The sequence below is a fragment of the Streptomyces sp. NPDC093591 genome, assembly GCF_044764885.1.
GTDB lineage: Bacteria > Actinomycetota > Actinomycetes > Streptomycetales > Streptomycetaceae > Streptomyces.
In genome coordinates this window covers 733,938-791,608 of sequence record NZ_JBIWIY010000001.1, presented here as the reverse complement: position 1 = coordinate 791,608, position 57,671 = coordinate 733,938, and the positions used below count along the sequence as shown (strand labels likewise).

Annotated in this window: 35 protein-coding genes and 2 pseudogenes (1 of these 37 only partly in view); 13 read left to right on the top strand and 24 right to left on the bottom strand. The window is 71.0% G+C overall.

From position 1 onward, the window contains the following. From ACIREI_RS03380 to ACIREI_RS03365, 4 genes are all read right to left on the bottom strand, one after another. On the bottom strand, positions 1-819 hold the 5' portion of the coding sequence (locus tag ACIREI_RS03380; RefSeq protein ID WP_403326819.1) for a universal stress protein. 63 nt of this gene lie to the left of the window's left edge; the window shows 819 of its 882 coding nt (coding positions 1-819); the start codon lies at positions 817-819; the stop codon falls past the left edge of the window. Positions 820-914: 95 nt separating this feature from the next. Further along, positions 915-3,311: a glycoside hydrolase family 65 protein gene (locus ACIREI_RS03375; RefSeq protein ID WP_403326817.1), complete on the bottom strand. Its 2,397-nt coding sequence runs from the start codon at positions 3,309-3,311 to the stop codon at positions 915-917. Continuing rightward, positions 3,308-4,081 carry an HAD family hydrolase gene (locus tag ACIREI_RS03370; protein WP_403326815.1) on the bottom strand — a complete coding sequence of 258 codons (774 nt, stop codon included), beginning with the start codon at positions 4,079-4,081 and terminating at the stop codon, positions 3,308-3,310. The genes ACIREI_RS03375 and ACIREI_RS03370 overlap by 4 nt, the downstream gene beginning before the upstream one ends. Positions 4,082-4,386: 305 nt before the next feature. Further along, the gene (locus ACIREI_RS03365; protein ID WP_403326899.1) at positions 4,387-5,241 is read right to left on the bottom strand and encodes a LysR family transcriptional regulator; all 855 of its coding nucleotides are present in this window, start codon (positions 5,239-5,241) and stop codon (positions 4,387-4,389) included. Positions 5,242-5,324: 83 nt separating this feature from the next. Between ACIREI_RS03365 and ACIREI_RS03360 the strand changes: the two genes are divergently transcribed. Continuing rightward, positions 5,325-6,257, top strand: coding sequence for an EamA family transporter (locus ACIREI_RS03360; RefSeq protein WP_403326813.1), 933 nt, complete (start codon positions 5,325-5,327; stop codon positions 6,255-6,257). 263 nt (positions 6,258-6,520) lie between these two features. Continuing rightward, on the top strand, positions 6,521-8,170 hold the full coding sequence (locus ACIREI_RS03355) for a TlrC/CarA/OleB/SrmB family ABC-F type ribosomal protection protein (RefSeq protein ID WP_403326812.1): 1,650 nt from the start codon (positions 6,521-6,523) through the stop codon (positions 8,168-8,170). Positions 8,171-8,252: 82 nt separating this feature from the next. On the opposite strand, the gene ACIREI_RS03350 is transcribed toward ACIREI_RS03355, so the two are convergent. The 7 genes and pseudogenes from ACIREI_RS03350 to ACIREI_RS03320 all read right to left on the bottom strand — a co-directional run bounded on the left by ACIREI_RS03350 (position 8,253) and on the right by ACIREI_RS03320 (position 17,812). Next, complete coding sequence (locus ACIREI_RS03350) at positions 8,253-9,047, bottom strand: SAM-dependent methyltransferase (RefSeq protein WP_403326810.1); 795 nt, start codon at positions 9,045-9,047, stop codon at positions 8,253-8,255. A 77-nt stretch (positions 9,048-9,124) separates the two neighbouring features. Then, a pseudogene (locus ACIREI_RS03345) lies at positions 9,125-10,876 on the bottom strand (RICIN domain-containing protein). Positions 10,877-10,996: 120 nt separating this feature from the next. Then, positions 10,997-13,138: a beta-galactosidase gene (locus ACIREI_RS03340; protein WP_403326808.1), complete on the bottom strand. Its 2,142-nt coding sequence runs from the start codon at positions 13,136-13,138 to the stop codon at positions 10,997-10,999. Between the two features lie 28 nt (positions 13,139-13,166). Then, entirely contained in the window at positions 13,167-14,087 is a 921-nt protein-coding gene (locus ACIREI_RS03335) for a carbohydrate ABC transporter permease (RefSeq protein ID WP_403326806.1), read from the bottom strand. Continuing rightward, a complete protein-coding gene (locus tag ACIREI_RS03330) occupies positions 14,084-15,007 on the bottom strand; it encodes a carbohydrate ABC transporter permease (protein WP_403326804.1) in 924 nt (307 codons plus the stop codon). The genes ACIREI_RS03335 and ACIREI_RS03330 overlap by 4 nt, the downstream gene beginning before the upstream one ends. Position 15,008: 1 nt before the next feature. After that, positions 15,009-16,394, bottom strand: coding sequence for an extracellular solute-binding protein (locus ACIREI_RS03325; RefSeq protein ID WP_403326802.1), 1,386 nt, complete (start codon positions 16,392-16,394; stop codon positions 15,009-15,011). 290 nt (positions 16,395-16,684) lie between these two features. Then, positions 16,685-17,812, bottom strand: a complete 1,128-nt coding sequence (locus ACIREI_RS03320) for a LacI family DNA-binding transcriptional regulator (protein WP_403326800.1) — start codon at positions 17,810-17,812, stop codon at positions 16,685-16,687. Positions 17,813-18,021: 209 nt separating this feature from the next. Between ACIREI_RS03320 and ACIREI_RS03315 the strand changes: the two genes are divergently transcribed. Then, positions 18,022-18,207 (top strand): hypothetical protein, encoded by a 186-nt coding sequence (locus ACIREI_RS03315; RefSeq protein WP_403326798.1) that lies wholly within the window; start codon positions 18,022-18,024, stop codon positions 18,205-18,207. A gap of 557 nt (positions 18,208-18,764) precedes the next feature. On the opposite strand, the gene ACIREI_RS03310 is transcribed toward ACIREI_RS03315, so the two are convergent. Next, positions 18,765-19,118: a VOC family protein gene (locus ACIREI_RS03310; protein ID WP_403326796.1), complete on the bottom strand. Its 354-nt coding sequence runs from the start codon at positions 19,116-19,118 to the stop codon at positions 18,765-18,767. Positions 19,119-19,517: 399 nt separating this feature from the next. On the opposite strand from ACIREI_RS03310, the gene ACIREI_RS03305 reads away from it, so the two are divergent. Both ACIREI_RS03305 and ACIREI_RS03300 read left to right on the top strand, forming a co-directional pair. Next, a complete protein-coding gene (locus ACIREI_RS03305) occupies positions 19,518-20,720 on the top strand; it encodes an HNH endonuclease (protein ID WP_403326794.1) in 1,203 nt (400 codons plus the stop codon). A 339-nt stretch (positions 20,721-21,059) separates the two neighbouring features. Then, positions 21,060-22,244, top strand: a complete 1,185-nt coding sequence (locus ACIREI_RS03300; RefSeq protein WP_403326792.1) for a hypothetical protein — start codon at positions 21,060-21,062, stop codon at positions 22,242-22,244. Positions 22,245-22,423: 179 nt separating this feature from the next. Here the strand turns inward: ACIREI_RS03300 and ACIREI_RS03295 are convergent, their stop codons facing one another. The 3 genes and pseudogenes from ACIREI_RS03295 to ACIREI_RS03285 form a co-directional block, all read right to left on the bottom strand. Then, the gene (locus ACIREI_RS03295; RefSeq protein ID WP_403326790.1) at positions 22,424-23,530 is read right to left on the bottom strand and encodes a flavin monoamine oxidase family protein; all 1,107 of its coding nucleotides are present in this window, start codon (positions 23,528-23,530) and stop codon (positions 22,424-22,426) included. Positions 23,531-23,563: 33 nt separating this feature from the next. Further along, the gene (locus tag ACIREI_RS03290) at positions 23,564-24,238 is read right to left on the bottom strand and encodes a zinc-binding dehydrogenase (RefSeq protein WP_403326788.1); all 675 of its coding nucleotides are present in this window, start codon (positions 24,236-24,238) and stop codon (positions 23,564-23,566) included. Between the two features lie 31 nt (positions 24,239-24,269). Next, positions 24,270-24,737 (bottom strand): annotated as a pseudogene (locus tag ACIREI_RS03285) (alcohol dehydrogenase catalytic domain-containing protein); the annotation flags it as partial. 17 nt (positions 24,738-24,754) lie between these two features. Between ACIREI_RS03285 and ACIREI_RS03280 the strand changes: the two are divergent. Next, positions 24,755-25,663 carry a LysR family transcriptional regulator gene (locus tag ACIREI_RS03280; protein WP_403326786.1) on the top strand — a complete coding sequence of 303 codons (909 nt, stop codon included), beginning with the start codon at positions 24,755-24,757 and terminating at the stop codon, positions 25,661-25,663. 182 nt (positions 25,664-25,845) lie between these two features. Then, positions 25,846-26,598 (top strand): GNAT family N-acetyltransferase, encoded by a 753-nt coding sequence (locus ACIREI_RS03275; protein WP_403326785.1) that lies wholly within the window; start codon positions 25,846-25,848, stop codon positions 26,596-26,598. 156 nt (positions 26,599-26,754) lie between these two features. On the opposite strand, the gene ACIREI_RS03270 is transcribed toward ACIREI_RS03275, so the two are convergent. The 4 genes from ACIREI_RS03270 to ACIREI_RS03255 all read right to left on the bottom strand — a co-directional run bounded on the left by ACIREI_RS03270 (position 26,755) and on the right by ACIREI_RS03255 (position 43,915). Then, on the bottom strand, positions 26,755-26,964 hold the full coding sequence (locus tag ACIREI_RS03270) for an MbtH family protein (RefSeq protein WP_403326783.1): 210 nt from the start codon (positions 26,962-26,964) through the stop codon (positions 26,755-26,757). Next, positions 26,961-41,222: an amino acid adenylation domain-containing protein gene (locus ACIREI_RS03265; RefSeq protein WP_403326781.1), complete on the bottom strand. Its 14,262-nt coding sequence runs from the start codon at positions 41,220-41,222 to the stop codon at positions 26,961-26,963. The genes ACIREI_RS03270 and ACIREI_RS03265 overlap by 4 nt, the downstream gene beginning before the upstream one ends. 181 nt (positions 41,223-41,403) lie before the next feature. Next, a complete protein-coding gene (locus tag ACIREI_RS03260; RefSeq protein WP_403326780.1) occupies positions 41,404-42,459 on the bottom strand; it encodes an iron-siderophore ABC transporter substrate-binding protein in 1,056 nt (351 codons plus the stop codon). 103 nt (positions 42,460-42,562) lie between these two features. Next, entirely contained in the window at positions 42,563-43,915 is a 1,353-nt protein-coding gene (locus ACIREI_RS03255; RefSeq protein ID WP_403326778.1) for a lysine N(6)-hydroxylase/L-ornithine N(5)-oxygenase family protein, read from the bottom strand. 274 nt (positions 43,916-44,189) lie between these two features. Between ACIREI_RS03255 and ACIREI_RS03250 the strand changes: the two genes are divergently transcribed. From ACIREI_RS03250 to argB, 3 genes are all read left to right on the top strand, one after another. Further along, positions 44,190-45,137, top strand: coding sequence for a methionyl-tRNA formyltransferase (locus ACIREI_RS03250; RefSeq protein ID WP_403326776.1), 948 nt, complete (start codon positions 44,190-44,192; stop codon positions 45,135-45,137). A gap of 165 nt (positions 45,138-45,302) precedes the next feature. Continuing rightward, positions 45,303-46,118, top strand: coding sequence for an ABC transporter permease (locus ACIREI_RS03245; protein WP_403326774.1), 816 nt, complete (start codon positions 45,303-45,305; stop codon positions 46,116-46,118). 109 nt (positions 46,119-46,227) lie between these two features. Continuing rightward, the gene (gene argB, locus ACIREI_RS03240) at positions 46,228-47,133 is read left to right on the top strand and encodes an acetylglutamate kinase (protein ID WP_403326772.1); all 906 of its coding nucleotides are present in this window, start codon (positions 46,228-46,230) and stop codon (positions 47,131-47,133) included. Between the two features lie 251 nt (positions 47,134-47,384). On the opposite strand, the gene ACIREI_RS03235 is transcribed toward argB, so the two are convergent. The 5 genes from ACIREI_RS03235 to ACIREI_RS03215 all read right to left on the bottom strand — a co-directional run bounded on the left by ACIREI_RS03235 (position 47,385) and on the right by ACIREI_RS03215 (position 52,657). After that, a complete protein-coding gene (locus ACIREI_RS03235) occupies positions 47,385-47,885 on the bottom strand; it encodes a GNAT family N-acetyltransferase (protein WP_403326897.1) in 501 nt (166 codons plus the stop codon). Between the two features lie 110 nt (positions 47,886-47,995). Then, a complete protein-coding gene (locus ACIREI_RS03230; RefSeq protein WP_403326770.1) occupies positions 47,996-49,576 on the bottom strand; it encodes an amidohydrolase in 1,581 nt (526 codons plus the stop codon). Next, the gene (locus ACIREI_RS03225) at positions 49,576-50,460 is read right to left on the bottom strand and encodes an ABC transporter ATP-binding protein (protein ID WP_403326769.1); all 885 of its coding nucleotides are present in this window, start codon (positions 50,458-50,460) and stop codon (positions 49,576-49,578) included. Before ACIREI_RS03225 ends, ACIREI_RS03230 begins: the two co-directional genes overlap by 1 nt. Positions 50,461-50,477: 17 nt before the next feature. Further along, positions 50,478-51,593, bottom strand: a complete 1,116-nt coding sequence (locus ACIREI_RS03220) for a FecCD family ABC transporter permease (protein WP_403326767.1) — start codon at positions 51,591-51,593, stop codon at positions 50,478-50,480. Further along, positions 51,590-52,657 (bottom strand): FecCD family ABC transporter permease, encoded by a 1,068-nt coding sequence (locus ACIREI_RS03215; protein ID WP_403326765.1) that lies wholly within the window; start codon positions 52,655-52,657, stop codon positions 51,590-51,592. Before ACIREI_RS03215 ends, ACIREI_RS03220 begins: the two co-directional genes overlap by 4 nt. Positions 52,658-52,848: 191 nt before the next feature. Between ACIREI_RS03215 and ACIREI_RS03210 the strand changes: the two genes are divergently transcribed. The 3 genes from ACIREI_RS03210 to ACIREI_RS03200 all read left to right on the top strand — a co-directional run bounded on the left by ACIREI_RS03210 (position 52,849) and on the right by ACIREI_RS03200 (position 57,631). Beyond that, positions 52,849-54,546, top strand: coding sequence for an ABC transporter ATP-binding protein (locus ACIREI_RS03210; protein ID WP_403326763.1), 1,698 nt, complete (start codon positions 52,849-52,851; stop codon positions 54,544-54,546). Beyond that, positions 54,543-56,420 carry an ABC transporter ATP-binding protein gene (locus tag ACIREI_RS03205; protein ID WP_403326761.1) on the top strand — a complete coding sequence of 626 codons (1,878 nt, stop codon included), beginning with the start codon at positions 54,543-54,545 and terminating at the stop codon, positions 56,418-56,420. The genes ACIREI_RS03210 and ACIREI_RS03205 overlap by 4 nt, the downstream gene beginning before the upstream one ends. A gap of 578 nt (positions 56,421-56,998) precedes the next feature. Continuing rightward, positions 56,999-57,631, top strand: a complete 633-nt coding sequence (locus ACIREI_RS03200; protein WP_403326759.1) for a hypothetical protein — start codon at positions 56,999-57,001, stop codon at positions 57,629-57,631. Positions 57,632-57,671: the final 40 nt, after the last annotated feature.

The window sequence follows — 57,671 nt, the reverse complement described above, 5'->3', positions numbered from 1 at the left end:
GACCGAGCCCAGGAGCAGCCCGGCGAATCCGCCCCGGCCGCGTGCCCCGACCACGACGAACCCGGCCTCGGCGCTGGCCTCGATGAGGGTGTGGCGGATCCGGCCGCGCACCAGCCTGCGGTCCACGGCGACGTCGGGGTACCTCTCGCGCAGCCCGCCCAGCGCCTCGGCGAGCACGCGCTCCTCCTCGTCGTGCAGCCGCTCCTCGTCGTACGTGACGAAGGGCGGGTCGGCGGGAGCGTCGTAGGCGCGTTCGGTGCGGGTGCTCCAGGCGTGCAGCGCCCTCACGTCCGTGCCGTGCAGGGAGGCCAGGGCGAAGGCGAACTCGACCGCTCCCCGGGCCGCGGGCGAGCCGTCGACGGCGAGGAGGACGGGCCCCTCCGCGTTCGGCCTGCCGCGCACCACCAGCACCGGGCAGGTGGCGTGGGCGGCCAGATGACCCGCGGTGGAGCCGAGCAGCAGGGCACCGAAGCGGCTGTGGCCCCGGCTCCCGACCACGGCCAGACACGCGGTGCGCGACTCGATCTCCAGCACCGTCACCGGTTCGCCTACGACGACGTCCCGCATGATGTCGACGCCGGGCGCCGTCTCGTGCGCGCGCCGCTCGGCCTTGGTGAGCGTGCCGTCGATCAGCTCGCGCAGCCCGGCGCCGCTCGGATCCCACGGCCGCCCGCCGGCCGATATGTGGGCGCCCGGCCAGCCGAAGGCGTGCACCAGCCGCAGCCCCACGCCCCGCAGCCCGGCCTCGCGCGCCGCGATCTCCACGGCCGCCATGCTCGACGGCGAGCCGTCCACCCCTACGACAACAGGGCCGTACATCGCGCTCCCCTTTCCGCGCGGGAACCGCGGGTTCCGCGCAGGATCCGCTCTCCTCCCAGCCTCTCCCCGCCGGCCGCGTCCCGCACAGGGCCGCGTCACTCCGGAAGGACCAGTCGTCCCGTCTCCCCCGGCTGCAGGGTGACCTCGCGGCCCGGCAGCCGTACCTCGATCGGTGAGACGTCGTGCGACGGCACCGCGATCTCCAGCAGTCCGCGTTCCAGTCGCAGCCGTACGCCCCAGTTGCCCTGGTAGCGCAGGGCGAAGCCGTACGAGGACAGCTCGGGCAGCGGCACGGGGTCGAGCCACAGTGCGCCGCCCCGGGTCTCCAGGCCGGTCAGACCGCGCTGGACGAGGTCTAGGGTGCCGGCCATCGCGCCGAGGTGGATGCCCTCGCCGGTGGTGCCGCCCTGTACGTCGGCGATGTCGCCCTGGAGGGCCTCCTGGCAGAACTGCCAGGCCTCACTGCGCCGGCACCGTGCCAGCACCCAGCCGTGGACCAGGCCGCTGAGGGTGGACCCGTGGCTGGTGCGGTGCATGTAGTAGTCGACGGTGCGCCGCCAGGTGTCCTCGTCCAGCCGCACCCCCAAACGGTGGAACAGGCCACCCAGTTCGGCGGGTGAGAAGAGGTAGCCGAGCATCAGGACGTCGGCCTGTTTGGAGGCCTTGTAGCGGTTGACGGTGTCGCCCTCCGCCTCCAGGATCCGGTCCAGCCGCCGGATGTCGCCGTACTTGCCGCGGTAGCCGTTCCAGTCGAGCTCGGCGAGGTCGCCGTAGCCGGCGAACTGGCTGATGACGTCGTCGTGGAAGGGGACGTGGAGGGTGCGCGAGACGTCCTCCCACCGGCCGAGTTCACCGGCGTCCAGGCCGGTGCGCTCGAAGAGCTCGCGACGGCGGGGCTCGGGCAGGATGTTCAGCAGCTCCGTGGTGCGGGTGAGCACCCAGGCGGCCATGACGTTGGTGTACGCGTTGTCGTCGAGGCCGGGGCGCTCGGCGCCCGGGTACGACTCGTGGTACTCGTCGGGGCCGACGACGCCCTTGATGCGGTGGCGTCCCAGGCTGTCGTCGTGGACCGCCTTGTCCGCCCAGAAGCGGGCGATCTGCAACAGCATCTCGGCGCCCTTGGTGTGCAGGAACTCCATGTCGCCACTGGCCTCGCAGTACTGCCACACGTTGTACGCGATCGCCGAGCCGACATGGTGCTGGAGGTGGGAGTGGTCGGGCAGCCAGCGCCCGGAGCGCGGGTTGAGATGCAGCTGCTGGGTCTCCTCACGCCCGTCGCTGCCGCTCTGCCAGGGGTACATCGCACCCCGGTGACCGGCTCGCACGGCACTGGTGCAGGCCTGTTCCAGGCGGCGGTGGCGGTAGCGCAGCAGGGCGCGGGAGACCTCGGGGAAGTGCAGGTTGAGGAAGGGCAGGACGAACAGCTCGTCCCAGAAGACGTGGCCGCGGTAGGCCTCGCCGTGCAGTCCCCGGGCGGGCACGCCTACGTCGAGGTCGGCGGTGTGCGGGGAGAGGGTCTGCAGGACGTGGAAGAGGTGCAGGCGCAGGATGCGGCCCGACTCGCCGGGGACGTCCAGTTCGGCGCGGCGCCAGAGCTGGCCCCAGGCGGTGCGGTGCGACCGGGCCAGGGAGTCGAAGCCGGGGGCGCGGCCCACCCGGTCGACGGCGGCGTGCAGCGGGTCGCTGATGGCGGGGTCGTGGGAGGTGTGCAGGGCGACCGTCTTGTCGACGGTGACGGTGTGGCCGGGCGCCATGTGGAGCGTCAATCGCTGGAGGGCGTACGGCCGTTCGTGTCGGTTGGTGACCGGCGCGTCGGCGGTCAGGCGGGCGGCGATGCCGATCCGGATGTCGGAGGTGCGGGTACGGCAGCGCAGCCAGACCGTGTCCGGGGTGGCGGTGCCGGTGTGAATATGGGTCAGGTGACGGCCGTCGAGGTCCCGGTAGCGCGGCACACCGGAGTTGGTGACCGAGCCGTCCAGGGCGGCCTCCACCTCCAGCGGGCCGGAGAATCCCTCGGCCGTGAACTCGGTGCGCAGGGCGGCCAGATGGGGGTCGGCCATGTGGACGAACCGCTGCTGACGCACCGTCAGCACCCGGTCGTCGCCGAGGTCGTACCGTGTCCGGCGCTCCAGCATCCCCACGGACAGGTGCAGCACCTGCCGGTGGTCGAGCACGGTCACGGTGTCGGGGACGATCCAGTGCCCGCCGGGGAGCCGGAAGCGCAGGGGCAGCCAGTTGGGGACGTTGACCATGTCCTCGTTGCCCACACGGCGGCCCGCGACATTGGAGGTGAGCCGGTTGTAGATGCCGGCCACATAGGTTCCCGGATAGTGGACCTCGTCGGCGGCGCATTCGGGAAGCGCGCCCCGCGTGGCGAAGTAGCCGTTGCCGAGCGTGCACAGCGACTCCCGAAGGCGTTCGTCGGCCGGCTTGTAGCCTTCGTACTCCCAGCTCCAGCCCGCTGCCTCGCCCCCCGAGTTCTGGTCGGTCACTTCGGCGCTCCTCCCACGCAGAGTTCTCCGAGGTCGCGGACGACGAGGTCGGCGCCGCGCCGCAGCAGCCGCGCCCCGGTGTCCGCACCGGCGGCCCGGTCCACACCCACCACGAGGGCGAATCCGCCGCGCCGGCCCGCCTCCACTCCCGCCAGGGCGTCCTCGACGACGGCGGCCCGGTCGGCGGGGACGCCGAGCCGGCGGACCGCCTCCAGGAACAGGTCGGGCTGCGGCTTGCCCGCCAGGCCCAGCCGGGCCGCCTCACCGCCGTCCACGAGGACGTCGAACAGATCGAGCACGCCTGCCCGGCTCAGCAGCTCACCGGCGTGCCGGGACGCGGAGGCCGCGGCACAGGGCACTCCCGCCGCACGCAGCGCCTTCACCAGCCGTACGGTCCCCGGGTAGGCCGCCACGCCCTGCTCGCGAAGCCGCTGTGTGAAGAGGCGCTCCTTGTCCGCGGCGACGGCCCGCACCGTCTCGGCCGACGGCTCGATCCCGCGTGCGGCGAGGAAGGCCTCGGCTCCGTCGAGGCGGGACCTGCCGTCGACGTAGCGCAGGTAGTCGTCCTGTGCGTCGAAGGGGCGACGCCGGTCGGGGTCGCCGGGCGGATGGGAGCGCAGGTAGCCGTCGAAGGCCGCCTTCCAGGCGGCGGCGTGCACCTTGGCCGAGTCGGTGATCACTCCGTCGGTGTCGAAGACGACGGCGCGCACGTCACGCAGGACATCCAGGGGATGCCCCTGTGGGTCGGCACCACGAGACGCGAACCGCACGGCCTGCTCACCTCCACTCGTCTCCAGCGACGCCACTCCACTGGACGGCCCTCCCGCGTCCGGCGGGATCCGCTCATGGGTACCCGCCGGGCCCCGCCTGTCACCACCGGACCCCGGCTCCTCGGGTACCCGTGAGCGGCTCTGGCGCATTCGCCGCGCGCATGGTGTGCTGGAGGTGACGGGAAGGACCCGGAACGACGCGGGGAAGCGGATGACGGCCGCGCACCGCGTAATCAGGATCCGCGAGAAGTGGATAGGGCCCTTCCCGCCCTGCTGTCCCCGTACGCAGAGGGCCGTCGAGGGTGTCAGTCGCCCCGGTACAGCGCCGTGACCAGCTCGATCACCGCCTGCGCGGCGGGCGGCTGGTCGTCGCGCCACCAGGCCAGCCGTACGGCGATCGGTTCGGCGTCCCGTACCGGCCGGTAGGCGATGCCGGGGCGCGGGTACTGGTGGGCGGTGGCCTCGGCGGTCACGCCGATGCGGCGGCCGGTGGAGATCTCCGTGAGCCAGTCGTCGACGTCGTGTGTCTCCTCGGTCGCCGGACGCGCGTCGGGCGGCCACAGGTCGGTGGTCGTGGTGCCGGTGCGGCGGTCGACGAGGAGGGTACGGCCGCTGAGGTCGGCCAGCCGGACCGCGCGGCGCCGGGCCAGCGGGTCGTCGGCGGCCAGAGCGCACAGCCGCCGCTCCAGCCCGATGATCGCGGAGTCGAACCGCCGGTCGTCCACCGGTCGGCGTACGACGGACAGCTCGCAGGCGCCCTCCGCGAGACCGGCGGTTGCCGAGTTGACGCGCACCAGGTGCAGCTCGGTCCCGGGGTGCGCGGCGGCCCAGCGCCGCTGGAAGGCCGGGGTGTGCCGGCCGAGTGCCGCCCAGGCGTAGCCCATCCGCAGCCGGTCGTGCCCGGAGCCGGCCTCCCGGACCAGGTCGTCCACCTCGCCGAGCACCCGCCGGGCGTGTGCCAGGACGCGCAGCCCGGTCCCCGTGGGGCTCATCTCACGAGAGGTCCGCCGCAACAGCCGTACCCCCAGGGCTCGTTCGAGCGAGGCCAGCGAGCGGGAGACGGCTGCCTGGGAGACGCCGAGGGCGAGGGCGGCGTCGGTGAAACTGCCCTCGTCGACGATCGCGACGAGACAGCGCAACTGCCTCAGCTCCACGTCCATGACCCGAGCATCCATGACTCAAGCGTATAGATGCCGACGGTGACGCATTTTGCGCAAAGATCGGACAGCCGCACGATCGGCTCATGCACACCCGCCCCGCACCCGCGCCGGCCCAGGCCGTCCCGGCAACCCAGGTGGCCCCGGCAGCTCCGGTGGCTCCGCTCGACGAGCCCCCCAAGCACACCGGCGGCCGTCTCGCAGGCGTGGTCACGATGATCGGCAGCGGTCTGTCCAACCAGACCGGCGCCGCGATCGGTTCCCTCGCCTTCCCCGTCCTCGGCGCCGTCGGCGTCGTCGCCGTACGCCAGTACGTCGCGGCCCTGGTGCTGCTGGCCGTCGGCAGGCCGAGGCCGCGTTCCTTCACCTGGCGCCAGTGGTGGCCGGTGATCCTGCTGGCCTTGGTGTTCGGCACCATGAACCTCTCGCTGTACTCCGCGATCGACCGCGTCGGCCTGGGCCTGGCGGTGACCCTGGAGTTCCTCGGCCCGCTCACCCTCGCCCTGGCCGCCTCGCGCCGCCGCGTGGACGTCTGCTGCGGGGTGATCGCCGCGGCCGGCGTCGTCATCCTGATGCGCCCGCAGCCATCGGCCGACTACCTCGGGATGGCCCTGGGCCTGCTGGCCGCCGGCTGCTGGGCGTCGTACATCCTGCTCAACCGCACGGTGGGCCGACGCGTCCCCGGAGCGCAGGGTGCGGCCGCCGCGGCCGGCCTGTCCGCGGTGATGTTCCTGCCGATCGGCGTCATCGTCGCCGTACGGAATCCGCCGACCGCCGGCGCCGTCGCCTGCGCGGTCGCGGCCGGTGTCCTCTCCTCGGCCGTGCCCTACCTCGCGGACCTGTTCACCCTGCGGCACGTACCGCCTCGGGCCTTCGGCCTGTTCATGAGCGTCAACCCGGTCCTGGCGGCCCTGGTCGGCTGGGCCGGCCTGGGTCAGGGGCTGGGTGGGCCGGAGTGGGCAGGCATCGGCGCCATCGTCGCCGCCAACTCGTTGAGCATCCTGACCTCGCGGAACTGACACGCAGCCAGATGAGCCATGGCGGTCGGCGAGAAAAGGGCTTGCAGGCACGCCGACCCCCGGCCTACGGTGCTGCGCATGGGTTCTCTGTGACAGTCCCCGCGCGACCGCGTTGAGCTCGGCTCCGCCGTCGCGCGTTCTCATCCGTGCTTGCGCTCCTCCCGTGCTGCCTCCTGTCCGGCGTGCAGCGCAGTGATCCGGCGTGCGCGGATGCGTCCATCCGCCCGTTCCGATCGGTTCGGCCGAGAACAGGGGACTCTTCCATGTTCACCGCACAGCTATCTCTTCAGAACGTCACCCGCCGCTATGACGCCCACGTCGTGCTGGACGACGTGTCCTTCAGCGTCAGGCCCGGCGAGAAAGCCGGCGTCATCGGCGACAACGGGGCCGGAAAGTCCACCCTGCTGCGGCTGATCGCCGGTCAGGACCGGCCCGACAACGGCGAGCTGACCGTGATCGCGCCCGGCGGTGTCGGCCATCTCGCCCAGTCGCTCGCCCTTCCACCCGAGGCGAGCGTCCAGGACGCGGTGGATCTGGCCCTCGCCGATCTACGCGATCTGGAGGCGCGGATACGCCGCGCCGAAGCCGGGCTCAAGGGCCTGGCGGAAGCGGAGCTCACCGTCGCGCTGGACGCCTACGCCCATCTGGTCGCCCAGTACGAGGCACGCGCCGGTTACGAGGCCGACGCCCGGGTGGACATCGCCCTGCACGGGCTCGGGCTGCCCGGTCTGGCACGGGACAGGCCCCTGGGCACCCTGTCGGGCGGCGAGCGGTCACGGCTGGCGCTGGCCGCGACCCTGGCCGCGCAGCCGGAACTGTTGCTGCTGGACGAGCCGACCAACGATCTGGACGACCAGGCCGTGGGCTGGCTGGAGGCCCACCTGCGGGCGCATCGCGGCACCGTGCTCGCGGTCACCCACGACCGGGTGTTCCTGGAACGGGTCACCACCACGATCCTGGAGGTCGGTGAGGGCAAGGTGACACGGTACGGCGACGGCTACGACGGCTATCTCGCCGCCAAGGCCGCCGAGCGGCGGCGCCGTCTGCGGGAGTACGAGGACTGGTGCGCGGAGCTGGCCCGCAACCAGAAACTGGCCGCCACGAACGTGGCACGGCTGGAGGCGATCCCGCGCAAGCTGCCGTTCGCCGTGTTCGGCCATGGCGGCTTCCGCACCCGTAGCCGTGGTCACGGGGCGATGGGCCGCATCCGCAACGCGAAGGAGCGTGTCGAACGGCTGACGGACCATCCCGTCGCGCCGCCGCCCGAACCTCTGGTGTTCGCCGCCCGCATGACGACAGCCGACGGCCGCACGTCGCAGACCGCGGCGGAGCTCGCCGACATCCGTGTCGGGGACCGGCTGCACGTGCCGTCACTGCGGATCGGCGGCGAGGAGCGGCTGTTGATCACCGGGCCCAACGGGGCGGGCAAGACGACGCTGATGCGGGTACTGGCGGGTGAGCTGAGGCCCGACGAGGGGACGGTGAGCACACGGGGCCGAGTGGGGCACCTGAGGCAGGAGGAGACTCCGTGGCCGCCTCGCCTCACGGTCCCGCAGGCGTTCGCGTACGGTCGTGGAGGGGACCTGGACGAACACACCGACCACCTCCTCTCGCTCGGCCTGTTCAGCCCCTCCGACCTGCGCCTGAAAGTGGACCAACTGTCCTACGGGCAGCGGCGCCGGATCGAGCTGGCCCGCCTGGTGAGCGAACCCGTCGACCTGCTGCTGCTCGACGAGCCCACCAACCACCTCTCCCCCGCCCTGGTCGAGGAACTGGAAGGAGCTCTGTCCGGCTACCGGGGCGCGGTGGTCGTCGTCACCCACGACCGCCGCATGCGCACCCGCTTCACCGGCACGCACCTGGAACTCAACGCCGGGCACGTGGCACAGGTTCAGGAGGCCGCAGTGAGCTGAGACCCGCAGGTCCCGACGCCAGGCGGGACAGCGCGTTCGGGCTGACCCGCCGGCGGCGCGGTAGTTGTGGCCGGTGCAGGCGCTACGGCTTTCGCGCCACCCCGCCGAAGTCGTCGACCTCGGCGGGGACTTCCTCACCGGACTCGCTGGGCCGCCACCGGGAGACGGAGACCACGCCGGGCTCCAGCAGCTCCAGGCCCTCGAAGAACCGGGCGAGTTCCTGCGGGCTGCGGTTGACGCGCGGGTTGTCGCTCGCCTCGTTCCACTGCTCGATCATCTCGCGCATCTGGCGCGGGTTGATCACCTCCGTGTCGTCGCAGAGCACGAGGTGGCTGCCGGAGGGCAGGGCGTCCATGAGGCGGCCGACGATGTCGTAGACGGTGTCGTCGGTGATGTGGGCGGTGATGCCCAGCAGGATCAGCGCGACCGGCCGGCCGAAGTCCAGTGTCTTGGCGGCCTGTTCCAGGATGGCCTCGGGGTCGCGCAGGTCGGCGTCGATGTAGTCCGTGGCCCCTTCGGGCGTGCTGGTGAGGAGGGCCTCGGCATGGGCCAGGACTACCGGGTCGTGATCGACGTAGACGATCCGGGTTTCCGGGACCAGTCTCTGGGCGACCTCGTGGGTGTTGTTCGCGGTGGGCAGGCCGGTACCCACGTCGAGGAACTGACGTATACCGGCCTCCCGGACGAGGTACTCCACCGTCCTGACGAGGAACGCCCGCTGTGCCAGGGCGATGTCGAGGATCGCCGGGTTGGCGCCGGCTATCTGGTCGCCGACCTGCCGGTCGATCTCGTAGCAGTCCTTGCCGCCGAGCCAGTAGTTCCAGATCCGGGCGGAGTGCGGCACGCCGCTGTTGATGAGCGGGCGTTCAATTGACATAGGGGCTCCCCGAGTTGAGCGGACGTCACTGCATAACCTAGACGTGGCGGCGGCGCGGTCGTCGGGGTGGCCGCAACCTACTGGACGAGCTCCCAGTCCTGTGAACCGTCGTCGACCGCGTTCTGCAGGGTCAGCGGCGCTCCGGCGGTCGCGCCGGTGAGGTACAGGCTGGGGTTCTTGACCGACTGCAACTTGTAGAAGCCGTCGGTGGTTTTGACGAGGTTCCAGCTGCCCGTGGCGCTGTTGTCGACCCACTGGCCGATCCGCTGGCCGACCGTCGCGTTCCCGGTCCAGATGGCCGCCGCGCGGCCGCCCGACTTGTTGAGAAGGGTCACGCCGCCGTTCGGCTCGGTCACCACGTGCCAGTACTAGGTGTCGCCGTTCGCCACCGAACCGGGCGCCTCCAGGCGGACGTCGGGAACGTCTCCGTTGCCGATGTTCGCGTCGTTGGTCTTGTTTCCGGTGCCGATCACCTGGTCGGTCCTGCGGTTGACGAGTTGGTGGTAGGCGCCGTCCGAGTGGCCGAGGTCGACCTCGGCGAAGCGGAGCGTCGACGTGCCCTGGTTGTTGAGGATGGAGACGCGGCCGGTGCCCTCGACGTACTGCAGGTTGCGGCTGTAGCCGGCCTGCGAGGTCGTCTGGTACTCCTTCCAGGCGCCGTCGCTGCGTCCGCTCTCGTTGACCCAGACATTGCCGCTGCCTGCGGCGTTGTAGACCAGGCGACCGCCGGGAAGCCTGATGAGGACCGGGCTGCCGCCCGTCGCCAGAGCCCGCGACCCGGTGTCCAGCGGCAGTGAGGTGACGCCCGTGCCCGTGGCGGAGCCGCGGTAGAACTTCAGCGGGTCGTCGGCGAGCACGTACCTGGTGTTGGCTCCGCCGCCCCAGTACTCGAAGGTCAGCAGCCACTTGCCGTCCGTGGTCCGGACGACGTTCGTCATGCCCGGCCGACCGCCGCCGATCTCCGTCTTGCCGCCGCCCATGTCCTGGGTCAGTCCGGCGATGTCGACGACGGGGGCGCTCCACGCCGCGCTGCGGCCGTCCCAGGTCTTGTGGACGAGGATCTGGCCCTTGGAGTCCGTGGCGGTGTCGTTGGCGGGATCCAGGGTGGGGACGCCTGTGGTGGCGTTGAAGCCGGTGTAGTCGTTCTCGTCGGAGTAGTAGCAGACGAGTTGGCCCTTGTGGACCATCAGGTACGGCTCCCAGAGGGGATCCACCTGCTTGTTCGTGTTCGCGGCGGCGATGTTCTGGCCGGTCGCGCCCGCGCTGCCGCCCTGCCAGCCGCCGGTGGCGATGACGTTGACGACCTTCCATGTCGCGCCGTCGTCGGTGCTGGAGTACAGGGCGATCGCCAGGTCCTTGCGGTCCCCGTCGTTGGTCGGCGTCCAGTTGGGGTCGGCGGCCTTGTGCTCCTTGTAGTAGTAGTCGTCGCCCGAGACGACACTCGCGAGGAGCAGGGTGCCCTGCTTCAGGTTGCCGACGTCCTGCGGCAGGACGTAGAGGTACGGGTTGGTCCAGTTGCTCGTGTACTTCGCGTACCGCGGGTCGCTGGAGAGGTACGCCGGAGCCTTGACCTCGGACAGCGGCTGCCATGTCGTGCCGTGGTCGTCGCTCCTGTACACCGGGAGGGTCTGCCTGTCCGCGCTTCCCGTCTCCGGGACGACCGTGGACCTCTCGAACGACGCGACCAGCCGTCCGCTCGGCAGCTGCGCCGACTTCGGGTAGACCGCGCAGTTGCCGCGCCCCTTCAGACATGGCTCGTTCCCGAGCTGGTACAGCGTTCCGCCCGTCGGGTTGTACGCCTGCGCTCCGGACGCGGGTATCGCCAGCATCGCGGATGCCGCGACGAAGGTTCCCAGCGTCTTTCTCAGCCTGCTTCCGTGCATGGCCCCTCCTTTGGGGATGACCTCGGTGATGCCGTGCCGACGGCCCTCGTGCGGGGCCGCCGGTGCCTACTCGGTGACGAGCACCCGTACGTCCCACGCGCCCAGCTCCAGCGCGCTGCCCGCGGGGATACGACCGCCGAGCAGGACATCGGACAGCTCCATCGGAGCCGCCACGCGGGCCGGCTCCCAGCTCCAGTTGTGGATCACGTGAACGCGACGTCCGTCGGGGGACGTCCCGGTCGTCGCGGTGACGGTCTCCGGCAGGTCGTCCCAGCCGCTGATCGCGGAGGGCGCGAGCCATTGCGCCAGTGCGCGGGCGAGGGAGCGGCCGGGGATCGTGCCGACGCAGGTGACGCGGCCCGCGCCGTGGCGGCGGGTGGTGATCGCGGGCCAGCGGCCGAAGTGCGGATGGTCGTATGCGGCGAGGACGTCGGCGTCGGTGACGGTGAGGCCGTCGGCCCAGCGGGTCGCCGTCGCGTCCTGCGGCAGTGGGAGCGGGCCGCCGGGCACGGAGTGGACGGGGAGGTCGCTCGCGAGGTTGCTGAACTCGTCGTACGTGACGCCCGCTGTCTCGGTGAGACGTCCTGGTTGCGGCTCCAGCCGGGCCCTGGCCTCGTGGTCGGCGTATCCGGTGCGCGGGCCGAGGACCAGGTGGCCGCCCGCGTCGGCGTAGGAGGCGAGCCAGTCGAGGGTCGCGTCGCTTGCGAGGTACAACGCCGGTACCACCAGCACCGGGTGACGGCGCGCGGCCTCCTGCGGCGCCATGCCCGCGCGCTCGCCGCTCGGGTCGTGCAGTTGGCGGGCGTGCACGATCCGCACCAGGCGGCCCGCCTCGAACGCGCCGCGGTAGAAGGGGTCGAGGATGCGGTGGTAGGCGGCGGCGTCGGGGTCGCCGTCCGGGGTCGCGAGCGGTGGGTGCTTCTGCATCAGCCACTTGCTGGGCGTCGAGTAGACCACCGTGATGTCGGCGTCCGGCTCCAGTCCCGCGACCAGCGGTCCGGCCTGCTCGAACTCGGCGCCCAGGCGGGCGAGTTCGGCGTAGGCACGGCCGGGCTGTCCGCTGTGCGGCAGGACGCCGCCCCAGTAGGTCTCGGCGCCGAAGCGCAGCGTCTGCCACTGCCAGTACTCGATCATGCGCGCGCCGCGCGCCACGTGCGCCCAGGCGGCCTGCCGCCACTGGCCGTCATAGGCGGGGCTGTTGTCCCAGGCGAAGCCGATGGAACTCGCGTTGGTCTCGGTGACCAGGAACGGCTCCTGGCGGGAGGAGAACATCCAGTCGGCGGTCTGGTACATCGACCACACGCCCGTGGTCTTCCACACCTGCTCGTGGCCGTCGGGAGTGGGGTCGGGGAGCAGGAGGCCGTCCTGCATGTCGTAGTACGGGTTGCCGGAGGCGATGTCGAGGCGGGCGGACAGTTCGTCGTCGGCCACGCCCTGCCGGGTGTAGGAGATGCAGGTGGTGACGAAGTGCTCGGGGCGGGCGTACTCCCGCACGATGTCCGCCTGCCAGCCGATGAACTCGGTGACCTGGCGGGCCTGGAACTCCCGCCAGGCGACGTCGTACTGGGGCTGGGCGTTGCCGTCCGGGGTCCACAGGTCGGCCCAGTCGGAGAGCCGGTGGGACCAGTAGACCAGGCCCCATTCACGGTTGAGGGTCTCGACGTCCCCGTACTTGTCGCGCAGGTGGTCGACGAAGCGCTGGAAGACGCCCTGGTTGTGGAAGAGGTGCAGGCCGGGTTCGTTGTCGACCTGCCAGCCGATGACCGCCGGGTGGTCGGCGTATCGTTCGACGATCTTCCGGATGACCCGCTCGGCATGGAAGCGGAAGGCGGGGTGGGTGAAGTCGGCCTCTTGCCGACCGCCCCAGCCGATGCGCCGGCCGGTGGCGTACTCCCCGGTGATCTCCGGGTACTGGCGGGCCAGCCACGGCGGTACGGCGTAGGTCGGGGTGCCGAGGATGACGGAGATGCCGCGCTCGTGGGCGCCGTCGAGCACCGGCTGGAGCCAGTCGAGTTCGAAGCGGCCGCTCGCAGGCTCCCAGGTCGACCAGACCGACTCGCCCACCCGGATCACGGTGAAGTTCGCCCCGGCCATCAGGTCGAGGTCCGTCTTGAGCCGTTCGTCGGGCCGCAGTCGGGGGTCGTACTCGGGCGTGTACTCGTGGTAGTACGCGGCGCCGAAAAGGACGCGGGCGGGCAGTTCCGCCATGAAGGAACCTCCGGGAGATGAGAGGGAGTTACTGCTTGACGCCGCCGGTGGCCAGGCCGCTCTGCCAGTAGCGCTGGAGCAGGAGAAAGGCGATGACGAGCGGCACGATGGAGATCAGGGAGCCGGTCACGACGAGCGGGAGCATGTCGCTGCTGGCGCCGGCCCCGCCGTTCTGCGCCTGCGCGGCCCAGGAGGAGAGGCCGACCGTGATGGGGTACAGATTCGGGTCGTTGAGCATGATCAGTGGCAGGAAGTAGTTGTTCCAGGTCGCCACGAGCGTGAACAACAGGACGGTGACGAGGCCGGGAGCGAGCAGCCTGAGCGCGATCCGGAAGAAGATCCGTGCCTCCCCCGCCCCGTCGATGCGGGCGGCCTCCAGGAGGCTGTCCGGGACGGCGTCGGCCGCGTAGATACGCATGAGGTAGAGGCCGAAGGGGTTGACGAGAGAGGGCAGGATGATCGCCCAGGGGGTGTTGACCAGGCCGACCTCGGCGAACAGCAGATAGGTCGGGATCGCCAGCGCGGTCGCCGGGACCATGATGGCGCCGAGGACCAGGTTGAACGCGGCACGGTCGCCGCGGAAGCGGAACTTGGCGAAGCCGTATCCGGCGGCGGCCGCCAGCAGCGCGGCGCCGACCGCGCTGACGACGGCGTACACGGCGGTGTTGAGCAGCCAGTCCACGAAGACGCCGTCGTCCTGGGTGAAGGTGGCCTTGATGTTCGCCCACAGCTGCGGGGCGTCGGAGAACCACAGGCCGAAGCTGTTGATCAGGTCCTGGGTGCCCTTGGTCGAGGCGACCAGCAGCCAGAACAGCGGGAGCAGGAAGTAGGCCAGGGCCGCCAGCATGGCGACGGTCAGTGGAGTACTGCGGCGGCGGGCAGCGGGCCGGTGCCGCACGGGTGCGGTGGGGGCCGATGCGGTCGCCGGCGGCTGCACGGTGGTCGTCATGCGGCCCTCCTGCGGTTCGCGGTGAGGAGTACGACGTAGGAGGCGATGACGATGACCAGCCCGAGGAGGAAGGAGACCGTGGCCGCGTAGTTGAGCTGGTTTCCGGTGAAGGCGAGGGAGTAGGCGTAGAGGTTGGCGGTGTAGGAGCTGCTGATGACCTCCGGGGCGATCTTCATCAGCAGGTTCGGCTCGTTGAACAGCTGGAAGCTGCCGATCACCGAGAACAGCAGGGTCAGCAGGAGCGCGGGCCGCAGCGCGGGCAGTTTGATCGACCAGGCGATCCGCCAGGCGCCCGCCCCGTCCATCGCGGCCGCCTCGTACAGGTCCTGTGGGACGGTGCGCAGGGCCGCGTACAGGATGATCATGTTGTAGCCGACGAACTCCCAGGTCACGATGTTCGCCAGGCTGCCGAGCATCCAGCCCTCACTGAGGAAGTGCGGGGCCGGGATGTCCAGTTCCCGGCTCAGCTGGGCGAACGGGCCGAAGTCGGGGCCGTACAGATAGCCCCACATGAGCGCGGCGACGACGCTCGGGACCGCGTACGGCACGAATATGCCCAGCCGGATCACGCGCGCCAGCCGCAGCAGGCCGCTGTCGAGGGCGAGCGCGAACACCAGGGCCAGCAGCAGCATCAGCGGGACCTGGATCACGAAGAACAGGGCCACTCGGCCGACGCCGTGCAGGAGGAGGGGGTCCTTGAGGGCGGTGACGTAGTTGTCGAGGCCGACGAAGACCGTGCCGCCGATGAGGCGTTGCTGGAAGAGGCTGAGGTAGGCGGCGTAGCCGAGCGGAGCGAGGAACAGCAGGAGAAAGAGGATCAGGAACGGGGCCACGAACAGGGGCCCCGGCCCGCCGAGCCGGCGACGCGGCGGTCCGGCTCGGCGCTGCTTCCTGTCGTATGCGGCCGTGGTGGCTGCCATCTCAGGCCCCCTTGACCGTGAAGCCCTGGTTCTTGGCGTACGTCGTCAGCCGGGACTGCCAGGTGCCGAGGGCGGCGACGGTGTCGGCCTGGTCGGCGAGGGACTTGCCGACGGTCTCGGTCCAGTCCTTCGCCGCCTGGTCCAGGAACGGCGGCCACTGGAAGGAGGTCGGGACCGTGTCGCTGATGTCGGCGAAGATCTCGTTGACCTTCTGGCCGCCGTAGAAGGCGGGCGCGTCGCCGGTGTAACTCGGGTCCGCGAGCAGGGCCTTGGTCGCCGGGAAGAAGAACTGCTTGGTGGCGAACATCTTGGCGCTCGCCGGGTCGCTGTTGAGGAACTGGGCGAACCGGGCAGCCGCGATCGGGTTCTTGGTGGAGCGGATCACGGCGGTCGTGGAGCCTCCCCAGTTGCCGGAGACCGGCTTGGCCGCGTCCCACTGCGGCAGCGGCGCCGCCCGCCACTTGCCCGCCGTGGCCTTGGCGGAACCGGACAGGAACGCAGGACCCCAGGCCGCGGTGAGCCAGGTGGCGTACTTGCCCTTGTTGAACCCGGCGTACCAGCCGTCGGTGAAGTCCGGGTCGGTGCTGATGACGCCTTCCTTCGCGAGCCCGCCCCAGTACTCGGCGAGCTTCTTGGAGACCGCGTCGTCGACGCTGATGGAGAGGTCGCTCTTGCCGGAGGTGGCGTACGGCTTCGCGCCCGCCTGCCACAGCAGGCCGTGCCAGGCGGCGGGCTCGTTCGCCGCGAGGTTGGTCAGGTAGACGTCCGGGTCGGCCTTGTGGAGCTTGCGGGCCGCGGCCGCGAACTCCTCCCAGGTCCCCGGCACTTGGATGCCGTGCTTGTCGAAGATGTCCTTGCGGTACAGCATGCCCATCGGTCCGGTGTCCTGCGGGATCGCCCAGACCTCGCCACCGGGCCCGCTGACCTGTCCCCACGTCCAGTCGACGAACTGGTCCTTCAGCTCGGCGGCGCCGTACGGGCTCAGGTCCAGCAGGCTGTCGGTGATCGTGAAGGTGGGGACCGCCTGGTACTCGATCTGCGCCATGTCGGGTGCGCCGGTGCCGGCCTTGAGGGCGGTGCGCAGCTTGGTGTAGTGCTCGACGCCCTGGCCTGCGTTGACGACCTTGACCTTGATCGCGGGGTACTTCTGCTCGAAGAGCGCGACCTCGTGCTGGATGTCCGGAGCCCAGGTCCAGAACGTCAGCTGGGTCGGCGTCTTCATCGCCTTGTCGATGTCGGCCTGGCTGACCGGCTTGGCGGAGGCGGAGGAGCCGCCCGAGCCGCTGCCGCCGCACGCGGCGAGCGCGCCGCCGAGGGAGAGCGCTCCGGTCGCGGTGAGGAACCGCCGACGGCTCATGGGGGACGTGGGAACGAAGGATCGGGGCATGGTGAACTCCCGCCGGTGGGCATAGGGACGGCGCGCCTGGCGAGGGCGCGTCACATGGGTCGGAAGAGAGAAGAGGGGTGAGGACGGGCGAGGCGCGGACGTCGCTACCAGGGCATTGGGGTCGCCATGTTCGGGTGGGCGTCGCGCGGGGCTGGGCCGGCACACGCGTCAGGTGCCGTGCCGTACAGCGGAAGTCCACGGTCGTGGAAGGTTTTTGCGGGGCGGTGGCCGACGCGGGCGCGGGCTCGCCGCCCGGCCGCGAGCGGGTGCCGCTCGGGCCGGGGTGCTGCTCAGTCGGTGGCGGGCGGTCCGCTTCCGGCCGGTGGTGCGTGTGGCGAGCCGTCGGTGCCGGAGGCCGGGCGCCGTCCGTGTGCTGAGGGCTTCCGGTCCGACGGGGGTGCGGTCGAGGCCCGGACGATCAGTTCGACGGGCGGATCGCTCGCTGTTGCAGGTTCCGCGTCCGGTTTCTCGATGGCCTGCACCAGGAGCCGGAGCCCTTCGTGCGCCACGGCGTCGAACGGCTGGCGCACGGTGGTCAGCGGAGGAGCGACGTAGGCGGAGACGGGGATGTCGTCGAAGCCGACGACACTGACGTCGTCCGGCACCTGCAGTCCGGCTTCCGTCAGAGCGCGGATCAGGCCGATGGCCATGTCGTCGTTGGCGGCGAACACCGCGGTGACGTCATCGGCGGAGGCGAGTTCGCGGCCCGCGGCGTAGCCGGAGGCGGCCGACCAGTCGCCCTCGATGACGGGCGGATGGTGTCTGCCGCGCGCCGACAGCGCCGCCCGCCAGCCCTCGATGCGGTCCCGGGCGGCGAACCACCGCTGCGGACCGGCGAGGTGATGGACCGTCACATGACCGAGGTCCAGTAGGTGTTCGGTGGCCGCCCGCGCCAGCGACTCGGCACCGACGCCCGCGGTCACGGCCCGGTGACCGCCGAACGTCGCGGGCGCACCGAGCACCAGGACCGGCACGTCGACGCTGAGGGCGGCCGACCCCTCGTCGATCGGTTCGGATACGACGATGCCGTCCACGCCCTGTTCGAGCAGCGAGTCCACGGCCCCGGCGACACCTCCCGGGTCGCCCTCCAGTGTGTTGACCACCCGGAGCGCATAGCCCGCGTCCCGGGCGGCCCGCTCGATGCCGATGAGCAGCGAGGCCGGCCCGTACAGGGCGGTCCCCAGCGTGACCACGCCGATGGAGCGGGTGCGCCCCGAGGCCAGTGCCCGGGCCGCACTGTTCATCCGGTAGCCGAGCTGTCCGGCGGCTTCGAGCACACGCCGACGGACGTCGTCGGAGACGTAGCGCTCACCGTTGAAGACCCGGGAGACCGTCTTCTGCGAGACGCCGGCCCGCCGGGCCACGTCCACGGCACGGGGCGCGCCAGGGCTCCCGCCCTGTCCTCCCACTCGCGTCATTGGTGTCTCCCGATGTCCGGCGGCTCAGATCCTAGCGAGTCAGAGCCAGTCGCCAGGAGCCGTGCCCTGTATGACTGCGCTGTCATGACTGCGGTGTCATATCTACGCAGTCGAACAGGACGTGTCAAGACTTCACACAGCACGACGGCCGGTCCACGGCGAGGTACGCGCCCTCTGACGGGCACCTGCGGCAGGCCTTGAAGCCGCCGGTGCAGGACGGGCAGGGCGAGCAGCAGGGCGGGCAGCGGGAGATCACGACCGGGAAGGAGGCGGCCGGCAAGCGGATCGACCTGCGGGTCGCGCACTGCGCCGTCGTCGGCGGTGGACTGATCGTCCGCTTCAAGCAGTTCATGGATACTGCAGAGGTGCGCGACGCGATGATCCGCAACGTGTGATCGCGGCGAACGGGAACACCGCGCCCGGGCATCGGCTGGACGGGCACGGTGCGGCCACGGGATCGGCCGGTGGAGCCTCCGGGGAGAAGCGGGCGGGTCTCAGGGGCTCAGCTCATGGGCAGCGCGATCACGCCCGTCCTGCGCCGCACCGCCCCCGCCGTCCCCCGCACCTGACGGCTGCCCGCCGTCGGCCTGTGGGCACGCGCCTGCACCTACGTCGTCAACGGCCGGCCCCCGCGCCGCACCGGCCAGGCCCTCTCGCTGGTCTCCCTCGCCGCATGGATCCTCATCGCGCTCCGGGCGACCGGCGCTCGCGAAGGACGCCGACACCTGCCGCGGCTTGCGCACCGAGCAGCTCGACCAGGCGCTGGGGAGGACCACCCGACCGTCCGTCAGTCGCCGCCCCACAGACCACCGGTACCTCCGCCGCGCCCAAAGCCCACGCGACGGAAGGCTGACGGCGGGCGCCGGAAAAGGACCCTCACCGCGCGAGTGAGGAGATCTGATCGTCAGCCCCGCCACAGCCATGCACTATCGGCCCCACATCGGCGCGAGCCTTACTGACGCCGCTGGCCGAGGATGCAGAACTCGTTACCTTCGGGGTCTGCCAGCACAACCCACGATTGATCGCCCTGGCCGATATCAACACGCTGTGCGCCATGAGCCACCAGCCGAGCCACTTCGGCTTCCTGATCATCGGGCCTGAAGTCGAGATGCAGCCGGCTCTTGGCCTTCTTGGCCTCATCAAGCCGGACGAAGTCCAACCCCGGCAGGCGATCCGGCTCCGGGCGGATCTCGAACTCCTCATCGGAGGAGTGGACCACAACCCAGCCAAGGGCCTCGGCCCACCACTGCCCCAAGGCCACCGGATCCGCCGAGTGAACGATTACCTGTTCCCATTCCAAGGTCATCCGGAGAGCTTAAGCCTGCCAGGGCTGCGGACAACAGGCCCACCGAGCCGGTGGCCCACCTGGTCCTGGAGTCCCGACGACACCGACCAACTGCGTGGTCGCATGTCCCGGACGATCAGCGGAAGTAGACAACCGACCGAACAGCGTCCGTGAGGTGGGCGGTTCCTGAACGTCCGTCGACGCAGTCCTGTGGGCCCCGGATGGCAACAATCCGCACTGGCACATCTGGGTCCTCTGGGGCTGCGCCACTGCCTCGGCGGGATCAGGATGCACGGCACTCGGGCGGTCGGCGAACCACGCGCACGCCTGGTAGGCCTTCGGACCGGCCTCAGTTCGCCGCCGACCGCGAGACGGGCGGCGCCACCAGGGCAGGTCAGCCCCTTCACGTAGTGTTCTGGCATGGCGCTGACCGACATAACACGCCGTGAGGTCGAGAAGGCGATCGAAGAGTGCGATCGGCTCGGTCGTGACGCCTTCCTCAAGCGTCACGGCTTCCGACCCGCTCGCCGCTACCTGCTGTCGCACGAGGGCAAGCACTACGACTCCAAGGCGATCATCGGTGTCGCGCACGGTTTCCTGTCCGGTCAGCGGCCGCTGGCTGCGAGCGACTTCTCCGGCGGCGCGGCGCACGCCGCCGGCCTGCTGAGGAGCCTCGGTTTCGACATCGCGGAGGAACATCCGGTGACCGGTCTCACCCCTGACGACCTCGTCCACCGTGTCACTCATCTGAAGGTGAACCGTTCCTCCGGTCTCCCCGCCCTCTACCAACCGATCACACTGCTGTGGGCGATGGGCCGAGCGCTGCGTGGCGAACCCCGGCTGCTTCCCTGGCTCGAAACCGAGGAGGCTCTCAAGACCCTCCTGGACCGACACGGTGTGAGAGGTGAACGGCCACGCCCGGACTATCCGATCGCCTCTCTCCACCGTGTCGGGATCTGGACGTTGCACGACTACACGGAACCCGTACCCACTGCCCACGGTGACGCGAAGGTGCGCCGCTGGTTCGCTGCCAACCAACCAGTCGGGGGCCTGGCCGATCCCCTGTACGCGTTGTTCCGAGACTCCGAGATAACCCGCCTTGCCGTGATCGACGAGCTTGTCGACGCCTTCTTCGACGGCCTCGACTGCGCTCCGCTTCTCGCTGACGTCGGTTTGAGCGACGTCGAGGCGAACGACCTCCCTGAGACGACCGAGCAGGAGCCGGAGCAGTGGCTCATCTCGGCGGCCGAATACGAGCGCGGTTGCAGGCTGGTCGAGCAGCGGGAAGCGAAATTCCGTGAAGAACGGGTCTTCCACACCACGCAGCGTCCTAGGCGCTCACGTGCCGCCCGCCATCTCGTCCTGCGCCGAAGCAAAGGACGCTGCGAGAACCCGCAGTGCACGGGCCAGCCTGCCGATGTGACCGACCGGAATCATCCGATACTCGAAATCGATCACGTGGTGGACCTCGCCAGCGGCGGTCGCGATCACCCGAGTCAAATGGTGGCGCTCTGCCCAAATTGTCATGCCGTGAAGACGCGTGGACGTACACGCGAAGTGCTGCGCGAAATCCTGCTCCGCGTCGCGGCGGAGCGCCACAATGCGATGCCGCATACGGTCTGATGCTGTTCGCGGCGATCACCCATCGAGACTCGCTTCGGACCGCTGCGGCAGCCCTCGCCAACTCGAACCATCCCAACCACGCCGCCCAGACACGGGAGTTGCACCGCTGCCTGCCTGCGCCAGCGCAACCACAACGCCCGCCCCCCGACGTCCTGGCCGCTCAACGCCATGAACGCGCTCTGGTCCGCGGCAAGAACGGCACCCGCCGGCCCGGACGCCCGCTCGCTGTCTCGGTGTGATCACTCAGCCGGGTGATCCCGGGCGCCTGATCAGCGGTATAGAGGCCGCTGCACGGAGTGGCCGTGACGAAGTGCCGTGGAGAGCCCTTAATTTGCGTGCGTGGTCAGTACCTCGCTTCCCTCGCAGGCGTTTTCCCGCACTGCGGCATCCAGCAATCCTCAGGCTTCAAGTGCGCATTCGTGGTGGGCAGGTGGGCTGTGTGTCGCGGCCCTTTCGGTGGCTGCCTATACGGGGTTTCGGCTGCCGTCGCTCTGGTCCGTGACGCTTCAGACGACGTCGCTGGCCGACGGCTTCCACCGCCGTTTCCTCGTCGCGACCGTGCTCTATCCGATCGCCGAGTGGGCAGGGAACGCCTACTGGTTCTATGCGGCGGTCTCGTTCGGCATCCTGGCGCTGCTGCTCGCCGTCATCGTCACCACTGTGGTGCGGGCCACGACGCCGGTCCGGCGATGGCTGCCGGTGGCATTCTTCCTTCACCCGGCGGGCGGCTACCTGTTCCACGAGGTCGGCTACCTTGACCAGGCTCTGTTCCTCCTGCTGTTCGTCGCCCTGTGGCTCGGCTACCGCGGCTGGTGGTGGGCGGCGACGCTGGTGATGACGCTGGCGCCGATGGCCCATGAGATCAGTGCGCTGACCGTGATCCCGGTGTGGCTGCTGGCCGTGTGGCGCTCGTCGCTGGCGACACGCACCGCGTTCGCGGCAAGCATCCTGCCGGTGGCGGTGAACGCTGTGCTGTTCGCCGTGCCGCCTGCGGTTCCGGGAGCGCGAGAACACCTGATCACGCGGATCAGTGAGGGTGGATGGAACTGGCGCGAGGACGCGCTCGCGCTCTTCTTCCGTACCCAGGTCCAGAGCTGGAGTGCTTACGACCCTTGGAACGTCGCGCTGTACCTGGCTCCGCTCGTCCTTGTCGTCATGGTGGTGACGGCCGTCGTCGTCGGGCCCGGCCAGGACGCGCGCGGCTGGGTGACACGGTCTCTGGCCGTGGGCGCGAGTGGCGCGCCGTTCTTGCTGGCTTTCGGCGGGTGGGATCAGCACCGGTGGGCGTTCCTGCTCTGCGTGAACCTCACCATCGTGGCGTGGATGTGGTGCGACGGTCACGAGAACATGAAGCGTGCGGCGGTCGCGCTCGGGCTGGGGCTCTTGCTGATCACCCATACGCCTCTGCACTACTTCGACGGGTACACGTCCGTGCCGCTGACAGGTACCGCGTTCAAGTCCTACGAGGAGGGAGCGCACCCAGGCCCCGACGGTGGTCCGTTCGATGTGCCGCTTCGCTGGTAGCAAGCACACCGTGCTCGTGTGACCCACCATACGAACTGCTCGAACGTCTGCCCCTCGCACTCGGGGAGCCTGCGCCCCCGGACCGACCCTGCCGCGGCTCCCGGAACGGAGGGCTCCGTCGGCGACAACGGACGGGTGGAGACCGTGACGATGCGGGAGGGCAAGTCAGCCGGCCTCAGCTATGCCGGATCCGCCAATCCGGAGCATGCGTTCGCCTCGTCGCTGTCGAGGAGTGTGGTCAGGGACGCCGTCACCGCTCGCTCGGCGGCGGTGAGGGCGCCCTCGATGTGCCCGGCGTACTGGTCGGCCGTCTCGGTCGAGGCCCAGTGCAGCCGGCCGCCGAGCGCGGGCTGCTGGTAGAGGGGGTGCCCGAACAGGGAGTAGTCGGCCAGGCGGTGCACGCCGGGTGGAGCGGTCCACTGCTCGCTGCTCCAGTCCTGTACGTGGAGCGTCTCGGGCTCGGCGGCGGCAGGGCCGAAGAGCCGCGCCAGCTGGGCGGTCACCGCCTGCTCGAAGTCGGGACCGACGGCCTGGACCGCGGCGAAGCCGAACAGCGCGGCCGACCGCCCGCCCGGGCCCGACATGTCGTGCAATTCCTGGAGTGGTCCGCTTCTGCTGGCCGCCGCCCCGGCGAGTCCTTCGTCACGCCAGAAGGCAACGGGGTAGCGGGCGACGACCTTGGCGACCGCCCCCATCCACACCGGGGTCGACCGGGCGAGGCGGACCAGCTCCGCGGGCAGTTCCGGGCCGAAGTCGATGCGCGCGAGGGCGAGCGCGGGAGGGACGGCCACAATGACGTGCTCGGCGTGCAGCACCGAGTTCCGCGTGTGGACTTCGAGCCCGCCGGTGGCGCTGCGGTGGATCGCGGTGACGGGACTGTCCAGCCGTAGGACGTCCGTGGGTAGTTCGGCCGCGAGAGCGCGGGCGAGGGTGTCGGCTCCCGGGGTGAAGCGGCGGGCGGGGGCGTCGATCAGGTTGCCGGACAGGCGACGTACGCCGGTGGCGTCCTGTACGAGCGTGTCCCCCGCCAGGTGCTGCTCGAAGGTGTCGATGCCGAGCCGCGCGACGAGTTCCGCGACCCGTCGCTCCCCGTCCCAGAACCAGGTGGCCCCCAGATCCAGACCCCCTCCTGGCGGGGCGGCCGCGCTGAGCAGACGCCCACCGACGCGCTCGCGCGCCTCCAGGCACACGGTGTCGCGTCCGGCGGCGACCAGCGAGGCTGCCGCGGCGAGCCCGGCGATCCCGGCCCCGACCACGACGACGTCGTGACCGTCCTGCTGGAGCATGTACAGCTCCCTTTCTCTCGTGGCGGACGGCCCTCAGGCGCCGGTCGTCAGGACCATCCGGAAACGGGCCTTGCCGTTCTGCTGGGTGTCGAGCGCCTGCTGCGCCTCCTCCAGCGGGACGGTCTGCATCCGGGGGCGGACACCGGTGGCGACGGCGAAGCGCATGGCCTGTTCGGTGTCGGCGGGGCTGCCGGTCAGATGACCGGTGACGCTGCGAGCCCCCATGACCAGCTTGGGCACGGGCAGTTGGAGGGGGGATCCGTCGAAGCCGACGACGGTGAGCCGCCCGTGCGGGGCGAGCCCGTCCACCAGCTCCGCCAGCGGCTTGCTGCTGGAGGCCGTGGACAGGATCAACCGCGCCCCGCCCAACTCCCGCAGCGCCGCACCGGGTTGCTGCCGCTCGGTGTCGAGGTAGTGCCGCGCGCCCAGTTCCTCGGCGAGCCGGCGCTTGTCCTCGCCGCGGCCGATGGCCACCGTCTCGAACCCCATCGCAGCGGCGAACTGCACCGCCAGATGTCCCAGGCCCCCGATCCCGAGGACGGCGACCAGGTCGCCCGGCCCGGCACCGGAGTGCCGCAAGGCGTTGAAGGTGGTGACGCCGGCGCATCCGAAGGGCGCGGCCTCCTCCGCAGTAAGGCCCTCGGGGACCCGCGCCAGAGTGGAGGCGGGCACCGTGATCGTGCTGGACCAGCCGCCGGGATACGCCATGCCCGGGACCTTCCTCCGGACAGTGCACGACATCCCCGGTACGGCAGGCGGAGCAGTACCCGCAGCTACCGCCGAACCAGCCGACGGTCACCCGCTCCCCCACCTCCCACCCCTGCACCTGGGGCCCGAGCTCCGCGATCACACCGGCGACCTCATGGCCGGCCGTGAGCGGGAACCCGGTCGCCGGGGCGGGATTGCGGACCGTACCGATGTCGGCGCCGCAGATACCGGTCGCCGCCACGTCGATACGCACCTCGCCGATGCCGGGTGACTGCGCCCGCACCGGGACGACCTGTACGGCGGCCCCGGGCTCCGCGACCTGGGCGGCCCGGTGCACGCGGTTGACATTCTGGGACACGGCAATCTCTCCTTGAAAAGAAATAGGAGCGCGGATCTCCCCGAAATATCGCGCGCGACTTCGCTCTGCACCGTAAGACCTCCCGGACGGCCCCGGTAGAGGATCATGGTGAATGAGGGTATAAATAGTGGCTATAGCCATGAGGGGAGCAGGGCAGTATGAACATCGAGGGGCTGCGCTACGCCCGGGCCGTCTCCACGACGAAGTCGTTCAGTGCGGCCGCCCGCGCCTACGGCGTCACCCAGCCCGCACTGTCCAACGGCATCGCACGCCTGGAGCAGGAGCTCGGCGTGACCCTGTTCGAGCGCTCCCCGCGCGGAGTCAAGCCGACCCCGGACGGCACACGGATCCTGCCCATGATCGACCAAGCCCTCGACGCCCTGGACGCGATCGTCGCCGAGGCCCAGCGACTGGCCAACCCGGCCCCCGACACGATCCGCATGGGCGTCTCACCCCTGATCGGCGCCGACCTCGTCGCCCGGGCCTTCGACGCCGCCCGCAACCTGGACCGGCCACGCGACCTGGTCCTGCGCGAGGCAGATCTCACACACCTGCGCAAGGACCTCCAGGCAGGCCGCCTGGACCTCCTCCTCGTGCCCGCCGTGCAGGCCATGCCCACATTCCGGCATCGCGTCATCGCCCGCGAACCGGTCGTCGTGATCGATCCGGCCCACTCCCGGACCGAGAGCCCGGTCGAACTCCACGCCGCGGCCGACGCCGCCTACATTCTCGTACCGGACAGCTGCGGGCTGACCACCTTCACCACCGAGCTCTTCCGCAGCCACGACCTGCCGCTGCGCACCTACCCCGGCGAAGCCTCCAACTACCGTGTGCTGGACGAGTGGGCGCGGATGGGCGTGGGCGCCGCGCTCCTGCCCCAGTCGAAGACCACACACGAACACGGCAGCTCGCGTCCTCTCGTCCGGGCCGGGGCTCCCGTCGAGATCACGTATGAGGCGGTCTGGGACAACGCAACGCCTCTCGCAGCCGACTTGGAGGACTTCGTCACCTCCCTCACCCAGCTCACCGAGCTCACCGAGCTCACCTATGAGGAGACGGGCGATTGACAGAGGTTATGGCTCCATAACCTCGGAACCTCGACTGAACTGACGGTCAGGAATCTAATGTCGCGGTCATGTCCTATCTCGTCCATGACCGGTGTGGGAAGCCTTTCCTCCACAGCATTCACGGCTTACTTTCCACGGAACCGGAGATCAGGACCTACGAAGCGGTCCGAGAAAGGCACGGCATGATCACGAGCGGGGACGCCGCCATACTGGACGACCCTGTGGGCGCGTCGCTGCGGGGCCACCATGCAGGGTTCGCCCGGCGACTCGGCCGGGCCGTCACCTACCAGCCGGGCGTCGCGACCTTCTCGGCGGTGTCCTCCACGCCTGACGCGGCGGACTGGGCCGACCTCGCACGGCTGCTCGGCCGAGGCGAGTTCGCCGACATGTTCAGCTCCCCGGCGACACCGCCGCCGGACTGGGAGCCTGTCTTCGTCCTCGACGGCCGGCAGATGATCTGGCGCGGCGGCAACCGAACCGGTCAGACTCATGCCGCGAGGGATACGGGCGTCGTCGAACTGGCTGCGGCCGATGTTCCCGAGATGCTCGCCCTCGTGGGGCGGGCCGAGCCGGGGCCGTTCTGGCCGCGCACCCATGAACTCGGCACCTACCTCGGTATCCGCGCCGAAGGCCGGCTGGTGGCCATGGCGGGCGAACGGCTTCGACCTCCGGGATGGACCGAGATCAGCGCCGTCTGCACGGCCCCCGAGGCACGCGGGCAAGGCCACGCCCTCCAGCTGGTGCGCGCCCTGGTCGCACGCATCCTGTCTCGGAACGACCGCCCCTTTCTGCACGTGGCCGAGACGAACACCGCCGCGATCGCGTTGTACGAACGACTCGGCTTCGAAAACCGCAGGCAGGTGACGTTTCGCGGGTTCCGTACGCCGAGAGCGTGCGCCGGCGGAGCCCGGGCAGACCACCAGCCCTCCGCCTGAGGGCTGTGCGGCGCATGCACGCGCACGTCGAGTCGGCGGCGTCGAGCGACGCGCATGAGGGCCCAGGCCCCCACTGCGGTCAGCTGCGTTCCTGCCTGTCCGCCGGCGGAGAGAGTGCGGCCTGCTCCGCCGGCGGCAGCGGGCATTCGGGACTCATCAACCCTGCTGTGCGACGAGGCTCGCCGGGCGCAGGTCGGTCCAGTGGGACTCCACGTATGCGAGGCACGCTTCACGCGTCTCCTCGCCGAAGACGGTCTCCCAGCCGGCCGGAATCTCGGCGAAGGAGGGCCACAGGGAGTGCTGGTTCTCGTCGTTGACCAGCACCAGGAAGCGGCCCTGGGAGTCCTCGAACGGGTTGGTGGTCATGCGTGGTCACTCCTTGCGGACGTCGTGGACGTTACGGTGAACAGCTCCGAGAGCGGCTGCTCCGGATTGGCTGCCGCACGGCGCAGCAGTACCAGAAGTTCGTCGGCGAGCCGCTGTGTCTTGGCGGTGCCGAGCAGATCGGTCGCGTGGATCAGCCCGCAGTGCACGGGGCCGGCGCCTCGCGGCTCGTAGAAGCTGAGGGTCAGCTCCGCGCGGGCCGAGCCGGTCGGCACGGCGTGGAGCGTGCCGATGCCGCCCTCCAATCGCTCCACGTCGGCCTGTTCATGGTGGATCACCATGACCTGCGGGCCCCGCGGGGACAGGTCGGTCGCCCGTACGACCTCGTCGAACGGGAGCTCTTGTCGGTCCAGGGCGTTGAGCGTCGTCTCCCGGACCCGGGTGAGCAGTTCGGCGAAGGTCGGGTCCCCCGCTGTGTCGGTGCGCAGCACGACCGTATTGAAGAAGCAGCCGACCAGATCGGCGAGTTGGTCGTCGGTTCGGCCGGCGACCATCGTACCGATGGGCAGGTCGGTGCCCGCGCCATGTGCGGTGAGCAGGGCGGCCAGAGCCGAGTGCAGCACCATGAACATGCTGGTGCCGGTGGCTCGGGCGAGCCGGTCGACGGCCGCGTGCAGCTCCTCGTCGAGGACGAAACCGACGTGGTCGGCCGCCGGACGCGACGTGCCGGGTGTGGTGGGACGGGGCCGGTCGGCGGGCAGCGCCAGCTCGCGCGGGGCGTCCTTGAGGGTCTGCCGCCAGTAGGCGAGCTGTCGGCTCCCCCGGCTGTCGGGGTCGGTGAGGTCGCCGAGCACCTCGCGGGCCCAGCGGGTGTAGTCGGTGTACGTCACCGGCAGCGGCTCCCACTGGGGTGCCCTGCCCTCCGTACGGGCCGCGTACGCGCTGGTGAGGTCGCGGAACAGGGGTACTACCGACCACTCGTCGACCGCGAGGTAGTGCATGGTCAGCAGTACCGCCTGGCTGCCGTCCGGGCCGGTGAGCAGCCTGGCCCGCAGGGGCGCCTCGATCTCCAGGTCCGGTGTCCGGGCCGCGAGTTCGGCCAGTCGCGCGTCGAGGTCGGCACACCGCTCGACGGCCAGGGCAGGGGCTTGCGTCTCCCGCTGGTACACCGTGCCGTCCAGCTCCGTGAACGCCGTGCTCAGCGGCTCGTGCCGGGCCGTCACATCGGCCAGAGCGGCGGTGAGCGCATCGGCGTCCAGCCCGCCCGGGGAACGCAGGACCAGCGCGTGGTCGAAGCCGGGGCTGCGTCGGTACGCGTCCCACTGCCACCGTTGAACCGGCGCCACCGGCCGCTCGGCGTCCTGCGAGCGGTCCTCTGCGGCGGGGCGCAGTGCGGGCCGGGCCGACGAAGCGCCGTCCAGCTTGGCCGCGATGCCGGCTACGGTCAGTGCGTCGAAGACGTCCCGGATGCTCAGCTCGGCCCCGAACTCGGCACGGATACGGCCGAGCAGCCGCATCGCGGCCATGGAGTGCCCGCCGAGCGCGAAGAAGTTGTCGTGCACGCCGACGCCGTCCAACTTCAGGATTTCTCCGAAGAGTTCGGCGAGCCTCGCCTGCGTCCCAGTGGCCGGGCGGGCGTCGCCGGTCATCGCCGACCACTCCGGTGCGGGCAGGGCCTTGCGGTCCAGCTTGCCGTTCGGGGTCAGCGGCAGCGGGCCGTCCAGCGGTATGACGAGAGCCGGGACCATGTACTCGGGCAGCAGCCCGGCCACGTGGGCACGCAGTGTCTGCGGATCGGCTTGCTCTCCGGCCTCGGACACGGCGTAGCCGACGAGGCGGACGATGTCGCCGTCGCGGTCCGGTACCACGGTGGCCTGGGCGACCGACGGGTGTCCGGCGAGCGCGGCCTCGATCTCGCCCAGCTCGATGCGGAAGCCGCGCACCTTCACCTGGGTGTCGACGCGGCCGAGGAAGTCGAGGTTGCCGTCCGCCCGCCAGCGGGCGCGGTCCCCGGTCCGGTACATGCGGCTGCCGGGCGGGCCGTACGGGTCCGCGACGAACCGCTCCGAGGTCAGCGCGGCCTTGCCGAGGTAGCCGCGGGCGAGTCCGCGCCCGGAGACGTACAACTCCCCCGCCACGCCGGGCGGTACGGGCCGCAGGTGCTCATCGAGGACGTAGCAGCGGGTGTTGGGGTCCGGTCGGCCGATGGGGACCCGGCCGGCCGGGCTGCCGCCGTGCTCCCGGGAGGGCCAGAGGGTGGAGTTGACCGTGGCCTCGGTCAGACCGTAGGCGCAGATCAGATGGGCCGTGGTGCCGAAGCGTTCGAACAGGTCCGGCGGTACGGTCTCGGTGCCGACCAGGACGGTCGAGCCCTCGGGCAGTTCGCAGCCTGGCGGCAGCGCGGAGACCAGGGACGGCGGCAGGATCATGTGAGTGATCCGCTGGTCGGCGAGGAAGTCGGTGAGCGCCGGTCCGGCGACCCGTGCCTCGTCGGTGATGAGGACGAGCCGGCCACCGTGGCACAGCGCCATCGACAGTTCGAAGGCGAACACGTCGAAGCCGATCGACGCGAACTGCAGCACCCGGCTGTCGCGTTGCAGGCCCATCCGGTCGACGGCGGTGGCGACCAGGCTGGAGATCCCCTCGTGCGGGACGACGACGCCCTTGGGGCGGCCGGTGGAACCGGAGGTGTAGATCACGTACGCGGCCTGGTCCAGGGCGATCGGGGTGCCGTCGAGCGGCGTGTCCGACAGCCGGTCGAGTCCGGCCGCCGTCTCCGGGGCGTCGAGCAGGACCAGGGACACACCCGTGACGTCGGGGATCTTCCCGGCCACCGGCTCGGTGCCGACGACCAGCACGGCTCCCGAGTCCTCGATCATGTACGCGAGGCGGTCGGCCGGGTGGACCAGGTCCAGCGGCAGGAACGCGGCGCCGAGCTTCAGCGTGGCGAGCACGGTGGCCACCATGTCGACCGAGCGGGGCACGGCCACGCCGACCACGCTCTCGGTGCCCACTCCGCGCTCGGCGAGCAGGCGTGCGATCCGGTTGGCGCGGGCGTCGAGCTGCGCGTACGTCACCGAGCGGGAACGCTCCACCACGGCGACCGCGTCGGGCTGTTCGGCCAGCCGCTGCGCGAACAGAGCGGGCAGGGACGCCTCGTCCACATCGCGTGCGGTGGCGTTGAAGCCCGCCACGACCATGTGCCGCTCGTCGGCGGCGAGGATCTCCGCCCTCGACACGGGGAGTTCGGGTGCGGCGGCCAGGGCGGCGACGAACCTGCGGAGCCGGTCACCGATCCGCTCGGCGGTCCCGTGGTCGAAGAGCTCGGTGGCGAACTCCAGGCGGCAGGCGAGGGATCCGGCGTCCTCGTCGGCGCCCATGTGCTCGGTGAAGCTGAACACCAGGTCGAACTTGGCGGAGCTGATCCGGAACGGCACGTACTCCGCCCGCAGGCCCGGCAGTTCGAGTCCGTCGCCCGTGCGGGCGTGGTAGCCGACCATCACCTGGAACAGCGGGTTGCGTGAGAGAGAGCGGGTCGGGTTGAGCTTCTCGACGACCGACTCGAACGGCACGTCCGCGTGGGAGAACGCGGCGAGGTCGGTCTCCCGGACCCGGGCCAGCAGTTCGGTGAAGGTGGGGTCGCCGCCGAGGTCGGTGCGCAGCACGAGCGTGTTGACGAAGAAGCCGACCAGGTCGTCCAACGCCTCGTCGCCGCGCCCGGCGATGGGCGCGCCCAGGGGGATGTCCGTTCCGGCGCCCATGCGGTGCAGCAGGGCGGCGACGGCCGCGTGCACCACCATGAACATGCTGGCGCCGGTGTCCCGGGCGAGCCGCTTCAGCCCCTCATGGACCTCGGCGTCGAACTCGATGTCCAGCTCGGCACCGGAGAACGCCGGGCGCGCCGGGCGCGGCCGGTCGGTGGGCAGCTCCAATTCCTCGGGCGCACCGTCCAGCGTCGTACGCCAGTACTCCAGCTGCCGGGCGGACAGGCTGCCGGGGTCGGCCGGGTCGCCGAGCAATCGCTGCTGCCACAGCGCGTAGTCGGCGTACTGGACGGGCAGCGGCTCCCAGCCGGGGGCCTCGCCGGTGTCGAGGCGGGAGGCGTACGCGGTGGCGAGGTCGCGCAGGAACGGTCGGTCCGACCACTCGTCGGTCGTGATGTGGTGCAGCAGCAGGACGACGACATGGTCCTCGGGCGCCACCTCCACGACCGTGGCGCGCAGCGGCAGTTCGGTGGCCAGGTCGAAGGGGCGGTTGACGGTCTGCTCCACGATGCCGGGCACCTCGTCCTCGGTGGCGCGCAGGTGCTCGACCTCGGGGCGAGCCTCCTCGGCGGGCAGGACACGCTGGAAGACCTGGCCGTCGCGGTCGACGAAAACCGTGCGCAGCGCCTCATGACGGGCCGTCACATCGCCCAGCGCACTGCGCCACGCGTCCACGTCGAGGGCGCCGCGCAGCCGCATCACCAGCGGGAAGTTGTACGCGGCCGAGGTGCACTCGATCTGCTGGATGACCCACAGCCGCTGCTGGGCGTGGGACAACGGCAGCTCAACGGGGCGCTCCCCGGCCGTCAGCGCCAGGCGGGCGGCGGTGTCCGAGCGGGCCGTGCGCTCCACCAGTTCGGCGACGGTGGGTGCCTCGAACAGGTCCCGGATCGCCAGTTCGGCGTCGAGCGCGGTGCGGGCGCGGCTGACCAGCCGGGTGGCCAGCAGGGAGTGGCCGCCGAGGTCGAAGAAGTCGCTGTCGATACCGACGCTGCCCTCGGGCAGGCCGAGCACCTCGGCGAAGAGCGCGCAGAGCGTCTCCTCCCGGGGTGTGCGGGGCGGTCGGCTGGTGCGCGTGCCGGCGAAGTCGGGGGCAGGCAGGGCCTTGACGTCGAGCTTGCCGTTGACGTTGATCGGCAGCGTCGGAACCGGCACCAGTGCGGCGGGCACCATGTAGTCCGGCAGCCCGGCCTTCAGGTGGTCGCGCAGTCGCTGGAGCAGGTCCTCGCCCGCCTCGGTGCCGTCCTCGGGTACGACGTAGCCCACCAGGCGCTTGCTGCCGGCGTTCTCGGTCACGACGACGGCGGCGTGCGCGACTTCCGGGTGGGCGGTCAACGCCGTGGAGATCTCGCCCAGTTCGATGCGGTAGCCGCGGATCTTCACCTGGTCGTCGGTGCGGCCGAGGAAGTCCAGCAGGCCGTCGGGCCGCTGTCGTACCAGGTCGCCGGTCCGGTACATGCGCTCCCCGGGCTCGCCGAACGGGTCGGCCACGAAGCGTTCGGCGGTCAGTCCGGGCCGGTCGTGGTAGCCGCGGGCCAGGCCGGTGCCGGCGATGTACAGCTCGCCGGGGCAGCCCGGCGGGGCGGGCCGGAGCATGGTGTCGAGGACGTAGGCCCGGGTGTTGCGGATGGGCAGGCCGACGGTCGGGGTGGCGCTGTCGGTGGTGGAGCCGCCGAGCGTGTTGATCGTGTACTCGGTGGGCCCGTACAGGTTGTAGCCGTAGACGCCCTCGGTGCTGCGCAGACGGCTCCACACCGTGTCGGACACGGCTTCCCCGCCGAGCAGCACCAGCGCGGGCCGGTGCTTACCGGCCGCCTCGTCCCGGTCGAGCAGCCCCTCCTCGATGAGCAACTGGGCATATGTGGGGGTGACGTTGACGACGTCGACGCGGTGCAGGTCGCAGTAGGCCACCAGGGCCTCGGCGTCGCGGCGCAGTTCCTCGTCGCAGACGTGCACCTCGTGGCCCTCGACGAGCCACAGCAGCTCCTCCCAGGACATGTCGAAGGCGAAGGACACGGTGTGCGCGATGCGCAGCCGCCGCCCGCCCGCCGAGGCGATGGCCGGGTCGAAGATCTCCTTCTGGTGGTTGAGCTGCATGTTCGTCAGGCCCCGGTACGGGGTGACGACCCCCTTGGGGCGGCCGGTGGAGCCGGAGGTGTAGATGACGTACGCCGGGTACTCCAGGCGGTCGGGCACGTGGTGCGCGAACGCCGGGCGCTCGGCGTCGGTGATCTCACCGTCCGGGAGGGCGGCGAGTTCGGCGGCCACGGCCTCGTCGTCCAGGACGAGTTCGGGTGCGACGGGGCCGGCGTCGCCGCGCAGGGTGGGGGCGACGGCGGTGGTGGACACCAGGCACAGCGGGCCGGTGTCCTCGACCATCAGGCGCAGCCGGTCGGCCGGGTGATCGAGGTCCAGCGGCAGGTAGGCGGCGCCGGTCCTGAGCACGGCGAACAGGGCGGCGACCATCTCGATGGACCGGGGCAGCGCGAGGGCGACGACCTTCTCCGGGCCCGCTCCCCGGGCGAGCAGCAGCCGGGCCAGCCGGTTGATGTGCGCGTCCAACTCGGCGTAGGTGAGGGCTCGTTCACCGAAGACCAGGGCCACCGCGTCCGGCGTGCGGGCGACCTGGGCCGTGAGCATGTCGGCGATGGTCTCGTTCGGCACCGGGTCGCGTGTGGTCTGCCAGGCGGCGAGCAGGGCGGCCTGCTCGCCCGGCAGGAGCAGGTCGACGCCGACGGTCCGGGCGCGGGCGGCGGCCGGGCCCGCCAAGGCTTCGGCCAGGCGCTCCAGGACGGTCGTGAACCGGGTGAGGATCGTCGTCGCGTCCTCGGCGCCGAACAGGTCGGGCCTCGCCGCAACGGTCACCCGCAGCCGGGTCTCGGGGGTGACGATCAGGGTCAGCGGGAAGTGGGTGCCGTCCACGTTCGACACGTCGGTGATGCCGTGCCGCTGCCGCAGCTCGGCCCCCCGCTCCTCGCCGTCGGCCGAGCGCAGTACGAAGAGCGTGTCGAACAGGCGGCGGTGGCCGGTCTCCTGCTGGAGGGTGCCGAGTCCGACGTACTCGTACGGCATGACGGCGGCGCGCTCGGACTGCATCCGGCGCAGCAGGTCGAGCAGGGGCTCGTCGGGGGCGAGGGCGACGCGGGCCGGGACGGTGTTGAGGAACATGCCGATGATTCCGGCCACGTTCGGCACCTCTGCGGGGCGTCCGGCCACCGCTGTGCCGAAGGCGACGTCGCCGCGGCCCGTCATGGCCGAGAGCACCAGCCCCCAGGCGGCGTTCAGCACGGTGTTCAGGGTGAGTCCGTGCTGCCGTACGGCGGTGCGCAGCCGGTCGCTGGTCTCCCTCGTCAGCACCGCGTCGAAGTCGGCCGGGATCACCGGTCCGGTGTCGCGGCCGGCCGGGGCGACCAGGGTCGGCTCGTCGAACCCGGCGAGGGCGCGGCGCCACGCGTCGATCGCGGCTTCGGTGTCCTGCTGGTCCAGCCAGGCCAGGTAGTCGCGGTAGGAGCCGGGGGCCGGGAGGCCGGTGGCGTCACCGGCCCGCTCGTACAGCGTGAACAGCTCCTCCAGGAACAGCCAGGCGGACCAGCCGTCCCACAGGATGAGGTGGTGGGTGACGACGAGGCGGTCCCGGCCGTCGCCGAGCCGGATCAGCAGCAGGCGGGCGAGCGGCGGTGCCGACAGGTCGAAACGCCGGCGGCGGTCGGCCGCGAGGAGTTCCTCCGTCCGGGTCCGCTGTTCGTCGGCGGGCAGCGCGGACAGGTCCTCCACCACGAGCGGGATCTCGGCGCCGTCCACGATGAACTGCACCGGGCGGGGCACGCCGTCACTGAGGAATCCGGCGCGCAGACTGGTGTTGCGGTCCAACAGCTTCCGGCAGGCGGCCCGCAGCCGGTCGGCGTCGACACGGCGGTCGAAGTCCAGGCTCTCCTGCGACAGGTAGACGTCGAGTGCGTCGCCCGCGTCGTAGGTGGCGTGGAAGTACATGCCCTCCTGGAGCGGGGACAGCGGCCAGATGTCCGCGACCGGCAATCCTCCGGCGGCGGTTTCGACGCGCTCGGTCTCCTCATGCGTGAGCTCCAGGCCGCCGAGCGGGACGGCGCCTGCGGGCTCCTCCGGCGGAGTTCCGGCCGCGGCGGTCAGCTGGTCGAGCAGCGCTCGCAGGGCCGGGTCGACCGCCGCTCCGGACTGCTCCTGCTGGGCCAGTATGGCCTGGAGGGCGGTCGCGGCCTGCCCGGCGTCGGCGGCCGGGACGGTCACGGCGGGGGGCCGCGGGTCGTTCTGGATCTCCTGGGCGGTGGCCGCGGCACGTTCGGCGGTGGCGGCGAGTGCGGCGGGCGTACGGCCTTCGAAGACGTCGCGCGGGCTGATCGTCAGTCCCCTTTCGCGGGCCTGGGTGGCGACGGCGATGGAGGTGAGGCTGTCGCCGCCGAGGACGAAGAAGTCGTCGTCGGCGCCGATCGCCGGGATGCCGAGGACGGTGGTGAAGATCTCGCACAGGACGCGTTCCCGCTCGTCGCGGGGCGCACGTCCGCCTTCCCTGGGCGCGACCTCGGGTGAGGGCAGGGCGTGTTGGTCGAGCTTGCCGCTGGGGGTCAGCGGAAGTTCGTCGAGAGCGACGAAGGCGGACGGCACCATGGCGGCGGGCAGCGCGTCGGCCACCGCCGCGCGCAGGGCGTCGGCGTCCAGGGGCCCGGTTCCGGGCGTGGGGACGGCGTACGCGACGAGGGCGCCCTCGCGGACGACCACGGCCGCGCGGGCGACTCCCGGCAGGCCCGACAGGGCCGCCTCGATCTCGCCCAGTTCGACGCGGTTGCCGCGGATCTTGACCTGCCGGTCGGTGCGGCCGAGGTACTCGACGGCCCCGTCGGCACGGCGCCGCACCAGGTCGCCGGTGCGGTACATCCGGTCGCCGGGCGCGCCGAACGGGTCGGCGACGAACCGCTCGGCGGTCAGCCCCGGCCGGTCGTGGTAGGCGCGGGCCAGCTGGACGCCGGCGAGGTAGAGCTCACCGGGGACGCCGTCGGGGACCGGGCGCAGGAAGGCGTCGAGCACGTACAGGCGGGTGTTCCAGACGGGTCGGCCGATCGGTACGGCGAGTTCGTCGCCGCCCTCGTAGGGGAAGTACGTCACGTCCACGGCGGCCTCGGTGGGCCCGTAGAGGTTGTGCAGGGGGACGGGGCCGTGCCCGGAGCGGGAGGCCAGTTCCCGCCAGCGCCGGGCGTCGGTGCCGGTGAGCGCCTCGCCGCTGCAGAACGTCCGGCGCAGGCTCGCCGCCCATTCCGGCCTTCCCGTACCGGCTTCCATCACCTGGAGGAACGCGGCCAGCATCGACGGCACGAAGTGCAGCGTGGTGATCCGTTCGGCGCGGATCAGCTCGGCCAGGTAGGCGGGGTCACGGTGGCCGTCGGGGCGGGCCAGGACGACGGTCGCACCCTCCACCAGGGCCCAGAAGAACTCCCACACCGACACGTCGAAGCTCGACGGCGTCTTCTGCAGCACCCGGTCGTCCGCGGCGAGACCGTACTCCCCCTGCATCCAGGCGAGCCGGTTGACGATCGCCCGGTGTGTGACCACGACGCCCTTGGGGCGGCCGGTGGAGCCGGAGGTGTAGATCAGGTACGCGGGGTGGCCGGGGCCGGCCGGCGCGGCCGGCGTATCGGGGACGTCCTCGGCCGCCTCGATCACCAGGTGTTCGAGGCCCGGCACGTGCGGCAGCCGCCCGGCCGCCTCGGCGGTGGTCACGACGGTCCGCGCGCCCGAGTCGCCGAGCATGAACGCGACCCGTTCGGCGGGGTAGTCCAGGTCGACGGGCAGATAGGCGGCGCCTGACTTCAGGACGCCCAGCAGGGCGACCATCAGCTCCGCCGAGCGCGGCACGGCGACCGCCACGAAGCTCTCAGGGCCCGCGCCGCGCGCCCGCAGCCGCCGGGCCACCGCCTCGGCGCGCCGGTCGAGTTCCGCATAGGTCAGTGTGGCGCCCTCGTGGACGACCGCGGTGGCGTGCGGGCTTCGCGCCGTCTGTGCGGCGATGAGTGAGGCGAGGGTGGCGTCGGGCACCGGATGCGCGGTGGCGTTCAGTCCGGCGAGACGTTCCTCCTCCCGGTCGGACAGCAGACCCGTCCGGGAGACCGAGCGGCCGGGCTCGGACACCAGGGTCTCCAGCAGGGCCACGAACCGGTCGGCGACCCCCGCCACGGTGAACTGGTCGAGCCGTCCCGCGTCGTGCTTGAACCGCAGCCGCAGTCGGCCGTCCTCCGGCTCGACGATGAGCGCGAGCGGGTAGTGCACCGCGTCGAACACCTCGGTGCCGGTGACGCACAGCGCGCCTCGGTCCAGGCCGGCCGTCAGGTCGGTGGTCGGCTGGTTCTCGAACACGACGAGCGTGTCGAAGAGTTCGCCGCCGCCGGTGGTCCGCTGGATGTCGGCGAGGCCCAGGTGCTGATGGTCGAGCAGCGCCGTGTGCTCGTCCTGGACACGCCGCAGCAGGTCGGAGAGCGACTCGTCGGCCCGGAGCCGTACGCGGGCCGGGACGGTGTTGATGAAGAGGCCTACCGCGCAGTCCAGTCCGTCGACCTCGGTGGTCCGCCCGGAGACCGTGGTGCCGAACACGATGTCCTGGCTGCCGGTCAGTCCGCCCAGCAGCAGGCCCCACAGGCCGTGGACGACGGTGCTGAGGGTGAGGCCGTGCGTTCGGGCGCACGCGGTCAGGTCGGCCGTGAGCCGCTCGGGCAGCAGCCTGTCGACGTCGTCCGGACGGGCGGGTGCCTTGCCTTCGCCGGTCGCGAGGAAGGACTCGGGCAGCCGGGTCGGCTCCTCGAGGCCGGACAGCGCATCGCGCCACGCCTCGCGCGCGGCGTCGCGGTCCCGGGTCGCCAGCCAGGCCAGGTACGGGTGCGGGGCGATCGGCTCCGGCAGTTCCTCGCCCCGGTAGGCGGCCAGGAGTTCGCGCAGCAGGACGGAGACCGACCAGGCGTCGGCGATGATGTGGTGCAGGGTGAGCAGGAGCCGGTGGCGCCGCCCGTCCCGGATCAGGGTGGCCCGTATCAGCGGGGGCCGCGCGAGGTCGAACCGCTCCGCCCGGTCCGCCGCCAACAGGTCGTCCAGCCCTGTCTGAGCGGTGTCGGCCTCCCGCCAGGGCAGAGTCACGTTCTCGGCGAGCCGCTGGACGACCTCGCCGCTGGGCAGCTGGCGGAACGAGGCGCGCAGCAGCGGGTGCCGGTCGAGCAGCGCTTGCAGTGCCCGGCGCAGCCGGTCCGGGTCGACCGGGCCCGCGAGGTCGAGGAGTTCCTGCACCAGGTAGAGATCGACGGCTTCGTCGTCGAACCGCGCGTGGAAGAAGAAGCCCTCCTGGAGCGGGGAGACGGGAAGGGCGTTCTCGTCGAGGTCCACGGAGGCCGCCGGGGCTGTACCCGGTGTGGCCTGGTCGGCGGCGCGGGCGAGTGCCGCCACGGTGCGCTGCCGGAACACGTCGCGTGGCGTGATCGTCAGTCCGGCCTCGCGGGCGCGGTTGACGAGCTGGATCGCGACGATGCTGTCACCGCCCAGCTCGAAGAAGCTGTCGTGGACGCCCACCGACGGCAGGCCGAGGACCTCCGCGAAGAGTCCGGCGAGCGCGGTCTCGGCGGCGGTGGTCGGCTCGTCGGCTCCGCTCAGGGCGGTCCACTCGGGAACGGGCAGGGCTCTGCTGTCGAGCTTTCCGTTCGGCGTCAGCGGGAGCGGGCCGTCGAGGACGACAACGGCGGACGGCACCATGAAGTCCGGGATTGCGTCCGCCACTTGGGCTCGCGCGGCCGTGACGGCGGCTTCGGTGTCGGCGGGGCCGGTCTCCGGTACGAGGTAGGCGACCAGGCGCTTGACGCCCCGGTGGTCGTCGCGGAGGAGAACGGCGGCCTGGGCGATGCCCGGGCAGGCCATGAACGCGCTCTCGACCTCACCCGGCTCGATCCGGTGGCCCCGGATCTTGATCTGACCGTCCGCCCGGCCGAGGAACTCCAGGTTGCCGTCGGCGGCCCAGCGGACCCGGTCGCCGGTGCGGTACATCCGGCTGCCGGGCGGCCCGAACGGGTCGGCGACGAATCGCTCGGAGGTCAGCCCGGCCCTGCCGAGGTAGCCGCGAGCCAGACCGCGCCCGGCGACGTAGAGTTCGCCCTCCGCGCCCACGGGTACGGGACGCAAGGCCGAGTCGAGCACATAGGCCCGGGTGTTGGGGTCGGGCCTGCCGATGGGTGCCGGGCCCGGTCGACCGGGATCCGCGAGCCACAGGGTGGAGTTCACCGTCGCCTCGGTGAGGCCGTAGGCGACGACGACCTTCAGCCTCCCGGCCCAGCGTGCGATCAACTCGCTCGGGACTGCCTCGGTGCCGACCACGAGGACGGCGCCCTCGGGGAGTTCGCAGTCCTGCGGCAGCGCGGAGACGAGCGACGGCGGCAGGATCATGTGGGTGGCGCGGTGCCGTGCGATGTACTCGGTCAGGGCGGGCCCGGCGACTCGGCGCTCGGCGGGGACGACGATGATCCGTCCGCCGACGCACAGCGACATGATCAGGTCCCACACCGTCACGTCGAAGCCGACGGACGCGAACTGCACGACCCGGCTGCCGGCGTTGATGCCGATCCGGTCGGTGGCCGTGGCGATCAGGCTGCCGACGCCGTCGTGGGTGACGACGACGCCCTTCGGTCGGCCGGTGGAACCGGAGGTGTAGATCACGTACGCGGCCCGGTCCAGGGCGATCGGCAGGCCGAGGTCCGTGCCGTCGAGCAGGGCGCACTCGTCCGCCGTGGCCGGGTCGTCGAGCAAAACCAGGCCGGTGCCGGGCACTTCAGGGAGGTCATCGGCGAGTTCGTGCACGGTGACCACGGTCCGCGCCCCGGCGTCGGACAGCATGTAGGCGATCCGGTCCTGGGGGTGATCGGCGTCCAGGGGCAGATAGGCGGCCCCGGCCTTCATCACCGCGAGCAGGGCGACGACGAGTTCGGGTGAGCGGGGCAGGGCCACGGCGACCACGTCCTCGGCGCCCACCCCACGGGTGGCCAGGAGGCGGGCGAGCCGGTTGGTGGCCGCGTTGAGTTCGCCGTACGTCAGTGTCCGTTCCTCGCACACCAACGCGACGGCGTCGGGTGAACGGCGCATCTGCCACTCGAAGGCGGCGGGCCAGGACAGTTCCGGAACGTCGCGCGGTGAAACCGCGAACTCGTCGAGCAGGCGGGTGCGTTCAGTGCGGGAGGTGAGTTCGATGTGACCGACGGGCCGGTCGAGGTCCTCGGCGAGGGAGTCCAGCAGTCGGAGGAAGCGATGCTCATGGTCGCGCAGGGTCTCTTCGTCACAGACGTCCGCGTCCGCGTCGAGGTGGACGCGGAAGCCCGCCTGCGACTCGGCGAAGCTGAAGGCCAGGTCGCTGACCGGGCCCAGCCATGCCGGATGGAGTTCGGTGGCGTGGTCACCGAAGCGCAGGTCCTCGGCGCGGGGCAGGATGTTGACCGTGGGGCCGACCAGTTCCGCCACGCCGTCGGCCAGGCCCAGGTCCCTGGCCAGGTCCTCGGCGCGGTAGCGCCCGTGTTCGACGGCCTCGGAGACCGCGCGGGCCACGTCGGCCACCAGCTCGGCGCCGGTCGTACCGGGCCTGACGCGGACGCGCAGCGGAACGACGTTGGACACCATGCCGGGCACGGCCGCCGACGCGGCGTCCTGACGGGCGGCCACCGGCAGGCCGAGGACGAGGTCCCGCTCGCCCGTGACACGGTGCAGATAGGCAGCCACGGCTGCCAGCAGGAGCCGAGAGCGGCGGACGCCCGCCCCCTGGGCAGCCGCGCCCAGCCGCTCGGTTTCCTGCGAGGACAACTCCGCCGTACGACGCAGGCGCCGCGTCATCAGCGAGGGGGCGCGCTCGACGAGCCGTATGGGCTCCGGTCGGCCAGCCATCCGCTCCAGCCAGTAGGCGCGGTCCGCCTCGTGCTGTACGGAGGCACGGTAGGTCCGGTCAGCGGCGATCAGCCGGGACAGCGCCCAGTCCGGAGCGGCGGGAGCCTGCCCGGCCGCCGCGCCGTACAGCTCCCCGGCGCGGCGCGTGAGGAGTGCGACGCCCATGCCGTCCATGACGATGTGGTGGTACCGCTGGTACCAGAGGACATGGTCGTCGGCGAGCCGGAGCACCGCGTGGGCGAACAGCGGGCCGGCCGACGGATCGACGGGCCGGTCGCGTTCGGCATCCATCCAGTGGGCGGCGGCCCGGTCCGGATCGGACCCTCCCCTCAGGTCGACGAGGCGTACGTCGACGGGGAACCGCTCGACGGTCTGCCGCGGGGCGCCGTCCTCGGCCGTGACGCGCACGTGCAGGGCCTCGGCCTCCTCGACGGCCTGCCGTACGGCGTCACCCAGGCGAGCGTGGTCGACGTCCCCGCGCAGTTCCAGGACGAACGAGATGTTGTAGGCCGTGCTGTCCGGTTCGATCTGCTGGGCAAGCCAGATGCCGGATTGGCCGCCGGTGACGGCTTCACCGGCAGCGGGGGGCAGGTCCGACTCGGCGTCAAACATCTTCGAAAGGGCCCTTCCCTGGTGGTGCGTCAGTGAGGAGTCGTACGAAGTGCAGGAGCTCAGGGACGCCTGCCCTGCCCGCCGCACGGACGGACGAGGGCGGCGACGGCGCACCGCTGAACTGCCGCCCTGTGCCGGGCGGTTGTCAGCGGTGCGCGATCACCCCGTCAAAGGACCGTTGTCACTTGATGGCCGTCAGCAGCGGCTCGATCTCTTCGATCGCGTAGGGGATCGACAGGACCGTGTTGAAGGAGAACGCGGCGCCGATGTCCGGGCCCTGGTAGGGCACGAACAGGTCGCGCTTGTCCTGGTTGACCTTCAGCTTCTTGTACAGCGGCTCGGCCTTGATGCGGTCGTTGGCCTCGGTGCTGGAGGTGACCCAGACGAGGCGGTCGACGTCGAGCACGTTCAGCTTCTCGGCGCTGAGCTCGGCGACGTTCCAGCCCGGCTTGGCCAGCTTGTCGATCTCGGGCTTCAGCTTGAAGCCGAGTTCGCTGAAGAAGATCGACTTGGGGTCGCCCTTGGTGAACGCCGAGTACTTGCCGGCCTCGAAGCTGTCGGCGACGGCGAGCGTCAGCTTCGACCATTCCGGGTGCTCGTCACGGGCTGCCTTGAACTGCGCGTCGATGTCGGAGATCAGCTTCTCGGTCTCGGTCTCCTTGCCCAGGGCCTTGCCGATCTGCTTGGTCATCTCCTGCCACGGTGCCGCGTAGTCGGCGTGGTCCTTGGGCTGCGCGACGACCTTGGTGAACTGGGAGAGGGTGTCGTACTGCTCCTTCTTCATGCCCGAGTACTGGGCGATGACCAGGTCCGGCTTCAGCGCCGCGATCTTCTCCATGTTGTACTCGTCGCGCTCGCCGACGATCTCGGGCGTCTCCGAGCCCCACTTGTCCTTGGTCCACGGCCACTTGCCGTACGGGCGCTCCTTGAACCAGTCCACCGCCCCGACCGGCTTGACGCCGAGAGCCAGGACCGCGTCCTGGTCCGACAGGCCGAGCGTGACGATCCTCTTCGGCTCCTTGTCGATCGTCGTGCTGCCGTACTTGTGCTCGACGGTGACCGGGAACGCCGACGAGTTCTTGCCCGCCTCGCCCGACGTCGAAGGCGTCGACTCCGACGAGGAGTTGTCGGTCCCGCCCCCACAGGCGGTCAGAGCGAGCGCGGCGACGGCTGCCACAGCAACTGGGGGAATGTATCTGGCGAACCGCGCCAGCACGGGGCGTGCTCCAGTGGACACGTTGCTTCCTTTCACGGGGTTTCACAGTGCTGCCGCGCCTGCCGGATGCGCGGTGCCACCAGGCTGGGCGCGGCGGTGTGGGGGGTTGGACCTGTTGGGCTGACTAGCGGGAGGTGCCTATCCCGTCGGCGACCGGACGCGCCTCGTCGGACGCGGACTTCAGGCCCCGGTCGAGGACCGAGTCCAGGATCTCGCCGACCCTGATCGAGGTGTTGGACAGCAGGGACGATGTGATGCCGTGGGTGTGCTCGGTGCCGCCCTGCAGATAGATGCCGCAGCGCAGTCCCGGGTCGGTCGCGATGCGGTAGTCGCGTTCGACGCGGACACGGCCCTCGTCGTCGCGGAGGCAGCGGTCGGCGACCTCACCGAGGAGGCCGGCCGGGTCGGCGGGGCTGTAGCCGGTGGCGAAGACCACCACGTCGGCGTCCAGGAGCGTCTCGTCGCCGGTGACGAGGGACTTCACGGTGGCGCGGACCTTGTCCGGCGTCTCCACGACTCCGGTGAGGCGGGAGACGTTCAGGAAGCGCAGGCGCTCGGTGCCGAGGACCTTCTCCTGGTACATCTGCCGGTACAGGTCGTCGATCAGATCGATGTCCACCACGGAGTAGTTGGTGTTGCCGTGGTAGTCCATCAGCCTGCGTTTGACGTTCTCGGGCGCGGCGAAGAACTCGTCGACCGCCTCCGGGTCGAAGATCCGGTTGGCGAAGCTGCTGTCGTCGGCGGGACTGTAGCCGTAGCGGGAGAAGACGGCGCAGACCTCGGCCTCGGGGAAGCGCCGGTGCAGGTAGGCGACGTTCTCGGCGGCGCTCTGCCCGGCGCCCACGACGACGAAGCGGGAGGGCGCGGTGCCCTCCAAACCGTCGACTCTCGCGAGCAGTTCGGAGTTGTGCCAGACGCGGTCGCCGCGCTCCACGCCCTCCGGCATCAAGGGGCGCAGACCGGTACCGATGACGAGGTTGCGGGCCCGGTGGAGCGCGAGGCCCTCCCCCGAACGGACCGTCACATCCAGGTGGTCCACGACCCCGTCGCGCACCACGGGCGTGATGCCGACGACCTCATGGCCGTAGGAGACCATGTCGTCGACCTTGGCCGCGGCCCACTCGAAGTAGTCGTGGAACTCCACCCGCAGCGGGAAGAGGTTCTTGTGGTTGATGAAGTCGATCAGCCGCCCTTTGCTCTTCAGATAGCAGAGGAAGCTGTACTCACTGGCCGGGTTCCGGAGGGTCACCAGGTCCTTGAGGAAGGACACTTGCATGGTCGCGTCGTCGATCAGCATGCCGCGGTGCCAGCCGAAGCGCGGCTGCTGCTCGAAGAAGTGAGCGGTGACCGCTTCCTGCCTGCCGACGCGTGCGTTGTGCTCGCTGAGCGCGATCGCCATGGCCACGTTGGACGGCCCGAAGCCGACCCCTATGACGTCGTGGATCAGTGGTGCGTCGCCAGGAAGAGCCTGTGCCATGTCACTCCCATCGTGCGGGACGGCGGCCCGGTCGGGGCAGCCGTTTGTCTTGCATCGGGAAGTTCTTGGAAGAGGGCGCACCGATGGAGAAGCGGCCCAAAACTTAGGTAAGGCTAAGCTCAGGCCGTGAAACTGTCGATAGGATAAAACGGACACTCGGGCGCGCGCTCCCCGAATGCGCCCCCTCAACGTCCCCTCGAATAGGCGCCATTGACCGCTTAGGTAAGCCTTGCTTTACTGGCGCCGCCCAGTCCCTGTCCTGAGGAGGAACCCCATGCGGGTCGTCATGTTCGGCTATCAGACCTGGGGCCACCGCACCCTCCAAGCCCTGCTGGATTCCGAGCACGACGTGGTGCTGGTCGTGACACATCCCAAGAGCGAGCACGCGTACGAGAAGATCTGGAGCGACTCGGTCGCCGACCTCGCCGAGGAGCACGGCGTCCCGGTACTGCTCCGCAACCGCCCTGACGACGACGAGCTGTTCGAGCGCCTCAAGGAGGCCGACCCGGACATCATCGTCGCCAACAACTGGCGTACCTGGATCCCCCCGCGCATCTTCGGCCTCCCGCGCCACGGCACGCTGAACGTGCACGACTCACTGCTGCCGAAGTACGCCGGCTTCTCCCCGCTGATCTGGGCCCTGATCAACGGCGAACCCGAAGTGGGCGTCACCGCGCACATGATGAACGACGAGCTGGACGCCGGTGACATCGTGCGCCAGGAGGCCGTGCCGGTCGGACCGACGGACACCACGACCGACCTCTTCCACAAGACCGTCGACCTCATCGCCCCGGTCACCATCGGCGCGCTCGACCTCATCGCCTCCGGGAAGACCGAGTTCACCAAGCAGGACCGGTCCCAGGCGAGCTTCTTCCACAAGCGGTCCATCGACGACAGCCGCATCGACTGGAGCTGGCCGGCGGAGGACCTGGAGCGCCTGGTCCGTGCCCAGTCCGAGCCGTACCCCAGCGCCTTCACCTTCCACAAGGGCCAGCGACTCGAGGTGCTTGCCGCGGTCGTGTCCCAGGGCCGGTACGGCGGCACGCCCGGGCGCATCTTCTACCGTGAGGGCGACGGCGTGGTGATCGTCGCCGGCGCCGACGCCCGCACCGGCCGCAATCCCGGCCTGGCCATCACGCGCGTACGGACCGAGGACGGCCAGGAACTGCCCGCGACCAAGTACTTCACCTCCATGGGCGGCTATCTGACCAACCGCCCCTGACACGTCGGCCCAGCCCCCACCGCGGTATCGGGGCAGGGCTGAACGCCGCCGTGCGGGCCACTGGACGGTCAGTCGACGTCGATGCCGTGGCGGAATCGGGCGCGTCGACGGTGGGACCGACGCAACCGTCCTCATCCTTCGAATTCCTGCGGGTAGGGACAACACGTGCGTCATCACGCTGCCGAGACCCTGCTGCCCGTCAACACGACACTCGCCGTCGCCTTGGCCGTCCTGCTGCTCGCAGGCGCTGTGGTGGCCGCCCACTTCCGGCTGTCCCCGGACGACTCAAAAAGGCGCGCTCGCGAGATCGTGACGGCGGGGGCACGGGCGACGGTGCAACTGGCCGCGGTATCCCTTGTGATCGGCTGGGCGGTTCACGACACCGCAGCTCTCTTCGGCTTCCTGTTCCTCATGTTCGCCGTCGCGACCCGCACCGCCGGACGGCGCATCACCGCCAACCACACCTGGTGGTGGGCCGCCCTGCCGATCGCGGCTCCCGTCGTACCCGCCATCACCGGGCTGGTGGCGGCCGGTCTGCTGACCGTGCCCGGCATCGCCATCATCCCCGTGACCGGCATCCTCATCGGCGGCGCACTGACCGCGACGGTGCTCGCCGGCCGCCGCGCGCTGGACGAACTCACCCAGCGGCACGGCGAGGTCGAGGCCGGTCTGGCGCTCGGCTTCCTGGAGCGCGACGCCCGTCTCGAAGTCGCCCGTGGTGCCGCGTCCGACGCCCTGCTTCCGGCCCTCGACCAGACTCGCACCGTCGGTCTGGTCACACTGCCGGGCGCCTTCGTCGGCATGCTCCTGGCCGGTGCCTCTCCCGTACTCGCCGGCGCCGTCCAGGTCTTCGTGCTCATAGCACTGCTGGCCGTGGAGGCACTGTCCGTGGCCCTGACCGTCGAACTCGTGGCCCGCCGCAGGCTCCATCGCCACGAGGCAGAGGAACGCAAGCCGGTGCGGCCGGTACGAGAGCCCTGATCGACCTGACCGATCCCGGACCCGCGAGAAACAGTTCCGGTCAGGCCAAGCCCAGCAATGTGCATGCGTCGGAATCCTTGCAATGTGCCACCAGAGAGGGAATTCACCCATGGGTTTGCCGGCCGTCGACGTCTCCCCCACACCGGATCGCTCACCCCTTCACCCTTCGGAAGAACTCCGGGGCAGCACAGTCGTCGTGAAGTACGGCGGCAACGCCATGGTGGACAGCGGCCTTCAACAGGCGTTCGCCCACGACGTCGTGGAGCTGTGGCACGCGGGCCTGCGCCCGGTCGTCGTGCACGGCGGCGGACCGCAGATCAGCGCGATGCTCGACCGCCTCGGCCTCGAGACCCGATTCGAGGCAGGCCTGCGGGTGACCACTCCGGAGACCATGGAAGTGGTCCGCATGGTGCTGACCGGCCGGGTGCAGCGGGAGCTTGTCGGCCGCATCAACGCCCATGGACCGTTCGCCCTCGGCATGACGGGCGAGGACGCGCACACGCTGACCGCCGTACGACGGTCGGCCTGGGTGAACGGCAGCCCGGTGGACATCGGTCTCGTCGGCGACATCGTCGAGGTGAACCCAGGGGCTGTCCGCCTGCTCCTGGAACAGGGGCACATCCCCGTCATCTCCCCCGTGGCCCGCGGTACGGACGGGCAGATCTACAACGTCAACGCCGATCTGGCGGCGTCGGCCCTGGCCGTGGCCCTTGGCGCCGCGCGGCTGGTGGTCCTCACCGACGTCGAGGGGCTGTACGCCGACTGGCCGCACAGCACCGAGGTCATCGAGCGCCTTACAGTCGCCGAACTCGACCGTCTGCTGCCGGAACTCGCGAGCGGGATGCTGCCGAAGATGGAGGGGTGCCTGAAGGCCGTGCGCAGCGGTGTACGCGGGGCGCACGTGCTCGACGGTCGCGTACCGCACGCGCTGCTGAACAGCCTCCTCGGCGGAAACAGCCCCGGCACCACGGTGGTTCCTGACAACGTGGCGGGCGACGGGCGCGGCGCCGCGTGACCGCCCATGACGCGGAGGTTCAGTCCGTGCGGCCCTCCTCGCCGACCTCGTGTCCGGCAGCTGCGCTGTGGTGAGCATGCCTTCGGGACCGGACACCGACCAAGCGGCATCGAGGCGACGGACGTGGCGCCTCTCCCCCTCCCCGACCGCATTCGTTCCCGCGCCACGCTCGCGGGCTCGTCGGCTCCCGTCGCTGCACTGATGCGCGCCTGGGCGCCCTGCTCACCCGGACCGGACGCCACGGGCGAGCATCAAACCGACGACAGACTCCGGCCGAGGATCCGTGCGCCTCGCCGGGGGTCGAGGGACTGCACCCAGGCGGGAGGTGCCAGGCATGCGCTCGCCGGCGTGAAGCCGTACCGCAGGAAGAGCCCGCCACCGCCGGTCGTCGCCGTGAACAGCGCCCCCAGCGACTGCGCGCGAGCACGCGCCAGGACGGCCCGCAGAAGCCGGGCTCCCACCCCGCAGCCCTGACTGTGCCGAGCCACACAGAAGTTGTACACAACACCGGCCGGACCGCGGTCACCCTCCGGGCCCGAGTGGTGAACGCGCAGGCCCACACACCCTTCCAGGGACCCGTCGGACGCCTCCACGACGAGGAAGTCCGACGCATGGGCCGCGTACAGCGAGACGGGCCGCTCGCGCAACGCTCCCGATCGCACGAACGGCAGGGACAGAGCGGCGAGTTGGGGAGCGTTCTCCGGCCGCGCGGGGCGCAGTGCGGAGGTCGCTGAACCGAGCACATGCGACAACGGCGGAGCAGAAAGCGGCGTGTCCGTGATCAAGGCTTTCCTTGGATGAGGGGCTTTGCCCCAGTGTGATCAAGTGCGTACGTAGTCCTGGACCCAGTCCCTGCGCCCGCTCAGGGCACCCGCTTCCCCGTCTCCTCCCCGTCGACGTACGTCCCCACCACCTCGATGTCGCCGATGCGGGAGACATCGACGCGCCGGGGGTCGTCACCGAGCACGACCAGGTCGGCGCGCTTGCCCGGGGTGAGACTGCCGCGGCTGTCCTCCCAGTGGCAGGCGAAGGCGCCGGCGACGGTGTAGGCGTGCAGGGCCTCGTCGACGGTGATGCCTTCGTCCGGGCCGATCACCTGGCCGGACTCGGAGGCGCGTTCGGCCATGAACTGGATGGCCCGCAAGGGGGATCCGTCCGTGACGGGGCGGTCGGAGCTGCCGACGAGCGGGATGCCGTGATCCAGGAACGCCTTGCCCCGGTAGAGCCACGGGGCCCGTTCCTCGCCCATGATCGCCGCGTAGTCGTCGCCGAAGTAGCGCAGGAAGTTGGGCTGGACGACCGCGCTGAGACCGAGGTGCGCGAAGCGCGGCAGCTGGTCGGGGCGGATGAGGCCGGCGTGTTCGATGCGATGCCGGGCCGCGGGGCGGGGCCGGAGGCGTTGCGCACGCTCCAGGGCGTCCAGGGCGACATCGGCCGCGCGGTCGCCGATAGCGTGGACCGCGAGCTGCCACCCGGCGAGGTGGCCGTCCACGATCGTGTCCGCCAGCGCGTCGGGGTCGTCCTGCAACTGGCCCGTGTGGTCCAGCCCTTCGTACGGGCTGCTCAGCGCCGCGGTACGGGCCATCATGCCGCCGTCGGTGTAGATCTTCAGCGCGCCCACGGAGAGCCAGTCGTCGCCGAACCCGGTGCGCAGGCCGAGGTCGAGGGCCCGGGGGATGCCGTCGTCCTTGTGGGCGGCGACCGGGCGCAGTCGGTCCGCGGACACCATGAGCTGCACATGCAGCGGCAACAGGCCCTTCTCGCGGGCGAGTTGGTAGGCGCCCAGCTCGACGGGGGTGTGGCCGAAGAGGGTGCCGCCGATGCCCGCCTCGGCGCAGGCGGTGACGCCTTCGGACAGGCAGGTCCGGGCAGCGCGGCCGATCGCCTCGGCCAACTCCTCCTGGGAGTACGGCAGGCGCAGCGCGCGGGCGGCGCCCATGGCGCCCTCGGCGAGGAAGCCGTTCTCGTGCGGGATGTCGGCGGGGAGCAGGTCGAGCACGGCGCTGTTGACGACGCAGCCGTGTCCGGAGTCGTGCATGATGTACAGCTTGCGGCCGTGGCTGACGTTGTCCAGCTCGGCCGCGGTCAGGTGGCGGCCCAGGGCCCGCTGGTCGTATCCGGCGATGCTCACCCAGCCGCCGGCGGGCGAGGACTGCCGACTGACGGCCTCCTCCACGACCGCGAGCACGTCGTCGATCCGCGTGCGGCCCGCGATGCTCGGGGTGTTCTCCTTGAAGCCGGTCCAGGCCAGGTGCACATGGGCGTCGATGAACCCGGGCAGCACGGTGGCGCCCTGCAGGTCGATCACCTCGCGCGCGGGCAGGGAGGTCACGGCCTCGTCCAGACCCACGATCCTGCCCTGCCAGATGCCCAGGTCGTGGGCGACCGGGTGGTCCGGATCCATGGTGAGGAAGCGCGCGTTGGTCAGCCTGGCGCTCAGCATCAGCGGGGTCCCCCCTTGGTGTCGGCCAGCATGGCGGTGGGCTGATCGACCGCGTCCTCGAAGGTGGGCCGCTTGGGGGCGGCGGGCACCATCAGCGGCGTACCGGTCTCCGGGTCGTCGATGATCCGGCAGGGCAGGCCGAAGACGTCCTCGACCAGGTCGGCGGTCATGACGGACGCCGGGTCTCCTTCGGCCGCGATCCGGCCGCCGGCCCGCATCACGATGAGGTGGGTGGCGTAGCGGCACGCCTGGTTGAGGTCGTGCAGGACGGCGACGACGGTGTGTCCCTTGCGGGCGTGCAGGGCGGCGCACAGGTCCAGCACCTCGACCTGGTGCGCGATGTCGAGGAAGGTGGTGGGTTCGTCGAGCAGCAGGATGGGGGTCTGCTGGGCGAGCACCATGGCGAGCCAGACGCGCTGGCGCTGGCCGCCGGAGAGGTCGTCGACGGGCCGGTCGGCGAGTTCGAGGACGCCGGTCTGGCGCATCGCCTCGGTCACGGCGGCCTCGTCCTCGGCGGACCACTGCTTCAGCAGCCGCTGGTGCGGGTAGCGTCCGCGGGCCACCAGATCGCCCACCGTGATACCGCCCGGCGCGGTCGACGACTGCGGCAGCAGGCCGAGCCGGCGCGCGACCTCGCGGGAGCGGTACGACGCGATGGCGGCGCCGTCGAGATAGACCTGTCCCGTCCGGGGTTTGAGCATCCGTGCCAGCGCCTTGAGCAGGGTCGACTTGCCGCAGGCGTTCGGTCCGATGATCACCGTGAAGGAGCGGTCGGGGATGTCGACGCCGAGCCCGGAGGCCACGGTGCGCTGGTCGTACGTCAGCGTCAGGTCCTCGGCGCGCAGCCGGTGCGCCTGGGGCGCCGGGGTGTTCGTCGCTGTCATGCGCGGCTCTTTCCTGCTCATGCGCGGCTCTTTCGGGACTCGGTGACCAGCAGCCAGATCAGGTACAGCCCGCCGATGGTGCCGGTGGCCGTGCCCACGGGGAGGAGGGTGGGCGCGAACAGGCGTTGCACCGCGAGGTCGCTCGCGGTCAGCAGCACGGCGCCCATGAGCGCGGTGGGTACCAGGGCGGGGCCGGACGCGCCGGTCAGCCTGCGGGCGAGCTGGGGCGCGGCCAGGGCGATGAACCAGATGGGGCCCGTGACCGCCGTGGCGAACGCGGCGAGGGCCACGCTGATGACGAGCAGCGCGGTGCGGGTGCGGGCCACGTCGACGCCCAGCGCGGTGGCCGTGAGGTCGCCCATCTCCACCATGGACAGACGGCGGGCCAGTACGAAGGCGATCGGGAGGAGGACGACGACGGCGAGGCCGATGGCGTTGGCCTGGGTCCAACCGCGGTTGTTCAAGCTGCCGATGAGCCAGGCCTGCGCCTCGATCGCCTCCTGGAAGGTGGCCCGGGTGATCAGGTACGAGTTGACGGCGAGCAGCATCGCGCTGACACCGATGCCGATGACGACCAGCCGGAACCCCTGCAAGCCGCGCCCGACCATGAGCAGGGACACCGCGGCGGCGGTGGCGAGGCCGCCGATCAGGGCGCCGATCGCGATCTGGGTCATGCTGCCGTGCATCACGATGATGACGGTCAGGGCGCCGACCGCCGACCCGTTGGTGAACCCGATGACGTCGGGGCTGCCGAGGGAGTTGCCGGTCAGGCTCTGCAGGATCCCGCCGCTGACCGCGAGCGCCGCGCCGACGCACATCGCGGTCACCAGGCGCGGCATGCGCAGGGTGTTGACGATGAAGTCGGCGCCGGGCGACCCGTTGCCGGTGAGCGCCTTCAGGACCTCTCCGACGGAGAGGGCGAAGTCCCCGGTGGTCAGGCTGATGCCCATGACGACGACCAGCACGGCGAGCAGGACGGCCGTCACGGCCACGGCACGCCCCTGGATCCGCAGCGAGACTCCGCCTCGCCCGGTACGGACGACGAACCCACTGATGACCCGCGCGGGCGCGGCGCCCTTGTCGCCCGGGGACTCCTCGGCGGCGGAGGATCCTGCCTCCCGTACGGCACTCACAGCATGACCAGCTTTCGGCGACGGCACAGCGCGATGAACAGGGGGCCACCGAGGAACGCGGTGACGATTCCGACCTGGACCTCGCCCGGCGCGCCGAGCACCCGGCCCAGCACGTCCGCGCCGATCAGCAGCACGGGCGCGAGCAGCATGGAGTACGCGAGCACCCAGCGCTGGTCGGGGCCGACGATGAACCGGGCCATGTGCGGTACGGCCAGGCCCACGAAGCTGATCGGTCCGACGGCGGCGGTGGCGGCGCCGCACAGCAGCATCACCGCGATGGCGCCCAGCACTCGGGTCCGGGTCACATTCACGCCGAGCGCGCGCCCCACCTGGTCTCCCAACGCGAGTGCGTTGAGCGACGGGGCGAGGGCGAGGGCGATGATCAGGCCCACGGCGACGAAGGGCAGGACGACGTACACGACGTCGAGGTAGCGGCCGGTGAGCGCACCCACCGTCCAGAAGCGGAACTGGTCGAAGGCGCGCGGCTTGATCAGCAGCACCGCCGAGCAGAAGGCGTAGAGCACGGCCGTCACGGCCGCTCCCGCGACGACCAGACGGTCGGGCGTGGCCAACTTCCGCCCGGAGGAGCCCAGTAGGTAGACCACCACCGATGTGACGGCCGCGCCGGCGAGCGCGAACCAGACCTGGCCGACGACCTTGCCCACGCCGAGGTACGCGATGGCGATGACCACGCCGGTGGCGGCTCCCTGGCTCACGCCCAGCAGGCCCGGGTCGGCGAGCGGGTTGCGGGTCAGCGCCTGCATCAGCGCGCCGGAGAGGCCGAGGGCGACTCCGATGAGAAGCCCGAGAAGGGTCCGGGGGATGCGGTAGTCGTGGATGATGACCGAGGCTTCCGACCCGTCAGGCTGCCACAGCAGGCTCCAGGTCGAGGTGAACGGAATGCCTCTGGTTCCCACCCACACGCTGACCAGTCCGACCAGGACCAGTGCGGCGAGGGCGAGCAGAAGGCCCGCGGCGCGCAGAGCCGCCGTGGTCCGTCGTACTCCGGGAACGACCGGGCCGGTGGCCTGGTCCTCGGACACCGCCTGGGCTTCGACCGACAACGACAACTCCCCCTGGCGGCGGCTCGCTACTTAGGGGAGCCTAACCGTGGCGGGCCGGAGGGTCAACGCGCCGGTCCGCAAACGAAGTAGAGGAGGCGGGCAGGACCTGAGGCGGCCACACAGGCAACACCAAGGGGCAGGATTTTTAGACTAGCCTTACCTAACCACCTGACCTTCCGCGGAGGTACCGCATGCCAGTTGGAGGACCTACGGGGGGCCACGTCCTCCGTGGAGCGATCAGAGACCAGCGGCGGCGCCTCGTCGCGGCGTCGCTGCTCGGCATGACCCATCAGGCGTGCGAGGCCATGGTGCCCGTGGTCATCGGCGTGATCATCGACGAGGCGGTGGCCACCGGCTCCACCGGCACCCTGTGGCGCTGGCTGCTGCTCCTCGCCGTCCTGTTCTTCGTCCTGTCCACTTGCTATCGGACCGGAGCCCGGATCACGGAGGGGGCGGGCGAGAAGGCCGCGCACCACCTCCGGCTCCAACTCGGCACCAGGGTGCTCGACCCACGCGGCGGCGCGGACGCCGACCGGCTCCCCGGCGCGCTGACCAGCATCGCCACCAACGACGCCAAGCGCGTCGGCTCGGCCGTGACCGTGCTGCCGTACGGCGCCGCCGCCCTCGCCGCCCTCGCGATCAGCGCGGTGGCGCTGCTGCGCATCTCGGTGCCGCTCGGCCTGCTCGTCCTCCTCGGCATCCCGCCCCTGCTGTGGCTGGGCCACCGCATCAGCCGCCCGCTGGAACAGCGCAGCGAGACCGAGCAGGAGCGTGCTGCCCACGCCTCCGGCGTCGCGGCCGACCTCGTCGCCGGGCTGCGCGTACTCAAGGGAATGGGCGCCGAGTCGGCCGCCGTGACCCGATACCGGCACACCAGCCAGGACTCGTTGGCCGCCGCGTTGCGGTCCGCCCGGAGCCGGGCCGGGCACGAGGGTGCCGTCCTCGCCCTGACCGGTGTCTTCATCGCGGCCATCGGCCTGGTCGGCGCCTACTTGGCGATGCGCGGTTCCATCAGCGTCGGCGACCTGGTGGCGGCGGTGGGACTCGCCCAGTTCCTCCTCGGCCCCTTCCAGCTGCTCACCTACGTCAACGCCGAGTTCGCCCAGGGCCGCGCCTCGGCCGGCCGGATCGCCGAGGTGCTGGCGGCGCCCGCCGCCGTGGAGCCCGGCGCCGCCACGCCCCCGGACCCGGTCGCCGGCGGCATCCGGCTGCGCGGTGTCGCGCTGGGCGCGCTGCGCGGAATCGACCTCGACATCGCCGCCGCCAGCCTCACCGGCATCGTGACCAGGGACGCGGCGGCGGCGAACGACCTGCTGCACTGCCTGGCGAGGGAGACGGACCCGGCCGAGGGCGTGATCGAACTCGACGGCGTCGCTCTCACCGGCCTGGATCCCGACGAGCTGCGCCGCATGATCCTGGTGGCCCCGCACGACGCGGACCTGTTCGAGACCAGCCTGCTGGACAACGTACGCGCCGGAGCCGACACCGAAACGACGGACATCGAACCGGCCCTCACCGCGTCGGCCGCGGACGACGTCGCCCGGCTACTGCCCGACGGCGCGGACACCGTACTCGCCGAGCGCGGCCGGTCCCTGTCGGGCGGCCAGCGGCAACGCGTCGCGCTGGCCCGGGCCTTGGCCGCCGACCGTCCTGTGCTGGTCCTGCACGACCCGACCACCGCGGTGGACACGGTGACCGAGTCCCGGATCGCCGCACGGCTGCGGGAGGTCCGGCGCGGCCGTACCACGATCCTGGTCACCACCAGCCCCGCGCTGCTCGCGGTGACCGACCGGGTCGTGGTGCTCGACGAGGGCACGGTCACCGCCGACGGCAGCCACGCCGAACTCGTCGCCGCCGACGAGACCTACCGTGCGGCGGTGCTGGCATGACGTCCGCGCACGGCACCGAAGCGAGCGCCACGGACCGCACCGACGAAGGAGGGACCCAGAAGACGATGAGCGACGCCGGCCCCGCGAACCGCACCCTCCTGCCCACCGCCACCGGCGCGGAGACCCTGTCCGCACTGCGCACCGTGCTGCACGGCCACCGGCTCCTGGGCGTGAGCGCCATGGGCGTGCTGGTCGCCGGAACCGCCATCGGCCTGCTGACCGCGCCCCTGCTCGGGCACGTCGTCGACCTGGTCGTGGAACAGGAAGGCACACACGCGCTGATATGGCCCACGGTCCTGCTCATCGCGGTCGCCCTCGGCCGCGGTGCCGCCACCGCGGTCGGCAGCGCGCTCGTGGCCCGGCTCGGCGAAACCGTACTCGCGGCCCTGCGCGAGCGATTCGTCGAGCGGGCGCTCGGACTGCCACTGGAACGTGTCGAGGAGGCCGGCTCCGGTGACCTCGTCTCCCGGGTCACCGGCGACGTCTCCGTGATCACGAAGTCGGTGCGCCAGGCACTGCCGGAGTTCACCCGCTCCGCGCTCACCATCGTCCTGACACTCCTCGGACTCGCCGTACTGGACTGGCGGTTCCTGCTCGCCGCCCTGCTGGCCATGCCCATCCAGTTTCTGTCCGTGCGCTGGTACCTGCGTCGGGCAGCTCCCGTGTACGCGGAGCACCGGGTGGCCTCCGGCGCGCTCCAGCACCAGCTCCTCGACAGCATCGGCGGCGTCCGCACCGTACGCGCCTTCCGGCTGAACCGCGTGCACGCGGGCCTCCTGGAGCAGCGGTCGCGGGCCGCCGTCGACCTCGCCCTGCGCGGCATCCACACGGTGACCGGGTTCTTCTCCCGGCTCAACCTCGCCGAGTTCATCGGGCTGTCGGGAGTACTGGTCACCGGCTTCCTGCTGGTCGACAACGGGTCGGTGAGCATCGGCACGGCGACCGCGGCGGCGCTGTACTTCCACAGCCTGTTCAACCCGGTCAACGCCACACTGTTCCTGCTCGACGACGCGCAGTCGGCGGGTGCGAGCCTCGCCCGGCTGGTCGGTGTCTCGAACCTCGCCGGCGAGCCGGAGCCCGACGGCCGGGCCGCGCCGGTGGACGGCTCGGTGAAGGTCTCCTCGCTCGACTACGCGTACGTGTCCGGCCATCCGGTGCTGCGCGGCATCGATCTGGAGGTGGGCAGCGGGGAACGCATCGCCCTGGTGGGCGCGAGCGGGGCCGGCAAGACCACGCTGGCCAAGATGATCGCCGGCGTCCACCAGCCGTCGGGCGGCACGATCACGCTGGGCGGGGTCGACGCCGGTGAACTGGGCCCGGCGGGCATCCGTCGCACCGTGACGCTCATCAGCCAGGAGGTCCACGTCTTCGCCGGCCCGCTGGCCGAGGACCTACGGCTGGCCCGCCCGGAAGCCACCGACGAGGAACTGCGAGCTGCCCTGGCGAAGGTGGGTGCCCTGGAGTGGGCGCAGGCGCTGCCCGACGGGCTGGCGACGGTCGTCGGCGAAGGCGGGCACCGGCTGACGGTGACTCAGGCACAGCATCTGGCGCTCGCCCGCCTGGTCCTGGCCGACCCTCCGATCGCCATCCTGGACGAGGCCACCGCCGACGCGGGCAGCGCCGGAGCGCGCGTCCTGGAGACCGCGGCTCTCCAAGCCCTGGAGGGCCGTACGGGCCTGATGGTGGCGCACCGCCTGCCGCAGGCCGCGACCGCGGACCGGGTCGTCGTCCTCGACGAGGGCCGGCTCGTCGAGACCGGAACGCACGAGGAACTGGTTGCGGCGGGCGGCCGCTATGCCGCGCTGTGGGCCGCGTGGTCGGACAGCAGGCAGGGAGCGGAGGGCAGAGTGGAACAAGGGGCCGCGGAATCGTGACGGGCGCCGTGTCCCTGCTTCTCCACCACCCTCTCGATCCACACACGCCTCTCGATCCACACACGGCTGAGATGCCCGCACGGTGCCTGCCTGGCCTGATCGCCTCGCCGACCAGGTAGGCGAACGCGCAAGGGAGCAGCGCTGACGACCGCGGCCAGAGGTCTGGCACAGCCCCCGACCCGCGGCCGTGGCCGTGACCGTGCCAGCGATGGGCGCGCCCAGGCCGGGACCCGGCCGCAGCTGCTCGACTTGGCCGCGCGCACGCCCCCCGACATGGACGCACCATGGCGCAGCCAACAGGTCGACCCAGCGCTGGCCGCGCCCACGCGCATCCGCCCACGTGACCTTCGCTGCCGCAAGGCCGATACTTCCGACAGCAGCGTTCCCCGCCGACCGCCACCGGACCGCAAAGATCGACTACTGACCTGCCCCACTCTGACCTGCAAAAACACAAGCTCTGAGTCCACCTGCCAGCCACACCAGGAGGTACCCATGAAGATGCTGATCAACGTCTCGTAGTTTGGTGCGGCCGCAGGTCAGGACCATGCTGAGGGCATGTTGGTCAGCAAACTCCCAGCATGAGTCAGGAGACGTGTACGTTGGCGACCCAGCTCATACGCGGGATGGGCAGTTTCTTCAAGAACTGCGCCTGCGCTCGGCAGAACCGCTGCTCTCACCCCTACGCCATTCGCTATCGCGATGCGACAGGCCGCCAATGCGAGGAGACGGGCTACTCGACACAGCAGTCCGCGCTGGACCGGTTGAACAAGATCTACGAAGAGAAGCGCAGTACTCCGCGCCAGCAAGCCGACCTCAAACGTGAAATCGGCAAGCAACGCTTTGGCTCGTACGCCTCCACGTGGTTCACCCGACAGCGCCACTACGCGCCCGGCAGCGTCCGCTCAGTCAACCAGGTCCTCAACAGCCAGGTGCTGCCGGTCCTCGAATCCCGCCGGATGAACACCTTCACGTCGACTGTCGTCGAAGACTTCATCATGTCGATGGAGGAACGTTCCGTCGGACTGGCCGCGCAACAGAACGCCTTCGACACACTCAAGAAGATCGTCCTCGACGCTCGTCGCCGCGGTGGCATCACAGAGGATCCCTTCGACGGGGTCGTGGGGGGGGGGGGGGGGGGGGGCGGGGGCGGCGGGGGGGGGGGGGGGGGGGGGGGCCGGCGGGGGGGGGGGGGGGGCGGGGTTCAGGGGTAGCGGCCACTCCCCTCCGCGCGACCCCACTCCGCTCAGTCGT

Bases quoted from the DNA above. Each gene is read 5' to 3' on its own strand.
- ACIREI_RS03365 (WP_403326899.1), bottom strand. From the start codon at position 5,241: ATGGACGTGGAGCTGAGGCAGTTGCGCTGTCTCGTCGCGATCGTCGAC.
- ACIREI_RS03360 (WP_403326813.1), top strand. From the start codon at position 5,325: ATGCACACCCGCCCCGCACCCGCGCCGGCCCAGGCCGTCCCGGCAACC.
- ACIREI_RS03355 (WP_403326812.1), top strand. From the start codon at position 6,521: ATGTTCACCGCACAGCTATCTCTTCAGAACGTCACCCGCCGCTATGAC.
- ACIREI_RS03350 (WP_403326810.1), bottom strand. From the start codon at position 9,047: ATGTCAATTGAACGCCCGCTCATCAACAGCGGCGTGCCGCACTCCGCC.
- ACIREI_RS03340 (WP_403326808.1), bottom strand. From the start codon at position 13,138: ATGGCGGAACTGCCCGCCCGCGTCCTTTTCGGCGCCGCGTACTACCAC.
- ACIREI_RS03335 (WP_403326806.1), bottom strand. From the start codon at position 14,087: ATGACGACCACCGTGCAGCCGCCGGCGACCGCATCGGCCCCCACCGCA.
- ACIREI_RS03330 (WP_403326804.1), bottom strand. From the start codon at position 15,007: ATGGCAGCCACCACGGCCGCATACGACAGGAAGCAGCGCCGAGCCGGA.
- ACIREI_RS03325 (WP_403326802.1), bottom strand. From the start codon at position 16,394: ATGCCCCGATCCTTCGTTCCCACGTCCCCCATGAGCCGTCGGCGGTTC.
- ACIREI_RS03320 (WP_403326800.1), bottom strand. From the start codon at position 17,812: ATGACGCGAGTGGGAGGACAGGGCGGGAGCCCTGGCGCGCCCCGTGCC.
- ACIREI_RS03310 (WP_403326796.1), bottom strand. From the start codon at position 19,118: ATGACCTTGGAATGGGAACAGGTAATCGTTCACTCGGCGGATCCGGTG.
- ACIREI_RS03305 (WP_403326794.1), top strand. From the start codon at position 19,518: ATGGCGCTGACCGACATAACACGCCGTGAGGTCGAGAAGGCGATCGAA.
- ACIREI_RS03295 (WP_403326790.1), bottom strand. From the start codon at position 23,530: ATGCTCCAGCAGGACGGTCACGACGTCGTCGTGGTCGGGGCCGGGATC.
- ACIREI_RS03290 (WP_403326788.1), bottom strand. From the start codon at position 24,238: ATGGCGTATCCCGGCGGCTGGTCCAGCACGATCACGGTGCCCGCCTCC.
- ACIREI_RS03280 (WP_403326786.1), top strand. From the start codon at position 24,755: ATGAACATCGAGGGGCTGCGCTACGCCCGGGCCGTCTCCACGACGAAG.
- ACIREI_RS03275 (WP_403326785.1), top strand. From the start codon at position 25,846: ATGATCACGAGCGGGGACGCCGCCATACTGGACGACCCTGTGGGCGCG.
- ACIREI_RS03270 (WP_403326783.1), bottom strand. From the start codon at position 26,964: ATGACCACCAACCCGTTCGAGGACTCCCAGGGCCGCTTCCTGGTGCTG.
- ACIREI_RS03265 (WP_403326781.1), bottom strand. From the start codon at position 41,222: ATGTTTGACGCCGAGTCGGACCTGCCCCCCGCTGCCGGTGAAGCCGTC.
- ACIREI_RS03255 (WP_403326778.1), bottom strand. From the start codon at position 43,915: ATGGCACAGGCTCTTCCTGGCGACGCACCACTGATCCACGACGTCATA.
- ACIREI_RS03250 (WP_403326776.1), top strand. From the start codon at position 44,190: ATGCGGGTCGTCATGTTCGGCTATCAGACCTGGGGCCACCGCACCCTC.
- argB (WP_403326772.1), top strand. From the start codon at position 46,228: ATGGGTTTGCCGGCCGTCGACGTCTCCCCCACACCGGATCGCTCACCC.
- ACIREI_RS03230 (WP_403326770.1), bottom strand. From the start codon at position 49,576: ATGCTGAGCGCCAGGCTGACCAACGCGCGCTTCCTCACCATGGATCCG.
- ACIREI_RS03225 (WP_403326769.1), bottom strand. From the start codon at position 50,460: ATGACAGCGACGAACACCCCGGCGCCCCAGGCGCACCGGCTGCGCGCC.
- ACIREI_RS03210 (WP_403326763.1), top strand. From the start codon at position 52,849: ATGCCAGTTGGAGGACCTACGGGGGGCCACGTCCTCCGTGGAGCGATC.
- ACIREI_RS03205 (WP_403326761.1), top strand. From the start codon at position 54,543: ATGACGTCCGCGCACGGCACCGAAGCGAGCGCCACGGACCGCACCGAC.
- ACIREI_RS03200 (WP_403326759.1), top strand. From the start codon at position 56,999: ATGAGTCAGGAGACGTGTACGTTGGCGACCCAGCTCATACGCGGGATG.